This is a genomic window from Psychromonas aquatilis (genome assembly GCF_038155185.1).
In the GTDB taxonomy this organism is placed as follows: domain Bacteria; phylum Pseudomonadota; class Gammaproteobacteria; order Enterobacterales; family Psychromonadaceae; genus Psychromonas; species Psychromonas aquatilis.
In genome coordinates, this window is record NZ_JBAKAZ010000002.1 from 1 (window position 1) to 57,671 (window position 57,671).

Here is a 57,671-nt window from a genome sequence, read left to right on the forward strand (position 1 = left end):
ACCCGCGACCCCCGGCGTGACAGGCCGGTATTCTAACCAACTGAACTACCACTCCAGCAAAATCAACCTTGCATCATATGCAAGCTCGTTGAGGCGCAGATAATACGGAGTTGCAGGTACTGAGTCAATAAAGAAAAACAAAAAAATCGCAATATTTACACTCTAATTAGCTCGATTGCCTGTTTTATGTTCATAGTGGCTATTTTTTGTCATTATTTTAAACGTTAAAAATTGATTTTTTTATTATCGCCATAAACAATTCCCTGATTTTGCCACTAAATCTAAACGAGATTGATGAGCTTCTAACTCTTCCTGGTTTGCATTAATCACTTTTAAAGGGGTGGCATTTTGCCTAATTCGACGGCCGGTGTCATTTTTTCCTGATTCATTATTGGCTAAATTTAAATCTTTTTGGCCACCTGACATCAACAGATAGACATCGGCTAAAATTTCAGCATCTAATAATGCCCCATGTAATACACGGTGTTTATTATCAATTCCATAACGGTCACATAAGACGTCCAGGTTATTTCTTTTTCCTGGAAACATTTTTTTAGCCATCTCTAATGTGTCAGTGACGGTTGATATTTCTTCAGTTGGTTGTGTTTTTTTATTTAAGAATCGAAATTCTTGATCCATAAAGCCAACATCAAAGGGTGCGTTATGAATAACTAAATCTGCACCCTTAATAAAATCAATAAACTCATCTGCAATATCGGCAAAGCGAGGCTTGTCATATAAAAACTCATCAGTAATACCGTGAACAGCCATTGCTTCTGGGTCTATTGGCATGTCTGGTTGAATATAAACATGGAAGTGACGCCCTGTTAATCGACGATCTATAACTTCAACACAACCTATTTCAATAATACGATGGCCAACATAAATAAGCCCATCTTTATTCATACCTGTGGTTTCTGTATCTAATACGACTTGGCGAATGTGTTTACTTGTGTTCATTAGCATCTCTATTTATAGTGGCAGCATGTTAAAATTACTTGGCAATCCTTTATTAGTTTAACAAATTAAAGCGATAGAAATAATGAAAAAAATACAACTTTATACTGATGGATCGTGTTTAGGGAATCCTGGACCTGGTGGTTATGGGGCGATTCTAGTGTTCAACGAACATAGACGTGAACTGTCAGAAGGATATGCAAGAACAACAAATAACCGCATGGAAATGCTTGCGTGTGTCAAGGGTTTAGAAAGCTTAACGGAAGTTTGTGAGGTTGATGTTACAACAGATAGCCAATATGTACGTCAGGGTATTACGCAATGGATACATAATTGGAAAAAAAGAGGTTGGAAAACCGCCGCTAAAGCACCTGTAAAAAACGTCGATTTGTGGAAAGCACTTGATGCTGCACAAGAAAAGCATACAGTGCATTGGCATTGGGTAAAAGGCCATTCAGGGCATCCAGAAAATGAACGTTGTGATGATTTAGCAAGACAAGCTGCTGAAGCAAACCCAACTCAAATAGATAGCGGATTTGAAAGTTAATTCATTAACTATTTTTAATCTTAGAGTGTGATTGTTTAGTAGCGACAGGTTGGCCACTAATCACTTTTCTTTTTAACTTATTATTTGATGTGACGCGAGTGAGTGGTATTGATTGTTTCTTTGCCACGATAAAATAAACGCTGCATAAAAAAGGAAAATAGCGCTGCCCTAGATCTGCGATAAATGAGGAAATAGGCCCCTTACGCTGAGAGTACATACAACTAAAGAATTGCTTTTGTTTTATTTCAAAACCCAATAAATGCAACCAGTCAATCACTCGATTAGGTGCAAATAGTCGTTCAGTTTGTTTTTCAGTTTTTTTTAATAATGATTTGCAGCCAAATACGCTATAGGGATTAAATCCACTTACGATAAGTGTGCCGTCTAAGGTTAATACACGGTCAATTTCCCTTAGGAGTTGATGAGGGTCACTGGAGAAGTCTAGTTCATGGAGCAATATACAGAGGTCAATAGTTGATGCTTGAAAAGGTAAATCATGTAGGTTGCTTCTTAGTCCAATATCATCGCCTTTCTCTGCACAATTAATTTGATGCAAGATAGGACTTTTATCTGTTTTTAACTGGCTACTTAAACAACCTAGTTTTAATAAATGATAGCCAAAACAACGAGGTATCGTATCATCTATTAATTGTTGTGTTTGTTTCTGTAGTTGTTCTCCATTACTGAGCTGTAACCAGTTGGTGATTGGAGGTAAGATACGTGATGTTTTTGCTATTCTCATATACGTGCCCCCTAATTATTTTTAAGTTGAGATAAATTATGTTTAATGTACTAACTATTCCAGCCTTTGATGATAACTATATTTGGCTTATTAAAGATAGTCAAAGCTCACGTTGTATTGTTGTTGATCCAGGTGATGCCACGCCGGTATTAGAGGTTATTGCATCACAAAATCTAACTATTGAAGCAATTATTATTACTCATCATCACAATGATCATATCGGCGGTGTTGAAAAGTTGATGATGGATAACCCTGAGACTAAGATTTTTAGTAAAGAGCCACTTTTTGATAATGCAAATTTAGTTGATGAAGGCGATACTATTGCGTTTTTCGATGGTCGCTTATCGTTTAAAGTTTGGCAGGTGGCAGGGCATACCTTGGATCATGTCGCTTACTTTAACGAGCAAATGTTATTTTGTGGTGATACTTTATTTTCTGCTGGGTGTGGTAGGGTTTTTGAGGGCACTCATCAGCAGATGTTTGATGCCTTATCTCGTTTAGCATTATTAAATGAAGAGACTAAAGTCTATTGTGCTCATGAATACACTCAAAATAACCTTATTTTTGCATTGCACGTTGATCCGCATAATATGGAATTAATCAATTATATCAAACGTGTTAGTAAAGCGCGCCAACAAGGCTTGGCGACTATTCCTACTACTATTAAATGTGAAAAACTGATTAACCCTTTCTTAAGATGTGATCAACCGAGTTTATTAAATAGCGTACAAAATATTCTAGCTAAACCACTTACTTCTGGTGAGTCTTTGTTTAAAGCACTACGCCTTTATAAAGATCAGTTTTGATTCAAACTTAAAAAGAACATAGAATACGCGGCTTACTTTATGCGAGCGGCGAACCTATGAAACTGATTTTTACCTTATTTTTTATTTTTATGTTGAGTGCATGTCAGATGCTCTCAACAACTGAGCCTGTAAGTTCTGAAGCTTCAATAACCGGTTCGTCTAATAACCAGCCCAACTCCACCAACTTAAATAAATCAATAAACACACCGAGTAATCATCAAAAAAATTATGAAAATGTCTGGTTAAAGTTAGCGGAAAACTTCGATTTTGAAGTACCTGAAAATGAACGCATAAAAAAACAGAGGGATTATTTTTTAAGTCACCCCAATTATTTAAAGAGAGTTTCAAAAAGAGCGGAACCCTTCTTATGGTTAATCGTCGACCGCATAGAAAAGAATGATTTACCACTTGAATTAGCATTATTACCTGTCATAGAAAGTACATTTGACCCTTTTGCTCGCTCTCATGCTGGTGCTGTCGGTTTATGGCAATTTATGCCGACCTCCGGTGCACGCTTTGGATTACAACAAAATGAATGGTACGACGGTCGCCGTGATGTTGTTGCATCGACTGAAGGCGCACTTAAATATATGCAATTTTTGCATCGCTTCTTAGGTGAAGATTGGTTATACGCAGTCGCAGCCTATAACTCTGGTGAAGGCACAGTACAGAATGCAGTGCGTAAAAATAAAAGGCAAAATAAGCCAGCTGACTATTGGAATTTAAACTTACCAAGGGAGACGGAGCTTTACGTTCCAAAGTTGTTGGCACTTATTGATATACTACGTAATCATGAACAATATAATATTGAGCTACCTTATATTCCCAATCAGAAAGTCTTAAGCTATGTTGATACAGGTTCTCAAATTGACCTTGATTTTGCAGCTGAATTAGCTGGTTTAAGCTTTTCAGAAATTGAATTGTTAAACCCCGCTTTTAAGCTGAGAGCAACCTCTCCTAATGGTCCGCATAAATTATTATTACCTAACGATTCCGTTGCACAATTTCAAACCAAGTTGGCAAAAGTTAATAAAAATGGACGTGTACATTGGAATAAATATTTAGTGAAGTCGGGAGATAGCTTAAGCGTTATTGCTCAAAAAAAGAATACGACAGTGCATATGTTAAAAGAAGTGAACCATTTAAATAGTGAATTGTTAAAAATTGGGCAACCATTGCTTATTCCTCAAATGAGTTTATCTCAACAGCAATTACTTGCAAATCAGAAGCATGCGAGGGGCAAAAAATTTGATACAAGCAATAAACAAAAAATTGTCCATAGAGTAACAAAAGGAGATACGCTCTGGGAACTTAGCAAGTTCTATAAAGTGTCCTCTATTGATATTGCGAAATGGAATAACTTTCCAGTTAGTCAGAATTTAAGCCTAGGTCAAAAATTAACCATTTGGAAAGGTTTTGTCGCAAAGAAATCCCAAAAGCGTGTCACTTATCATGTTCTTTCTGGCGATTCTTTAGGGGTGATTGCCCAAAAATTTCAGGTTAAAACAGCAGATTTAATGCGTTGGAACAACCTTAACGAGAAACAATATATTCAGCCAGGTCAAAAATTGAATATTTACGTGACTAAGACAAGTTCCTAATAAACGTCAGTTAACAGATAATTTCAATAGGTAAAGGTTAGTGTGTTAAACTTTACCTATTTTTTCCTGTCTTGATAACCTTTTTTAATTAAGAAACCGGCTTTTCTTCTTATATAAAAGCGATTCTCTTGAGAAAGCTTGCATTTCTCTTCACTGCACTGTTTAAACGCATGATCTATTATTTTGCTATGTTATTATGTTTCCACGATTAATTGTCAACGAGAATAAAATGACTACGCAACAAAATGAAAATATCCACATCCAATCAGAAACTGTACTTATCACACCAGCAGAACTGAAAGCCGCGTTACCGGCTTCTGATAGTGTGTATCAATTCATTCATGAGTCTCGTCAAACTATTTCTAATATTGTACATAAAAAAGATCCTCGATTTTTAATCATCTGTGGACCTTGTTCTATTCATGATATCGAAGCAGCAAAAGATTATGCAACACGTTTAAAAGAGTTACATGAACAATATAAAGACACGCTATATATTGTCATGCGTGTTTATTTTGAGAAGCCGCGTACAACCGTTGGTTGGAAAGGGTTAATTAATGACCCTCATATGGACGATTCATTTGATATTGAAACGGGCTTAAAGAAAGCACGTGAATTATTATTGTGGATTTCAGAGTTAGGCCTACCTATTGCGACTGAAGCATTAGATCCGATTAGCCCTCAATATATCGGTGATCTATTCAGTTGGTCTGCAATTGGCGCACGTACAACAGAATCTCAAACTCACCGTGAAATGGCGAGTGGTTTATCTATGCCAGTTGGTTTTAAAAATGGTACTGATGGTAGTCTGTCTACAGCGGTTAATGCGATGCAATCAGCTTCTGCACCGCATCGTTTTATGGGCATTAATCAATTAGGTCAAAGTGCATTATTACAAACGGCAGGTAATGCTGATGGCCATGTGATTTTACGTGGCGGTGGCGGTAAACCAAATTACGATTCAATCAATGTTGCACTAGCAGAGCAAGCGCTAGAAAAAGCAAACATGGAAAATATTCTTATTGTTGATTGTAGTCATGAGAATTCAAATAAAAACCATGAGTTACAGCCATTAGTTGCTAAAAACGTATTCGGCCAAGTAGTTGATGGTAATAAATCAATTATTGGTATTATGCTAGAAAGTCATATTAATGCAGGTAACCAACCAACTGCATTACCTGTTGAAAGTCTACAATACGGTGTTTCAGTGACTGATGCATGTATCGATTGGCAAACAACTTGTGACTTATTAGCGCAAGCTGAAACGTTATTAAAAGACACAATTAAAAAGAAATAAGAAGCAAATTATGCCTTTAAGTAAATTAAGAGATGAAATTGATGCTGTAGATCAGCAAATAATTGATCTATTAGCTGAACGTTTACGTTTAGTAGGTGAAGTTGGTGAAGTAAAAACCAAACATGGTTTGCCAATATATGTGCCTGAACGTGAAGCAGCAATGCTAGCTAAACGACGTGAAGAAGCTGAGAAAAAAGGAGTACCAGCAAGTCTAATTGAAGATATTTTACGTCGTACTATGCGAGAGTCTTACGCAAGTGAAAATGAAACTGGCTTCAAAACCGTTAACCCTGATATGAAACGTATCGTGATTATTGGTGGTAATGGTTTATTAGGCCAACGCTTTGTTGAGATGTTTAAATTATCTGGTTATGACGTAGATGTACTAGGGCGCTCAAATTGGGATCAAGCTGAAGCAATTTGTAGTAAAGCAGGACTAGTAATTGTTGGGTCGCCAATCGATGTAACCACTGATGTTATTAAGCAACTTAGCTTTTTGCCTAAGGATTGTATTTTAACAGATATCACCAGTGTTAAAGACGAGCCATTAACAGAAATGTTAGCGGTTCATGACGGTCCTGTTGTAGGCTTACATCCAATGTTTGGCCCAGATATTTCAAGTTTTGCTAAACAAGTGATTGTTTATTGTGATGGACGTGAACCAGAGAAATATCAATGGTTGATTGATCAAATGAAAATTTGGGGGGCTCATTTATACAATGTTGCAGCTCCAACACATGATAAGTCAATGACCTTGATTCAAGCATTGCGTCACTTTACTAGCTTTGTTTATGGTGTTCACCTACAAGAAGTTGATGCTGACTTAGAGCAGTTACTTGATTTAAGCTCTCCTATATATCGTTTGGAACTTGCGATGGTAGGGCGTTTATTTGCTCAAGAGCCAGCGCTATATGCTGATATCATCATGTCACAAAAAAATAATCTAGCGATGATTAAACGTTACCATCAACATTTTTCTGATGCCATTGAGTTATTGGAAAATAACGATCGTGAAGCCTTTATTGACCGTTTCAAATCAGTAACAAACTGGATGGGTGATTACTCGGAATTATTCTTAAATGAGAGTAGAACCATGTTACAGCAAGTGCATGATAATCGTCATTACGAAGAAAAGTGATTTAACTTTATTTTATTAAGGCAGGATCATAAAAGGAGGTTTTCACCTCCTTTTTTAGTCGCGTTATAAAAGTATCAAACTATATAACGTTATATTGTGCAATAAACTATAGCAGTTTATGCAACGAATTCTTTATTCATTTTAAATTCAGCATCTGATTCAATTTCAACTTCTGGCTCTGTAGGAGCTTCACCTGAAATTTCTCCGTTACGGCATAATTCTTTACCGTTATTTTTAGCGCGGTTTGCTTCATCTTTATGAATATGTTTATTCAGTTGGCGTTCAAGTTTTTGGAATAATTGCGTAATAGCTGCATAAAGATCATCATGCTCAGCACTGGCAAATACCTTACCTTGAGGAACACCTATTGTACCTTCTATTTTTACACCTTTAGGCTCTTTGGTAATGATGAAGTGTGGTTTAATGAGAGAAACTTGAAGTTTTTGTAACTTTTCGAAACGTTCCTCTACTTTTGTACGCATTGTGTCTGTGATACTCATTTGCTTACTAGTAATTTCAATTCTCATATAGGACACCTTTTAGTTGTACACTTTATCGTGTTCATTAATAGACTAGACTTTTAAAATATAATTAAAAGAGATCTAGATCACATTATTCATGCCTTTCAAATAATCCGATTTATTCTTTGAACTCACCTGATTTTTTGAAAAAAATATTGAAAAGCATATAGGTTAGTCTGCGAATATATTAAGAAGTTTCATTTATTTTATTTGTGTCATTAAATTTTTAGTTTCTCAATTAAAAACCTTTTATTCGTTTAAGTATTTGTTATCTTTATGACTCTTCCCCTTTTAATGATGCTTTGAGTCAATTTAAATGATTATTAATAATAAACTTGTTTCTGTTTTTATATCTATTGCCTTGGTATTTACTGCGGAGCGTACTATTGCTTCATCATGGCAAACTTCTCTAAGTATGTACGGCGATATTAAATATCAGGAAGGCTTTAAGCATTTTGATTATGTGGATCCAAATGCAACTAAAGGTGGAACATTTAAGCAAGCAAGTATTGGTAGTTTTGACTCTTTAAACCCTTACATTGTTAAAGGTAACGCAGCTGCTGGTATTACCCATATTTACGATACCTTATTACAGCAATCAGCCGATGAGCCTTTTAGTTTATACCCTTTAATTGCTGAAAAAGTCAAAGTAGCAGATGATTTTAGTTGGGTTAGTTTTTTAATTAATAGTGAGGCTAAGTTTGAAGATGGCAAACCGATTACCGCTGAAGATGTAAAGTTTAGTTTTGATTTGCTTATTAAGGAGGGCTCGCCACTTTATGCATCATATTATGCTGGAGTGGAATCTGTAGAGGTTGATTCAACACAACAAGTTACTTTTCACTTTGCACAGTCTGGTAATAGAGAGCTACCGCTTATTATTGGCCAGATTCCTGTTTTCCCTAAACACTTTTGGAAAGATAAAGACTTTACTAAAAGTGGCTTATTAATACCGATCGGTTCAGGCCCTTATAAAATAAAATCTTTTGATGCTGGTAAGCAGATTACGTTCCAAAGAAATTCAGCTTATTGGGCAAAAGATCTTCCGGTTAATAAAGGGCGATTTAACTTCGATCAGTTGATCTTTGATTATTACAGGGACGATAGTGTTGCATTCGAAGCTTTTAAGTCCGGTGCTTTTGATTACCGCCTAGAAACGTCTTCGAAACGCTGGGCAACTGGTTATGTTGGCGAGCAGTTTAATTCCGACAAAATTATTTTAGAAACGATAGAGGATAAGAGTCCACAGGGGATGCAAGGTTTTTGGTTTAATTTACGCCGAGATAAATTTAAAGATCCTAATGTCCGGGAAGCGATCTCGCTTTTATTTGATTTTGAATGGGCAAATAAAACATTATTTTATGGCGCTTATACGCGTATCAATAGCTTTTATTCCGGCTCTGAATTATCAACCGGTATTAATATCAGCGATGCCGAACGCGAGATTTTATCCCCTTACGCAGCACAATTAAATAAATCTGTTTTTGAGCCGATACAAACTAATATTACATTAGGTAATGGTAATGTCAGAAAGCAGATGCGACAAGCGGTTGCCCTATTATCAAAGGCAGGTTATGAATTAAAAGATAGCAAGATGCAGAATGCAGCGGGCGAACAGCTTAGTTTTGAGTTTCTACTTTATAGTAAAGATTTTGAACGAGTTATTCACCCATTTCGCCGCAACTTGCAACGTATTGGTATTAAAACATCTATTCGTCTAGTCGATGTTTCTCAGTTTATTAATCGTTTAAATAATTTTGAATTTGATATGTTATCTCTACGTAAGGGGCAGTCTATTTCTCCAGGTAATGAGCAAGCCTCTTATTGGGGGTGTGAGACGGCGGATCAAGTAGGGACGTCAAATTGGGCTGGGCTTTGTTCTCCAGTTGTTGATCAATTAACTAAACAGTTAACGCTAGCGACAACCCGAAAACAACTTGTTGATATAACTCGATCACTGGATCGGGTCTTGTTATCGCAGCATATGGTTATTCCTCAATGGTATTTACCAGCTTATCGCATTGCTTATTGGAATAAGTTTAATCACCCTAAAAATGCACCTTATTATGACTTAGGGATAGAGACATGGTGGGCAAAACCCAGTGAGCCAATTAGCAAGGAAGAGGGGCAGTAATGCAGCAATATATAATAAAAAGGTTATTACTGATTATTCCAACCTTGTTAGGCATCATGACATTGAACTTTTTCATTGTTCAAGTTGCACCAGGTGGCCCTGTTGAACAGGCAATCGCAAAATACCAGGGGATTAATTCAGATGCAGCTTCTCGAGTCACCACAAGTGCACACAGTGAAATTAAACAGACAAATAGTCACTACCGAGGTGCACAGGGCGTCGATCCTGAATATATTCTGCGTTTAGAAAAGTTGTATGGTTTTGATAAACCAATTCTTGAGCGTTACTTCTCGATGTTATGGCGGTATATGCAGTTTGATTTTGGTGAAAGCTTTTATCGCGATAAAAGTGTCATTGATTTGATTTATGAAAAAATGCCCGTTTCTATATCACTAGGTATTTGGACAACCTTATTTGCTTACATTATCTCTATTCCGCTGGGCATAAAAAAAGCCACATCCCATGGTAGTCGTTTTGATGTGTGGAGTAGTACTGTGGTGACCATCGGTTATGCTATCCCTGCCTTTATTTTTGCTATTATATTAATTGTTTTATTTGCTGGAGGATCTTATTACAGCTGGTTTCCTCTTAGAGGTTTAACATCTGATAATTTTGAATCGCTGACTTTTTTTGAGCAAATAAAAGACTATTTATGGCATTTAGCGTTACCAATAACGGCTAGTATCTTGGCTAGTTTCGCAACTTTAACCATGTTAACCAAAAATTCATTTTTAGATGAAATTAACAAACAATATGTGATCACTGCTCGCGCGAAAGGTTGTTCAAAGAATAGGGTGTTATATGGACATATATTTCGTAATGCCATGTTATTGATTTTAGCTGGTTTACCCGCTGCACTGATCGGCATCTTTTTTACTGGCTCGATGTTAATTGAAGTGATTTTTTCGTTGGATGGCCTTGGTTTATTAAGTTTTGAATCCGTCATTAATCGAGATTATCCGGTTATTTTTGGGTCTTTATATATTTTTACGTTGGTCGGCCTACTACTTAAGTTAATCAGTGATGTGACTTATACCGTTATTGATCCACGTATTAACTTTGAGGGGCAATAATGTCGTTATTACTCACTTGGAAGCGTATCAAAAAGAATCCTAGTAATAAGCAACGTTGGGGGCAGTTTAAAGCGAATAAGCGAGGTTACTATTCATTATGGATATTTAGTTTTTTATTTTTATTAAGTTTAGTCGCTGAAGTGTGGGTTAATGATAAACCAATCATGGTCTCATATAATTCGCATTGGTATTTTCCTATCGTGCAAGATATTCCTGAACAACAGTTAGGTGGTGATTTTGATATTAGCACTGATTATCGCGACCCTTATATGGTTGAACAAATTAATAAAAAAGGCTGGATGATATGGCCTATTGTGCCTTTCTATTATGACTCTATCAATTACGAGTTAACAACAGCAGCGCCTTCTGCTCCCGATGCGATAAACTGGTTAGGCACAGATGATCAAGGCCGTGATGTTGTTGCTCGTTTGGTTTATGGCTTTCGGATTTCAGTTATTTTTGCCCTCTCATTGACGCTTATCAGCTCCGTTATCGGTATTTTTATCGGTGCAATCCAAGGATATTATGGCGGTAAAATTGACCTGATAGGGCAACGTTTATTAGAGATCTGGGAAGGTTTACCGATGCTCTTTATGTTAATTATTCTGGCCAGCTTTGTAGAACCAACATTTACTTGGTTATTAGGTTTAATGGTTTTATTTAGTTGGCCAAGCCTGGTGAGTGTTGTGCGAGCCGAGTTTTTACGAGGTCGGCATCTTGATTATGTCAAAGCATCCAAGGCTTTAGGAGTGACAGACAGTAAAATAATGTTTAAACATATTTTACCGAACGCCATGATTGCGACATTAACTTTTATGCCATATTTATTTACAGGCGCATTAACTACATTAACCTCTTTGGATTTTTTAGGTTTTGGGCTACCACTGGGCTCCGCTTCTTTAGGGGAGATGATTTCTCAGGGCAAAGATAATTTGCAAGCACCTTGGTTGGCGATCACCGCATTTATCTCTTTATCGAGTATTTTAGTTCTATTAGTGTTTATCGGTGAAGCTGCTCGTGATGCTTTTGACCCAAGGAAAGTATTATGAATAAAGAGAGTTGTTTACTCAGAGTTAAAAATTTAGCTGTTAGCTTTGCTGAAACAGATATTTTATCTGGAGTTAGTTTTACCTTAGAGAAAGGCAAAACATTAGCTATTGTAGGTGAAAGTGGATCGGGGAAATCACTGACTGCATTATCTATTTTACAGTTGTTACCTTACCCACATGCACATCACCCTGAAGGAGATATTATTTTTCAGGGGCAGTCTTTAATGGGCCAATCAGAGGCTGTATTAGAAGCTGTTCGTGGTAATAAAATAAGTATGATATTTCAAGAGCCAATGACCTCATTAAATCCATTACACAGTATTGAAAAGCAGATTGCTGAGACATTATTGCTGCATAAAGGATTAACAGGAAGAAAGGCACGAGAACGAACACTGGAGTTATTAGTACTGGTTGGCATTGATGATCCCGCTTCTAGATTAACTGCTTACCCACATCAGTTATCGGGAGGGCAACGACAACGAATTATGATTGCAATGGCGCTGGCTAATGAGCCAGATCTATTAATTGCTGACGAGCCTACTACAGCTCTTGATGCAACGACTCAAAAACAAATTTTATTATTATTAAAATCATTACAAAAACGCCTGAATATGGGGATCTTGATGATCACGCACGACCTTAATATTGTGCAGCAGTTTGCTGATGATGTTTTAGTCATGTGTAAAGGTCAACAGATTGAGTATGCCGCTACTCCACAGGTTTTTGCCAACCCTGCTGAGGAATATACGAAAAAGCTGTTAGATGCGACACCGAAAGGCGAAATGGAGCCTCTTGATGAGCATAAAGTGATTTTGGAAGCCGATAACATTAGTGTTAGTTTTCCTTTGAAAAAAAGCTTCTGGGGGAAAACAACACAAGCATTGGATGCTGTTAAAAATGTTTCTTTAAAAGTCCATGCTGGTGAGACTCTGGCTATCGTGGGTGAAAGCGGCTCGGGGAAAAGCACGTTAGCTCAAGCGTTATTGCAATTAACTAAGCACAGCGGAAAGGTGGTTTATCTCGGTAAAGAAATAAATAATCAGCATAAAGCTGATTTACAGTTGATGCGTCAAAATTTACAGATTGTATTTCAAGATCCTTATGCAAGCTTAAGCCCTAGAATGTCTGTCTACGATATTGTTGCTGAAGGTATTCATGTTTTTAATCAACAATTAAAGTTGAATGAACAACAGATTGAGCAAGAGGTAAAGCGTGTATTAATGACGGTAGGTTTAGATGAAAGTGTCTGTAATCGATACCCTCATCAATTTTCTGGTGGGCAAAGGCAACGTATTGCTATTGCAAGAGCATTAATACTTAAGCCTAAACTAATAGTGTTAGATGAGCCGACCTCTGCTTTAGACAGAAGTATCCAAAAGCAAATTATTGAGCTATTAAAATCATTACAGAAAGCGTTTGGATTAAGTTACCTATTTATTAGCCATGACCTTTCTGTGGTTAAATCAATTAGCCATCGTGTTCTTGTATTAAAATCAGGTGAGATCATTGAACAAGGCACAACATCTGATATATTTACAAAAGCGAATAATTCTTATACACAACAGTTGCTATTGTCATCTATTTTATGAAATGATGATGTTACTTTTTACTTACGTTGAGGCTCCATGAAAAAAATAATTTTAAGCTGTTTTTTCTTATCCATTGCAAATATCGCGAATGCATTAACTTTAGATGCACAGCGGACTATTTTTAGCGATACCATTGCATTGCAAGAACAAAAACAGTGGCAGAAAGCCAACGTAAATATTGAACAAATTAAAGATTACCCACTTACTTACCTTGCAGAATATAACTATTTAAAAGCAAATTTAAGCAGTGTTGGCGACCAGAAAGTTTTAGACTTTATTGATACGCACAAAACTAAAGTTGTTAGTGATAATTTACAGCGTTCTTATCTATTTTATTTAGCGAGCCAAAAAAATTGGACACAATTTTTAACTGCTTACCCAACTATGCCAAATAATTCAGTTTTGAAATGTCATTACTTACAAGCATCGATTGCGACAGGTAAAAGTGATAAAGCATGGCCTGACGCTCAAAAATATTGGTTATCAAGCACATCACTACCGAATGCTTGTGATGATGTTTATGTCTTTTATCAAAAGGATAAAAAATTAACTCAAGATGATATTTGGCAACGCTTCCAGTTAGCTTATGAAAAGAATAAGCAAGGTTTAATGCGCTTTTTAATTGCTAGAATGGATAAAGCAAATTCATCAACGGCGAGCTTATTATACGAATTACAAAAAGACCCGAAACAAATCACTGATACAGTATTATTCTCTTCGCGTAATGTGAAAAGCTTTAGCTTTTTAGTACCAACATTACAACGTCTATCAAAAATAGATTTTGATTTAGCAATGAAAATGTACGCTGAGTTTGATAAGAAAACGCCATTTAATGCTGATGAAAATAAACGCCTTAAAACACAGTTTGCAACACTTATTGTGCAGCGTAACAAACGTCAATACTTTACCTGGTTAGATAAAGAGTTAGGTCCTCTGGGTAATGTTTCTTTAATTGAGCAGCGTATTCGTTATGCGATAAAAAGAAATGATTGGAAAAACATTGATTTTTGGTTAACCCAGCTACCTACTGAAGCGCAAAATTCATCTGAATGGAAATATTGGCAAGCCAAAGTCCTAGAAAATGCTGGCAAAAATGATGCAGCTAAAAAGCTATACCAAGAAGTAGCAAAGAATCGTAACTTCCATGGTTTTATTGCTTCTCAAAAATTAGGTATTGAAGTGTCATTAAACGAAGAAATCATTAAAGATGAGCAATCTACAATTAGCGGATTAGATGATGAGCTAGCGGTGATTAGAGAGCTGTTATTCCATGAATCTTATAAGGATGCTAAATACCAATGGTATCGTTTGTTAAATAGCCAATCTGTCGAGAAACAATTACAACTCGGGTTGTATGCTTACAACCATGATTGGCCTTATCTAGCGGTATTAGCTTCTATTAGTTCTAAAAGCTGGAATGCACTCGCGATTCGCTTCCCTAATGCCAAAAAAGAATTATTTGTAGGGGCGGCAGAAAAATATGATTTAGAAGAAACTTATGTTTATGCGATTACACGTCGTGAAAGTAGTTTTGATGAGCATGCTAAATCACCTGTAGGTGCAAGTGGTTATATGCAACTTATGCCTAAGACCGCTGCAGCAACAGCGAAGAAAATTGGGTTGACGGAATATAATAATGTAGAGCAACTGGATCAAGGTGAAATTAATGTTCAGCTTGGAACTGGCTACTTTAATGAGCTGTTAACACGTTACGATGGTAACCGTGTTCTTGCGACTGCGGCTTATAATGCCGGCCCTCATCGTGTTGATAGATGGAGCAAGAAAAGTGGTCAAAAAGGCATTCCAGTAGATAGTTGGATAGATACGATTCCTTTTTATGAGACGCGTGCTTATGTACAAAATGTCTTAGCATATAATGTTATTTATCAACATGTATTAGGCAAGCCTATGGTGTTTTTAAAAGATAAAGAGCTTACTGCAAGCTACTAAAAAACAGTTTTTCCTCGTATAATTTAATCACCGATATTGAATTGATATCGGTGATTAATCTCACCAGCAGATAGTATTATCTGTAATACCATCACTTGTTTTATTACTATTTTGATCAACAAAAAGAACACGGCAAATACTTTTATCCTTGTATTGAAGGCTTTCGGCTTTTGCTGTTGCTTTTATTAAATAGTTGTTAGCCGAAGCTGAAACAAGATTGAAAATATAATATGGGTCATTGCTAGGTAGCCCAATTATATTTGCATCATCTGTATAACTTGAGTGCAGTATTCGGTAATTACTTTGTGCTATTTGTGCTTTGATTAATTCACTTTGAGCATCACTTCTTCTCGATTTAATGATGACATCTTGAAATGAGGGATAAGCAACACTAGCAAGCAGAGTGACAATCACCAAACTGATCAATAATTCAATCAAAGAAAATGCATGTGCTTTAAGCATAATAACCTGCCACTTTACAAAGTAATCTGCTTATAACTGTAGAAGTATTTTGTGATTATAGCGAATGTTTAATCAGCTACCTGTAGAGGGAAATACCATTGATTAATTTCATTGATTATTTGAAAGGTCAGCATTTCATTGTTTATCGCACCTGAACTGTGTCCCAGTGATCAGGCGGTAATCTAATAGGCGAGGTAAATATAGCGCTAACTATTTAAATACATTTCTTTGTATCAACGCATTAAAAATGAAATGATTAATCAAACAGTTTGTGTACTACTGCTAATGTTTGTTCAATTTTTTGGGTATTAGTTGGTGCGATGTAAATGGTATCATCTCCAGCAATGGTGCCTAATATGCCTTCCGCTTTACCCATTGAATCTAATAATCGAGCAATCAGTTGGGCTGCACCGGGGCTGGTATGAATAACGATTAGGCTATCATTTCTATCAATATCGACGACTAAGTTTTTGAGTGGGCTAGTTGTTGTTGGAATGCCTAGCTCAACTGGTAGACAATAAACCATATCACCCGTTGCATTACGAGTTCTAACCGCGCCTGTTTTACTTAGCATGCGTGATACTTTTGATTGGTTAATCTGCTTAAAACCAGCTTCACTTAATGCATCTACAATTTCACTTTGAGAGCTTAAATGCTCCTCTTTAAGAAGCTCTTTGAAGAAATCCATTAATTCAGATGGTTGACGCATTTTTTATTCCTATTGATACCTTATAATTAGGCTCCTATCTTAATCTAAATTAGATACTAGTTAACAGCATAAATGTTACTTTTTTTTGCATATTTATTCATTTTTTTGAAAAACAAAACATTGTTGATTGAAAAGTGTACAGATATTCCGTAAACAACTATTTGCTTAATAGGCTGTTTTGCTTATGACTATTTTATTAATACTACTTCTGTTAAGGTTTGCTCTAAAAAACGTCGAGACTAAAGGTATTTGATAATGCATTTATTTATTAGGCAACTTATAGTAATTTGTTTGTTATGCATTAGTTCATTCAATGTACTGGCCTTACAGGAAATGAAGGTTAAGTTTGCCACTGATATTAATTACTACCCATTCGAGTATATTACTGAAGATAATAAACTACAGGGGTTTGATATTGATATTGCCAAGGCTATTTGTGAACAGGTTAATTTACAATGTACATTTGAACATCGTCGTTTCGACGACTTATTAATTATGTTACCTTTTAAAAGATATGATGCTGTTATTGCTGCGTTAGACATAACCGATCAACGTTCCAAAGTAGTTGATTTCAGTGATAGTTATTACAAGATTGCGCCTGCGTTTATCAGCAGAGAAAAGTTTGATGGCCAACTTTCCTTAAAAGGCAAGTTTATTGGTGTTCAAGCCAATACATCACATCAAAACTACCTGGTCAAAGCGCAACAAAGTCAAGACAGCTATATCGTTCCTTATTTCTCTTCTAAAGCGGCTTTAGAGGATTTACAACGTCAAAAAATCGACGCTGTATTTGCTGACTTCGCAGTTATTAAGACGTTTTTAGATAAACAAAAAGAACCTTCTCAATTAGTTATCTCTCGTCGAGAAGATGTTTTTATGGGGCAGTTTTCAGCTGGTTATGGCATTGCTGTAGACAAAGGCAATGACATTTTAAGAGAGCGTTTAAATCAAGGTTTAAAGCTCATTACCGAAAATGGTACCTATGAAGAAGTTTTTAAGAAGTATTTTCATTAAATTATATTTATATAATATAAAAAAGAATAAGATTTATGCACAAATATAGCTTATTCTTTACATCTGTCACAATTATTTAACATGTTTTACCTATGCGTATTTATTCACTTTAGAATAGATATGTTCATTATATATACTTAAGATTTATTTCATTGGAGAAAAATATGAAAGTTGCTGTTCTTGGTGCTGCAGGCGGTATTGGTCAAGCGTTATCATTATTATTAAAAACTCAACTACCGGCTGGTTCTGAATTAGCATTGTATGACGTTGCTCCAGTTGTTCCTGGTGTAGCAGTTGATTTATCACACATCCCAACGGCTGTTAAAGTTGCAGGTTTTGGTGCTGATGCATTAGATGCTGCATTAACAGGCGCTGATATCGTAATTATTCCTGCGGGCATGCCACGTAAACCAGGTATGGACCGTGCTGATTTATTCGCAGTAAATGCTGGTATCATCAAAACGTTAGCAGAAGGTATTGTTGCTAACTGTCCTAAAGCATTAGTTGGTGTAATCACTAACCCTGTAAATGGTACTGTGCCGATTGTTGCTGAAGTATTCAAAAAAGCAGGAACTTACGACAAAAACCGTGTATTTGGTGTAACGACTCTTGATGTTATCCGTAGTGAAGCATTTGTTGCTGAGCTTAAAGGCTTAAACGTAAGCGACGTTAAAGTGCCAGTAATCGGTGGCCACTCAGGTACAACTATTTTACCTCTTCTTTCTCAAGTTGAAGGTGCTACTTTCACTGAAGAAGAAGTTGCAGCACTAACTCCACGTATCCAAAATGCGGGTACTGAAGTTGTAAATGCTAAAGCGGGTGGCGGTTCTGCTACATTATCAATGGGTGCTGCTGCTGCTCGTTTTTGTTTATCTCTAGTTAAAGGTTTACAAGGCGAAGACGTTGTAGATTACGCATACGTAGACGTTGCTGATGGCGATGCTGCATACTTTGCACACCCTGTACGTTTAGGTGTTAACGGTGTTTCTGAAATCCTACCATACGGTGAGTTATCTGCTTTTGAAGAAAAAGCGAAAAACGACATGTTAGAAACATTAAACAAAGATATTCAAGAAGGTGTTGATTTTATCAATAGCTAGTCTTAACGATAAATATATCTGATGTTAAAGGCCAGTTTACTGGCCTTTTTTGTGTCTGTAATACATGGAATAAAATAACTAAGTATTATATAAACATTCAACTTTAGCGTATTTAGTTTAACTTATACCAATCACACTAATTAACTGATCTATTTTACTTGCTAAAATAACTTATTTCTTCGTTGTAATTTTCGCAAATAGAACAACTATTTAACTCAAATTACGCCTTAAACTAAGTCATTTTTTCTGCGCAAAATTTAGATCACTTATTTAATATAATTGGTATTACTAGGTAAATTTATCTGATGATATACTGATTATTCATTGAAATTAATAGTGTTAAGCTTATCTTCAGATCGTTTTTATAGACTTTAACGTCATAAATAATAAACTTAAAATTATTTATAGTAAGTCAAATATTCTTTATAGTGTCCTAATGGACCCCTTACACGAGATATATATGGATTATCTTCCTATTTTTACTAAATTAGAAAACCGTCACTGCCTAGTTGTTGGTGGTGGGGATATTGCCGCAAGAAAAGTTAAATTATTATTAAAAGCAAATGCAACTATTACGGTTTGTGCACCTGATATTTGTGATTGGTTATTAGAAAAAGCTCAGCATAATCAAATATCTATTATTAATGAATTGTTCACTGATCAGCTTATTGACGGTAAGTGGTTGGTGATTGCAGCTACTAATCAAGATCATATTAATGAGCATGTTGCTAAATTAGCAGAGAAAAAACAGATTTTAGTGAATGTAGTCGATGAACCTAAATTATGTAGCTTCATTATGCCTTCCATTGTCGACCGTTCACCTATCGTTGTTGCTATTTCTAGTGGCGGTAGTGCACCTGTACTAGCACGCCTTATTCGCGAACGCTTAGAAGCATTATTACCGATGCATATCGGTCGCCTAGCAAAGATCTCGGGTGAATTTAGACACCGTGTAAAACAAGTGATTTCCAAAGAGTCTTTACGTCGTCGATATTGGGAGAAATTATTTGGTAATGGTGATTTAGCCGGCTTATTGCAAAAAGGACAAACTGAAAAAGCGCAACAATTAATGGAAGAAAACCTAACAGAAGAAGTAGCTAAAGGCGATGTTGCATTAGTTGGTGCTGGGCCTGGTGATCCCTCTCTATTGACACTAAAAGCATTACAATTAATGCAACAAGCTGATGTCGTACTTTATGATAGGCTAGTATCAAAAGAAATTTTAGAGTTGGTGCGCCGAGATGCAGACCTTATTTCTGTAGGGAAGGCTGCAGGAAAGCATGAAGTTCAACAATCTAGAACTAATGAAATGTTAGTTGAGTTGGCTAAACAGGGCAAAAAAGTGGTTCGTCTTAAGGGTGGAGACTCCTTTATATTTGGTCGCGGTGGAGAGGAATTAGAAGAGTTAGTAGAAGCAGGTGTTGCTTTCCAAGTTGTCCCTGGGATTACTTCTGCATCAGGTTGCAGTACCTATGCTGGTATTCCCTTAACACATCGTGATTATGCTCAATCAGTAACCTTTGTGACAGGTCATAGAAAAGCAGATGGTAAAGATCTTGATTGGAAAGCTTTATCGACGGCACATCAAACCTTGGTTGTTTACATGGGGTTATTACGAGCTGAAGAGATTGAAAGTAACCTATTAACCAATGGACGTGATGCTAACACCCCGGTTGCTCTGATTAACAAAGGTACCACGAGTCAACAACAAGTGATTACCGGTACGTTATCTGAACTTTCTAAGTTAGGAGGTGGTTTGGAAGGGCCGACATTAATGATCATTGGAGAGGTTGTTAGCTTGTCCTCAAAAATTGGTTGGTTTACACCAGATAATCAGCAAAAGTTATCTCGAGACCCATTTTTAGTAAACTTAGCTTAGTAAACTTAGCTTAGTAAACTTAGGTAAGTGGACAGGTCATTAATTAGTAATTAAGTTAGCTAATCAGGTTCAATGATAAAAGCCATTCAATTGTTAGAGAATTAACGATTGAATGGCTTTTTATTTAGTGAAGATAGCGAATGTTAAAGACTAACCTCTGCCTAATGCTCGTAAGTATAATCGTTGGTAGTGTTTAGCTGAATCTGACCAATGGAAGTGAGAACGCATCGCTTGTTGTTTTAAACGTAACATCTCTTCAGGGTGCTCAATGTACAGCAATAAAGCACGACGTAAGATGTTAAGGAATTGATTTGGATTTGGATCATAAAACATAAAGCCATTTGCATTGTCAGGGTCTTGATCGTAATCGATTACAGTATCTTTTAGTCCACCAACAGCACGTACAATAGGCAATGTACCGTACGCAAGGCTATATAATTGATTTAAACCACACGGTTCAAATATTGATGGCATTAAGAAGAAATCTGAGCCAGCCTCTACGAGATGCGATAATCGGTTACTATAGGTATTAATAAATTTGAACCTATCCTTGTAATGCTCTGAAAGGGCGTTTAATTGCCCTGTGATAGAAGGATCACCAGATCCTATCAGCACAAATTGCACATTATGTTTTAAAAATCGTTCTAATACAGGCAGAATTAAGCCGAATCCCTTTTGGTCAGTTAAACGACATACCATACCAAACATAGGCACATCACTTACTTCAAATTCCGCTTCTTTTTGTAATGCAACTTTACACTTTTCTTTACCGCTGAGGTCATGACTATCAAAGTTAAAGGGAATTAATTTATCATTTTCCGGACTCCAATCATTATAATCACAACCATTTAGGATGCCTTCAAAGTCATGGATTCTTTCAATAAAGTGATCAGACATACCATGAGAACCTAATGGTGTTAACAACTCACTTGCATAGTTAGGACTCACAGTATTTACTTTGCTGGCATAAATAACACCAACCTTTAAGAAGTTAATATAACTGTAATTTTCCAGCACGCGCTGATCCATACACCCACTAATTTCTGGTATTAAGTTTAGCTGTGATTTATCAAAAATACCTTGGTAAGCAGAGTTATGGCTTGTTAAAACCGTTTTGGAATGAGCAAAATGAGGTGTTTCATAAAAGCGGGTTTTTAATAAATAAGGGACTAAGCCAGTATGCCAATCATTACAGTGAATAATATCAGGAGCAAAGTCTTCTGCTAATGAAGTTAATAATGCCGCTAAACTGAAAAAAGCGAAACGCTCACCATTATCAGGATAAGCATTATTCTCTTCGCCATATAAACCAGCACGGTCAAAATAATGCGCATTATCAATTGCTAGTACTTTTATACCATCTAGTGATAATTGCTGTACTGCAAAATGAATATCAGGTCGTGAGTTATCTGTATGTAGCGTAAGCTCATGAACTTGTTTAGCATCTTCTTGATGCGCTATGGTACGGTAAAATGGAGTGATGATAATAACTTCATGGCCTAGATTTCTGAGTTCTAAAGGCAGAGCTTTAGCAACATCTGCAAGCCCGCCTGTTTTTGAGAAACCTTCTACTTCTGAAGAAATGAATAGAACTTTTAATTTTTGAGAATCCACTTGGAACTCCTTTATTTAGGCCGTGTGTAATGATTTAAAAACCGTACTATTGCGATTTTTAAATCATAGTATCAATTAGAAACCGATTCTAGCACCTTTTGGAATCACAACAATTCCTTCATCAGAAACGGTAAAGCGTTTTTTATCTTCGCTTAAGTTAATGCCAATTTCGACACCATCGGCGATTTCAACATCTTTATCAATAATGGTTTTAGATATCTCACAATTTTTACCTATCTTAGTGTCTCCTAATAAAACCGATTGGTAAATATGAGTGCCTTGCTTAATAAAGCAGTTTGAGCCGATCACTGACTTTCTGATACTTGCACCGATTACTAACGTACCATCCGATATCAATGAGCGTCTAATAGAACAAGTTGTATCGCCATTGTTTTGAAAGTTGGCCGCTGGTAATGCAGGGTAATGAGTATGCATTGGCCAAGCTGTATTATAAAAAGAGATAGGAGGATTTGATTTTACTAAATCCATATTAGCTTCCCAATATGACTCAATAGTACCTACATCGCGCCAATAGGCTTCACCATTTTCATTTGCTATCTTGTTAGTCGTGAAATCATAAACAAAGACCTTACCCGTTGGCATTAAATGGGGAATAATATCCTTACCAAAGTCATGGCTAGAGCTTTCATCTGCTGCATCTCGAATCAATTCTTCTTGGAGCTCTTTAGACTTAAAAACATAATTTCCCATTGATGCCAGTACATGATCTGGATCGCCCGGGATGGTTTTAGCATCTTCAACGTCAGGTTTTTCAACAAAACCAATCATTCTCCCTTCTTCATCTACTTCAATAACACCAAAGTGATAGGCTTGCTCTTTAGGTAAACGAATTGCAGATACAGTAAGAATGGCATCTTTTGCTTGATGGAATTGTATTTTCTGTCGAATATCCATTTTATAAATATGATCGCTACCAAAAATACAGACTATCTCAGCATGGTCGGATTCGATAAATTGTAAGTTTTGATAGATTGCATCAGCGGTACCACTATACCAATTTTTACCGGTACGCATTTGCGCTGGAATGGCATCGATAAAGGTATCAGTAAAGCTATTGATCTCCCATGCTTTTTGCAAGTGAGTATTGAGTGATTGAGATTTAAATTGTGTTAAAACATATATTCTTAATAAATCTGAATTGACGAAATTATTAAGCACACAATCAACTAAACGATAACTTCCACCAAACGGCACCGAAGGTTTGGTGCGAGACTGAGTTAAGGGGTAAAGACGAGAGCCTTCACCACCTGCTAGAATCATTGATAAAACTTTTGCCATGAGAAAACCTCTGCTAATAATATAATAAATCGTTACTAGTCATGTTTATTTACTGGTTATGACTAAAATCCAACGCGGCTGCCTTTTGAAATAACGACAATGCCATTATCAGAGACGGTAAATTTTTTACGATCTTGCTCTAGATCTTCACCAATAACAGTACCTGGAGCGACTTCTACATTTTTATCTAATATCACATTAGTTAAACGTGCACCTTTTCCTATCTTAGCGTTGCCTAGGAAGATACAGCCATTAACCATTACATCGGTACATATGTGGCTTCTAAAACCTAAGATTGAATTCTTAATATTAGCACCATTTATATATGATCCCGCTCCAATATGAGATTTATAAACATAGCTTTCAGAGCTACCTTGGTCCCTAAATGTTGCTGGTGGAAAAGGGGGATGATAGGTATGCAGTGGCCAATGTTTATTATATAGCGAAATAGGTTGATCATCATTTAACAGATCCATATGCGCCGCCCAGTAGGAGTCGATAGTACCTACATCTCGCCAATATGCGTGCTCTGGCTCACCTGGTATTTTATTATCGCTAAAGTTATAAACAAACACTTTGCCTTGTTTATACAGTTTAGGAATAATGTCCTTACCAAAATCGTGACTCGAATCTTCTGCAAAAGCATCTTCACGTAGTTCTTCTAATAATGTGTCCGTTTTAAACACATAGTTTCCCATAGAGGCAAGTACATGATCTGGGTCACCGGGGATTGTTTTTGCTTCTTCGACCGATGGTTTTTCAGAAAAGCCAATCATATGGCCTTCTTCATCAATCTCAATAATGCCGAAATGAATCGCTTGCTGTTTTTGTACTCGAATGGCTGCTACGGTTAACTCTCCACCTTTATCTTTGTGGTAGTCAATCATTTGCTGGACATCCATTTTATAAATATGGTCGCTACCAAAAATACAAATATGATCTGCTTCACTTTTCTCAATAAAGCTTGAGTTTTGGTAAATAGCGTCAGCTGTGCCAGAGTACCAGTTTTTATTTACCCGTTGTTGTGCAGGGATAGCTTCAATAAATCTCCCTGAAATGCCAGCAAGTCGCCATGCCCGGCGTAAATGAAGGTTGAGTGATTGTGACTTAAATTGAGTGAGTACGTAAATATTCATTAAATCTGCATTTACGAAGTTATTCAATGCAAAGTCTACTAATCGATAATTGCCGCCAAAAGGCACGGCAGGCTTGCTTCGGTTCTGAGTTAATGGAAATAATCTAGAACCTTCTCCCCCAGCAAGAATCATAGCTAAAATGCCAGCCATAAAGCCTCCACATAGATGTTTAAATAAGAAGTACTAAGTCTATAGTATTACATATTTATAAATATATTAAATATTAACTATTCAATAAGTGTTAAATTTCAATATCATAACATTACCAAAAAATGGAGGCTTTAATACGTTTTATTTTAGATTATTTGAGGCAGCTCAATACTTTAAACTTATTGTTTTGTGTATCTTCAGAGAATTTTTGGTATGTAGCTGTTAAAAGAGGCTCATATCTCAGAAACTTATTCGCTACAATTGTCATTTTTCCTTTTTTCTTTAAAAAGTTAATTGATTGATTTATGAATGTTTCCGCTGCATCATAATTTGTTTTTTGACCTGAATGAAAAGGTGGATTTGAAAGTAGTAAATCATATTCTTTATTTACATGTGAAAAGACATCTGATGCAAATACATTTGCGCTCAATGTATTTTTCTCTAAAGTAAGTTTAGCGCTTTCTATTGCATAAATATTGACATCAATTAAATCCATTTTTAACTGCTTATGCTTTTTCAAAAGGTAGCTAGACAGTACGCCTGCCCCACAACCAAAATCTAGTCCTTCACCTTCTAGTGTATTAGGTAAGTTTTTAAGTAACAGTTCGCTACCTTTATCCAATTCACCAAAACTAAATACGCCAGGCAGTGAGCAAACAGTTAATGAGATATCATCGATATTGAGTTGATACTCTTTTATCCAGTCGGCTTGTACAAAAGGTTTAACCGTTTTGTTTAACTGAGCGTAAATAACACTACAATGGCGTGCAGAATCAATTGTATTACTGTTATCTGAATAAGGTTTTAACAATCCAGACACACTTTTAATGCCGCACTTTTTTTCACCTACTAAAACAATGTCTGCATCTTCTGTTAAGTGAGGGGTGAGATTCGCTAATAAGTATTCAATTTCAGCCTTAGCTTTAGGAATATAAATTAATAATAAATCAAACTTATTTTGTTTTTCTTTTGGTTGATAATTTGCGGTAAACTGTACTTCTGATGGCTGTAATTTATCTTTTAATTTTTCATAGTAGCGAAAATCATTAAAACAAAAGCAACTTGATGATGCTATTGTCTGCAATTCAATAGGATAATGATCATCGATATTACCTGCGACTAAAATGGATTTCCCTGAAAATAAGGATTCATTACGTTGTAAAACCTGGCTTGGATTGGATAGAGTAGCGTTAAGTGCCATTATTATTTCCTATTGCAGCTTTTTTAAAAGCTGAAAGTGGTGAAAAACATAAAAGCAAATATTATAACAATTTCGTCACTATGTGAGTGAAAATTTTAGATGAAGTACTGGCTTTCCCTACCTAAAAATAATTTATGACAAGGATGTTATGAAGTTTACAAATAAGTTTACATTTATTACCAGTACGATTGTGCTTACTTGCATTGCTCTGCTGCTTATTGGTGGTTTTATAAGTCTACGGGCTTTATCGTTAAAGTATCACCAACAACGCATTGATAGTGTTATTCAAGTCATTGAAAAGCAGATAGATAAACAAACAACGCCTACAGAGTTTGCTCAATGGTTACCTGATGTTTTAGATGCAGCTGGTGTGGTCCGTTTAGAAGTAAAGCGAGATGATGTTACTGTTTATCAAAATTATTATCAGAGTCGTCATTATTACCCAATGAATCTTTTATTGGATTATTCATACCAACTTGAAAAGTATCCTCAAGTTAAATTAATTTTGCATACCCGACAGCCATTTTCAGATCTTAAGTTTACATTTTGGCCTCTTGCGGGGATCGGTACAGCCATTTTATTATGTTTAAGTTTATTATACTTCGCTTTACGATGGATAAAACGCTCTTTTCATGGTGCTGAATTATTAGAAAAACGCGCTCATTATCTTTTGCAGAACAACCCGACAGCGCGCATTGCACAGAAGGGCGAGTGGCCTAAAACGGCTAGTAAAGCGTTAGATGTATTATCTGAACGCCTTGAAAATAGCCGTAAAGAACGGAGCGTTTTTGATATACATATACGCAGTAAAGCTTTTTTAGATGAAGATACTGGGCTAGCTAATAACTTGGCATTTGAGAATAGATTAGATGCACTGACAATGGATGAAAGTTATACATCTAATACATTGATGCTGATTAGTTTGCATGAATTAAGCGCTATTAAATATCAGTTTGGAATAAAAGAATCTGAAAAAGTAATTCAACAAGTCGTTGATCTATTGAGTCACTTTTGTCGACGTTATGATGATAGTTTTCATGGGCGTATCAAAAAGTCTGAATTTGTTGTCTTGTTACCACAAATGGCTTACCAAGAAACGAAAACAGTCGCTAAACAGTTAACAAGTTTACTCTCTAAACTACAATTGCCTGATCCTTCATTGATAGAGGGATTTTTCTATATGGGGGTTGTTAATTTCCCTTGTGGGGCATTAGCCGAAGATATTGTGGATGATGTTCAACGTGCTTTATTTGTTGCAGAACAACAAACCAATAGCGGCTGGCACTTATCTGAAGAAAGTTTAACAGAGGTAGTGATCAGTAAAGGGACCGTTCGCTGGAGAACACTATTAACTAATGTGTTAGAGAAAAAGTCCATGATGTTATATCGACAGAATGTGATGAAGAGAAATCAAAGCGATATTCTATATGCAGAATTATGGCCACGTATTATTGGTTATGACAAAGAAGTTATTTCAGCTGGTACGTTTATGCCGATGGCTGCTAAATGTGGTTTGAATGAACAGTTTGATAAACAAATGTTAGATGAAGTTTTATCGTTATTGGTATTACGAGGGGAGCATTGTAAGCCTATTTCCATCAATATCGGCGCTAGTTTATTGATGAATAAAGAAAATAATAAATGGCTAATTTTTGAATTAATGCAAAAAACTAAAAAGTTACGTAATAATTTAGTCATAGAAATCTCAGAGCATATTATTGAAAAAGATTATTCCTCTCTGCGTTCTGTATTAATTACATTACAGAAGATAGGTTGTAAGATTGCCGTTGATAATGTCGGTAAAACAGTAGTGAATACACAGTATATATTAGACTTTAATATTGACTACCTGAAGCTTCACGCAAGCTTAGTACGCGATATTCATATTCGTAAAACTAATCAAATTGCAGTGCAGAGTTTAATGGCGAGTTGTCTTAACAGTGATGCTAAAGTGATTGCTGTTGGTGTTGATAATAAGCAGGAATGGCGATGTTTGTTACAACTAGGTGTATATGCAGGGCAAGGCACCTATTTTTCAGCGCCTAAGCCAATGGAAAGTTACGAAAACTGTAAAGGTTGAAGAAGAGTAGGGACTTAATTAATGAATTCATTTCGCTCATTGAGTCCTGCTAATCCTTGTAAGCCACCAGTGTGTAACAGAACAATATGCGAGCCAGCAGGAAAAAAACCTTTTTGAATTAACTGCCAAACAGCATAAAACATTTTTCCTGTATAAATAGGTTCGATTGGGATGTTGGTTTGTTCGCTAAATTGATGACAAAAACGATCTAGTTCAGGGGAAACTTTGGCGTAACCACCTTCATGAAATGTCTCATGTAGCTGCCAATTAGCCGTTTCTGCTTGAGGAACCAGGTCGTTAACTACTTGTTTAAGGTAATGCGCATTTTTAAGTACAGCAATGCCATGGATTTGCATTACCGCACCATACTTTATAGCACCACTAATTAAACCGGCTAAAGTACCTGCACTACCGGTAGCCGTAAATAAGTAATCAATAGGTTGAGATTGTGTTATTAACTCTTCCACTACCTCTTCTACACCTGGAATAGCGAGCTGATTAGTACCGCCTTCAGGAATAATATAAGTATTAGGAAATTTTACCTTCAAGGTTTGTAAATAGTCAGTTTGCTCTTTTAAACGATAAGTTTTTCTATCTACAAACTGTAATTTCATTCCCCATTGCTGTACTTTTGATAGTGTTGGATTTTTAATATAATGAGCCTCACCTCGAATAATACCAGTGGCATCAAAATTAAAACGGTGGCTAGCTGCTGCCAAGGCATGAATATGATTTGAAAATGCACCACCAAAACTGAGCAATTTATGGATGTTATTTTTTTGTGCATATAACAAGTTATATTTCAATTTTCGCCATTTATTACCTGATATATCAGGATCTAATAAATCATCTCGTTTTACTGCCAAGGTAATTTTATGTTTAGCTAGAAGCGGGTGAGTAATCATTTGTAACGGGCTAGGATTAAGCTGTTTTAATAAGTTTTTGTTAAGATCTTTCATGGATCACTCTATTTGCTACTAATCAAATTGGTATGTTAACTCAAAAGACTGTTATTAACTTTTATTTTAAAAAGCGTTAATAATAAAGATACTCAGAGTCTCATTATAAGTTATTTTGATTTAGCTTCATTAGTATACTAAAAACAGATTCATAACTTTACAGTTTAGGCTTTATTAGTGAGGCCTTAGTTAAGTCGTTGTCTTATCTGCCTCTGATTTTATTTTTTACGTTTATTTGTTCTGTCAAAAATGTTTATTTTAAAAATGCCATTGCTGGATATATTAAAATGAGCGATATTTATATACAAATTCCAATCTCCTTTTAATAGATCTATTGAGATCTATTATCTTGTTAGTCATTAATTATACAAGGAACATAATGTTAGAAATTGCTGTTATTTATCTTGCTGCAGCTATTGCAGCTGTACCGATAGCCAAGCGCTTAGGTTTAGGATCTGTGCTCGGGTATTTATTAGCAGGTATATTGATTGGACCCTTTTTATTAGGCTTCGTTGGCGATCAGTCTGAAGTACTACATTTTGCAGAGTTTGGCGTGGTTATGATGTTGTTCCTGATTGGATTAGAGCTACAGCCAAGCCGTTTATGGAAGTTACGTCATTCAATTGTTTTGCAGGGTAGTCTACAGCTTGGTCTTAGTACCATGCTGATCTGGGTTATTTGTTATTATGTGTTTGCAATGGCTTGGCAAACTTCTTTAGCATTAGGGTTGATGCTTGCTCTCTCATCTACTGCGATCGTTTTGCAAACCTTAACTGAAAAAGGCTGGATAAAACAACCTGCAGGGCAAAATACATTTTCAATTTTGTTATTTCAAGATATTGCAGTGATCCCGATCTTGGCATTATTACCATTACTTACATTTAACGTTGAGCCAAGTGTTACGAGTACGGTGCACCAGAGTTTAATTGACGGTCTCCCTGCTTGGGGACAGGTGGCAATTTCATTATCGGTTATCAGTAGTATCTACTTCTTGGGTAAATATATTTCTACTCCTTTATTCCGTTATATTGCTGAAACTCGCATTAGAGAAATATTTACTGCTTTTGCATTATTGTTAGTTATTTCTATTGCTTTGATTATGCAAAAGATAGGGCTTTCTCCTGCATTGGGAACTTTTTTAGCTGGGGTTGTTTTAGCTGAAAGTGAATTTAGACATGAGTTAGAAGCAGATATAGAGCCATTTAAAGGGTTGTTATTAGGATTATTTTTCATTGCTGTCGGTGCTTCAATTGATTTTTCTCTTCTTTTTGATCAGTTCTCATTAATCCTGGGGATTGTCTTTGCTTTGATTGCAGGGAAAGCGTTTGTACTGTATTTAATTGCTTCTATATTTAAATTAAAGTCGAAGCAAAAAGTCCTGTTTACACTGGCTCTCGCACAAGGTGGAGAGTTTGCTTTTGTTTTAATCTCATTTACAGGTAGTTTAAATATCTTAACGCCGGAGCAGGGTAAAATAACGACATTGGTAGTGGCTATTTCAATGTTATTAGCACCGATTTTATTAATGATTTATGACCATTTATTAGTGCGCAGAGCAGAAAAAGCTGATTACGATGATCCTTCACAAATTGAGTCTACTGACCATGTCATTATTGTCGGTTATGGACGTTTTGGACAGGTTGTTGGTCGTTTGCTAACTGCGCAGGGCTACCACCTTTCAATTTTAGACCATAGCCCTGCACAAATTGATTTAGTGCGCCGATTTGGTACTAAGGTATTTTATGGTGATGCTGCACGAGGTGACTTATTAAAAGCCGCAGGGGCAGCGCAGGCTAAGTTGTTAGTGATTGCTGTTGATGAATCTGAAAAAGCATTAGAGATTATCGATATTGCTCAGAAATACTTTCCAAACTTAAAGATTGCAGTGCGTGCTATCGATAGAACACATGCTTATCGCATTATACAAAAGGGCGTACATACTTTTAGACGTGAAAGCTTTGACTCAGCAGTAAACTTAGGAATTGATGCGTTAACGTTATTAGGAGAGTCTCCAAAAGCAGCTAAAAAAGCAGGTGGGTTATTTAAAAAATATGATGAAAATGCACTGGACGATTTAGCAAGAATTTGGGGAGATGATCAGCATTATGGGGCAGCAGTACGTCAACATTTAGCTGATTTAAAACAAGTATTAGAAAATGATAAATTGAAAAATGAAAACTTTGTTGAAGAAAGTGAGGCGACTGAAAAATAATATCTGTACTCAGAGAGTATTTGATATCGAGGGTAAACTGAAGTTAATAATATAGTATTTGGAAGTGTTATTTAGCTCATTTCAGTTATTATGAAATGAGCTATTAGTTGTTTATTTTACTTCTTTACCTGATGCTTGTAAGTCTGCATGGTATGAAGAGCGAACAAGGGGGCCACAAGCCGCATGTTCAAAGCCGATTGATTTTGCCATTTCACCTAGTGCATCAAACTCTTCAGGTGGAACATAACGCTCAACAGCAAGATGTTGTAAACTTGGTTGCAAGTATTGTCCTAGGGTTAGCATTGTTACGCCATGTGCAGCTAGATCTTTAACCACTGTTTGAATCTGTTCATTTGTTTCACCTAAACCCATCATAACACCAGATTTAGTTGGAACAGTTGGATGCTGCTCTTTGAATTTTTGTAATAATTTTAATGACCATTTATAGTCAGCACCTGGACGAACCTGTTTATATAGGTGTGGCGCTGTCTCTAGATTATGGTTAAATACATCTGGTACGTCTTTCTCAAAACAAGCTAATGCTTTATCCATACGTCCTTTAAAGTCAGGTACTAATATTTCAATTTTAATACTTGGATTTAATAGTCGGATTTCACGAATACAATCAGCAAAATGTTGCGCACCACCATCACGTAAATCATCACGATCCACCGATGTGATTACAACGTATTTTAGTTTCATATCTTTAATCGTTTCAGCTAATTTCTTTGGCTCATCTTTATCAACGGCAAGTGGTTTACCATGGCCAACATCACAGAATGGGCAGCGACGAGTACAAATATCACCTAAGATCATGAAGGTTGCTGTACCGTGATTGAAACACTCATTTAAATTAGGGCAAGAGGCTTCTTCACAGACCGAGTGCAATTTATTTTTACGTAAAGCAGCTTTGATCTCAGTTACTCGAGTATTATCTGCAGCAAGTTTAATCTTCATCCAAGAAGGTTTCTTTAAAATAGTACTTTTATCAGAAGGCACTACTTTAATTGGAATATGAGACATCTTATCTGCATCACGCAGTTTATTACCGGCAGTTAATTGGCTTGGCTTAGTATTCATTTTTAAAGCTCTCTATCTGTGTGTATTTTAAACTTTCGTTTAACTTTTCAATTAATAGGGGTGACAAGTCTGCAACCGAAGAATTGATTCCAAGATCGCTACATTGTGTCATTTCTAATCCTGCATAACCACATGGGTTTATCTGTAAAAATGGAGAAAGGTCCATATCTACATTCAGTGCTAATCCATGAAATGAACAACCTTTTCGGATTTTTAGACCCAGTGAAGCTATTTTTTTACCATCTACATAAACACCTGGTGCATCAGGTTTTGCAATCGCAGTGACATTAAAGTCTGCTAATAAATCGATAATAGCCTGTTCAATAATGCTCACTAAACGACGAACGTTAAATGATTTACGACGAATGTTAATCAATAAGTAAGCAATTAATTGTCCTGGCGCGTGATGTGTTATTTGCCCACCACGGTCACTTTTCACAATTGGAATATCGGTATTGGTAAGCAGGTGTTCAGCTTTCCCGGCCAACCCTTGCGTGAACACTGGGTGGTGTTCTACTAACCAAATCTCATCGCTAGTGGATTCATCTCGTTGCTCTGTAAAATCACTCATTGCTTGCCATGTATCTAAATAGGGTTGAACACCTAAATAGCGAATAATGAGTTTTTCTTGGATTGCTGTCATGGTATGTGCTTATAAAATGTAACGAACAAGTTCTAATTTATTTAACTCAGTGTAGATCTCTTCAACCTGCTCTTTGCTGTTGACTATCACTGGAATTGATAATGAGTGATAAGTGCCTTTAGAGCTCGGTGTTACCTTTGGAGAGTAATCATCAGGCGATATTGCTTGAATTACTGATAATACATCTGGAATAAGTTGTGGGTCAGCAACACCCATTACTTTAAATGCTAAGCTACATGGAAAGTCTAATAACTCATCAAATTTAGTATTTAAGGCCATTTTGGCTCCTCAAAAAATACAGATTATAACTACAAAAGTGAGGACGAGCCTCACTTAATATCATAATAGGTTAATATTAGAATTAACCTTAAAAAATAGAACTATCAGTTTTATCCGAACCAACTAATAAATAATAGTTTGATGTAATCAATCATTCGGCTAAAGAAACCGCCTTCTTCAACAGTTTCTAATGCGATTAAATCGTAGCTGGCAACAGTCGTATCTTCTAATTTATAGTTTACTTGACCTACAGTATCACCCTGTTGGATAGGAGCACGTAGTTCACTATTAATTATAAAGTCAGCTTTAAGGTTTTGTGTTTGATTACGTGGTAGCGTGACAGGTGTATCAGCAGGAACACCTAACTTAATTGTTGCTTGAGAGCCCATCCAAATACGCTCTTCTGTTAGTTGGTCATTAGCTTTATATGGTGTGATTGTTTCAAAGAAGCGGAATCCCCAGTTAAGTAACTTTTTACTTTCTACTTTACGAGCTTCTTCTGAACGTGTGCCCATTACAACACTGATTAAGCGCATGCCATCTTTTGTTGCCGATGAAACTAAACTATAGCCTGCTGCACTTGTGTGGCCTGTTTTCATTCCATCTACATTTAAGCTTTTATCCCACAATAGAGCATTGCGGTTATATTGAACTATACCGTTGTATTTGAATGATTTTTGGCTATACAGTTTATATTCATTTGGCACGTCTGTAATAATTGCTTTCGCTAAAATTGCCATATCTTTAGCTGTTGTATGGTGTCCTTCTGCATGTAAACCGTGGCTATTAACAAAATGTGTATTTGTCATACCAAGTTGTAGTGCCCAAGAATTCATTAAATCAGCGAATGCAGATTCACTTCCTGCGATATGTTCAGCCATTGCTACACAAGCATCATTGCCAGATTGGATAATAATGCCGCGATTTAAATCATCAACAGTGACCTCTTTTCCAACTTCGATAAACATTTTTGATGAATCAGGAAAGTTTTTTGACCAAGCATTTTCAGAGATGGTTACTTTATCAGTTAATTTTAGATTACCTGATTTTAACTCTTGTCCGATGATATAACTGGTCATCATCTTAGTAAGAGAAGCTGGTTCTAATGTCTCTTCACTATTATTTTCAGAAAGCACTTTTCCTGAATCAAAATCTATTAGTAAATGGCCGCGAGCAGCAATTGATGGTGCTTGTGGGATAACCATGGGAGCGGCTAATGCATTAATGCTGAGTAAAAAAGTGATAAGCAATAGGCTTATTTTTTTCATGTTACATACCTTTAGGGTTGTTAAGTCGAAAAATTGTTACGCACTATAGCAGATCAAGCTTTATTTGCTAAGTACTAAGCGGATTAGTTGTATATTTTTTTGTATTTAAGGAGCAAATTACTACTTATAAAATAAGTAGTAATTTGCTAAGTCAGTTGAAATTTAATTAAGTTCTCGTACTGACATTTATTTCATTTTTATCTTGTATCATCACAGTGCATCGCTATTGTTTTTTTTGCACTGTATTGGTGCATTGTGATTTGTTTACTTTACTGTTTGAATTTTAAGTTATTGTTTTTTATTGATTATTTTTTTTGGCACGTTAGTTGTTATAGAAGGATTAGTCTTATTAAAAATAAAACATTAATTACACATTAAAGGAATATATGATGAAAATGTTAACCGCAATAATTAAACCATTTAAATTAGATGAAGTGCGTGAAGCAGTGATGGGCATCGGCATCGCGGGTGTAACTGTTTCTGAAGTAAAAGGCTTCGGTCGTCAAAAAGGCCATACCGAGCTATATCGTGGTGCTGAGTATCAAGTTGACTTTTTACCTAAAGTTAAATTAGAAATTGCGGTAACAGATGATGATGTTGATCGTTTAGTTGAAGCTATTGTTGGTGCAGCTAATACAGGGAAAGTAGGTGATGGGAAAATCTTTATTCAACCACTAGATCATGTGGTTCGTATTCGTACTGGCGAAAATGATGAAGAAGCGCTTTAAACCAAATTTATAAGTAAAGGAATAATTATTATGGAAACAACAGTTACAGAGTTACGATTTGCGTTGGATACCTTTTATTTTTTAATATCAGGTGTTCTTGTTATGTGGATGGCAGCCGGTTTTGCGATGCTAGAAGCAGGTCTTGTTCGCTCTAAAAATACCACTGAAATTTTAACTAAAAATATCGTTTTATATGCAATTGCATGTACGATGTTTTTATTAGTTGGTTATAACATCATGTATGTTGATAACAGTGCTGGTGGTTGGTTACCTAGCTTTGGTTCTTTAATTGGTACTGCATCTGAAGGTGCTGACCATTCTCTAGAATCTGACTTCTTCTTCCAAGTAGTATTCGTTGCAACAGCAATGTCTATTGTCTCTGGTGCAGTTGCTGAGCGTATGAAGTTATGGTCATTCTTAGTATTTGCTGTATTTTTAACTGGTTTTATTTACCCAATTGAAGGTTACTGGTCTTGGGGCGGTGGTTTCTTAAGCGAAGCTGGTTTTAGTGATTTTGCTGGTTCAGGTATTGTACACATGGCAGGTGCTGCTGCAGCATTAGCCGCTGTTATCTTACTTGGTGCTCGTCGTGGTAAATACGGTAAAGATGGTAGTGTTCACCCAATTCCTGGTTCAAACATGCCACTAGCTACATTAGGTACGTTTATTCTTTGGATGGGATGGTTTGGTTTTAACGGTGGTTCTCAACTATTAGTTTCAGATGTTGAAAACGCCACTGCTGTTGGTCAAATTTTCTTAAACACTAACGCCGCTGCTGCAACGGGGGCAATTGCTGCTATGTTGGTAAGTAAATTTAAATGGGGCAAAGCAGATTTAACAATGATTCTAAACGGTGCATTAGCGGGTTTAGTTGCTATTACTGCGGATCCTTTATCTCCATCACCACTATTTGCTGCATTCATTGGTTTAATTGCTGGCGCAATCGTAATTTACAGCATCATCACATTAGATAAATTAAAAATTGATGATCCAGTAGGTGCTATCTCTGTACATGGTGTGTGTGGTCTATTTGGTCTATTAGTTGTGCCACTTTCAAATGACGGTGCTTCATTCGGTGCTCAATTATACGGTGCAGCTGTTATATTTGGATTTGTATTTGTAGCTTCATTCATTGTTTGGACTGTGATTAAATCTGTAATGGGTATTCGTGTAACAGCTGAAGAAGAAGATGCTGGTATGGATATGCATGACTGTGGTGTAGAAGCTTACCCAGAATTTAAAAACTAATTTCAAATAATATTAATGTAGTTTATTAATAAAAATATTGTTGATATTGATAATCCCCATCTTAGTTCTTAAGGTGGGGATTTTTTATATGTATATTTAAAGCGTTAGCATCAAGCTAGTTGATTTCTGGTAAACTAAAAGCACTTAGTTAATTAGTGCGGCTAGTATAATTCATGCTATGTTTAATTATCTTAAATGCTAACCAAGGAATGATGATGCGTAAAAAAACTCACTTGTTAAGCTTGCCTGCTATCGCTTTATTAGCAGCATGCTCAAGCTCTGATCCCACACAAGAAACTTCTGTCGGTGAAATCCCTAGTTGGGTGCTTAGTCCTCAGGTTGAAGATGGTATTGCGGTTACTGAGTGTGTTACTTGGTCAGGGAGTATGTCTATCGATAAACAACAAGCGATTGCCCATGCTCGTTCCTCTTTAGCTCAACGTATTGAAACCAAAGTCAGTACCATGGATAAAACCTATCGAGAAAAAATCGAAGTTGCTTCAGCCTTAGATTCAGGATCTACTTTTTCTAGCGTTTCAAAGCAAATTACTGAGCAAACGTTAATAGGAACAAGCCCACTTAAAGTAGATATTGTTGATATCGCTGGTAAAGATAACTTATGTGCCTTGGTTGCTATCGGGCAGAGTGAAACAAAAGATATTTTTGATAGTTTAATTGACGCGGCAGATCGCCCAATTAATAACGCACAAAAAGATATTTTATACCAAGAGTTTAAGGCGCAAATGGCACAAGATGAATTAAGTGCTGAAGTAGAAACGTTTAATTTAGCACCTGTAAATTTAGAGTCTTATAATCAAGAGCTGGATAAGTTGACTAGTAGTGATGAGTAAATCGACTGTTTACTGTCTTCTCATGACTTTATAAAGTCGACACAGCTCTTTTAGAATAACGTTATAAAAATTTTTAATGAATAATGAGCGACTCTTAGTTTTACGTTAATGGCTAGGTTATCTTCTCATTATTCATAAGCTTTTTTCTGTGGTAGTATCAAACCTTAAATTCTTGACATTAAATGGCGTATTATTCGTTTTTTCTTGGTGAAAGGTAGTCTTCATGCTTGAATGCAAAAACTTAACTTGTGTTCGTGAACAACGTGTCTTATTTGATAATCTAAGCTTTACTCTCTCCCCTGGTGAAATACTTCATGTAGAAGGGCCTAATGGGGTCGGCAAAACGAGTTTATTTCGTTTGCTAGTAGGTTTATCCTCACCTTATGCTGGCGATATCTACTGGCTGCAAAATAATATTTCCACCGTTCGTGAATCTTATTATCAACACTTACTCTATTTAGGTCATAAGTCAGGGCTTAAACCAGAATTAACTGCCATTGAAAACCTACAATACTTTCAAAGTTTGCATAACCCGAATGTTGAGTTAGATGTATGGGAAACCTTAACGTTAGTTGGATTAGCTGGCTATGAAACGATTCCCGTAGCACAACTCTCCGCAGGCCAACAACGGCGTGTTGCATTAGCAAGAATGTGGTTTAGTGATTGTCCATTATGGATTTTAGATGAACCCTTTACTGCGATTGATAAAAGTGGCGTTAAAGTGATTGAAAACCTGCTAGTTAAACATGCTGAAAATAATGGTATGGTGATTATCAGTACCCACCAAGATTTAAATGTTCCAGATACACTTTATAAAAGGTTAATGCTTGAAAAGCCAATTGCAGAGGCTTTCTATGTTTAATGCTTTCTGGCATATTCTACGCAAAGATTTATTGGGCGCTTTTCGTCAAAAAAGTGATATTTTAAATCCAATCTGTTTTTTTATTATTGTGGTAACCTTATTCCCTTTGGGCATTGGTAACGATCCTGTATTACTTGCTCGGATTGCTCCCGGCGTGATCTGGGTGGCTGCTTTATTAGCAAGTTTATTATCTTTTGAGCGCTTGTTTAAAGATGATTTTATTGATGGTTCATTAGAGCAGATGATGATCGCACCACATCCATTATCTTGGTTAGTTTGCGCTAAAATCTCTGCTCATTGGCTATTAACCGGTTTACCCATTTTGTGCGTTTCACCTTTATTAGCGGTTTTCTTATCGCTAGAGGTAAAGGTTTTTTATGTCCTATTTCTGACCTTGTTAATCGGTACGCCGATATTGAGTCTGATAGGTGGGATAGGAGTCGCATTAACCGTTGGTTTACGTAAAAGTAGTGTTTTATTAAGTTTGGTTATGTTGCCTTTTAGTATTCCTGTTTTGATTTTTTCAACAATGGCTATAGATGCTGCTAGTTTTGGTCAGTCATACATTGGTTTATTGGCATTATTAGGGGCAATGCTAGTCGCTGCAATTACCTTAGCGCCTTTTGCTATTGCTGCTTCATTACGTGTTAGTGTGAGCTAGTTGATCACCTATAATTATAAGTTAGAGATTCGATTATGTGGAAGTGGTTACATCGTTATGCAAAAGCTGAAAAAAGCTATGAATTAGCTGGAAAGTTGATGCCGTGGTTTTTGGTCCTTGCGCTTATAACTTTTGTTGTTGGTGTTATTTGGGGGCTAGCATTTGCTCCTGCTGATTATCAACAGGGTGACAGCTTTCGCATTATATATATTCATGTCCCAGCTGCGATGATGGCGATGGCAGCTTACTCCACCATGGCCATTGCCGCCTTTATTGGTTTAGTTTGGCAAATTCGCTTAGCAGATATGACCGTAGCAGCGACAGCCCCTGTTGGTGCCGTTTATACTTTTATCGCCCTCTTTACTGGTGCTGCGTGGGGGAAACCGATGTGGGGGACGTGGTGGGTGTGGGATGCTCGGTTAACCTCTGAGTTAATTTTGTTATTCGTGTATCTTGGCATTATTGCTTTATATAATGCATTTTCAGATAAAGTATTAGCAGGTAGAGCGGCTTCTATTTTGACTTTAGTGGGCGTCATTAACTTGCCTATTATTCACTTTTCAGTGGTGTGGTGGAATACCTTGCACCAAGGCGCAACAATCACTAAATTTGATAAACCTTCAATGGCGACAGAAATGCTGATCCCTTTACTCATTATGATTGTCAGCTTTTTGGCATTTTTAGTACTGATGATTTTATATCGCTTCCGTAATGAAATTTTGCAGAGGGAAAGTCATCGACCTTGGGTAAAAGAATTAGTTAAAAACTCCATTATGCTTAAATTAAGAGGTTAACGTGGCATTTACTTCATTCTCAGATTTTATCTTAATGGGCGGTTATAGTTTTTATGTTTGGTTAGCGTATGCGGTCTCATTATTAAGTATTATAGTGTTGATTGTTAATAGTGTGCTCAAACGTAAGAAAATATTCAGACAAGTGATACAGCGCATAGAGCGAGAAGAGCGCATTAAAGCTGCCGAAAATAGAGAAGATATTTTATGAACCCAAGACGTCAGAAACGTTTATTCGTTATTTCTTCGTTAATTGTTGGATTATCAGTCGCGATTGGTTTAACACTGTTTGCCTTACAGCAAAATATTGATTTGTTTTATACGCCTAATGAAATAATTAACGGCAAAAATGAAACTGGCATTACACCTGAAATTGGACAAAGACTTCGAGTAGGTGGGATGGTGTTAAATGGCTCAGTTCAGCGTGATCCCGATAGCCTTAAAGTAAGCTTTGATTTGATTGACAATAAAGCGGGGCAAATTACTGTTTACTTTGATGGCATTTTACCTGACCTATTTAGAGAAGGTCAGGGAATTGTTGCACAAGGGTATTTAAAGTCAGCTAATAGTGTCGATGCTTTTGAAGTATTAGCAAAGCATGATGAAGAATATATGCCGCCAGAAGTGGCTAATGCATTAACAGGAATGGAACATTTAAAGACTCAATCAGAGTCTGCTAAATAGCACTTTCATAACGAATAGATAGATAACAAAGAGGGTTTGATTAATGCTTCCAGAAATTGGCCAATTCACTTTGATTTTGGCATGTGTATTATCATTTTTACAGATTGTTTACCCATTATATGGGGTATATTCTGGTCATCAAGGTGCAATTAAAAGCGCTAAGATATTAACAACTTTACAGTTTTTAGCTGTTGCTTGTTCTTTTCTTATTCTTGCTTACTCTTTTTTAATCAATGACTTTACTGTCACTTATATTGCTATTAACTCCAACTCAGCACTACCTTGGTATTACCGCCTATCGGCAGTGTGGGGGGCGCATGAAGGCTCATTATTATTATGGGTGTTTTTGTTAGCGTTATGGAGCATAGCTGTTGCTTTATTGAGTAAACGCTTGCCTGCTGAATCTGTGGCGCGAGTGTTAGCTGTGCTTGGTGTTTTAGCGTTTGGCTTCTATCTTTTTGTTATTTTAACCTCAAACCCCTTTGAGCGTACATTACCTACCTTTCCTATTGATGGGAGAGACTTAAATCCATTATTGCAAGATTTTGGCTTAGTGATTCACCCTCCAATGTTATATATGGGCTATGTTGGATTCTCTGTGGCTTTTGCCTTTGCTATTGCTGCTTTACTAGAAGGGCGTTTGGATAGTGCATGGGCAAAATGGTCTCGTCCTTGGACGATGGCTGCTTGGGTGTTCTTAACTATCGGGATCGCTTTAGGTAGCTGGTGGGCATATTACGAGCTTGGCTGGGGTGGATGGTGGTTTTGGGATCCAGTAGAAAATGCCTCTTTTATGCCTTGGTTGGCCGGGACGGCTTTAATTCACTCTTTAGCTGTAAGTGAGAAGCGTGGTGTCTTTAAATCTTGGACTGTTTTATTAGCCTTAAGTGCATTTTCGCTGAGTCTGTTAGGGACTTTTTTGGTGCGATCTGGTGTATTAGTTTCAGTTCACGCTTTTGCCAGCGATCCAACGAGAGGCCTATTTATTTTAGGCTTTTTAGTATTGGTTATTGGTGGTTCATTACTTCTTTATGCCGTTCAAGCTTCAAAGGTAAAGAGCCGTGGGCGTTATCAGTTAGCCTCGCGTGAAAGCTTATTATTATTAAATAATATTTTACTGATTGCGGCATTAATTGTGGTGTTATTAGGGACATTGTTACCGCTTGTACATAAAGAAATTGGCCTAGGAAGCATTTCTATTGGTGAGCCATTCTTCAATCGTATGTTTACCATTTTAGTTGTTCCTTTTGCGCTATTTTTGGGTGTTGGTTCATTATTCCGTTGGAAGCGCCAGTCTTTAGAAGAGTTGAGAAAGCCGCTTGCTTTGATTCTTATGGTTAGCGTGTTATCAACAATAGTCTTTTTGTTTGTTTTTGCTCCGTCATTAACTTGGTTAGCTATCTTAGGTACTTTTCTAGGTTTTTGGGTAATTGTTGCTGTTGCTTATGAAATCTACTTGCGCGCAACCCACCGTCATAGCTTTAAAGTCGGGTTGATGAAGTTAGGTAATAGCCACTGGGCAATGAGTTTAGGACATTTAGGCTTCGCAATTATGATTATTGGTATCACCATGACCCAAAACTATTCTATTGAGAAGGATGTAAAACTTGCAGTAGGAGAAGATATAACCTTTGAGCAGTATAATTTCCACTTTGATCATGTGACATCACTGCAGGGGCAAAATTATACTGCCACAGTAGGGACTTTTAGTGTAAAGCAAGGCCAACAACATATTGTGGTTATGAAAGCGGAAAAACGGATCTATACAGTACAGCGTATGGCAATGACAGAAGCTGCAATTGATGCTGGTTTTACACGTGATTTATATATTGCCATGGGAGAACAGTTACCTGATGGGGCTTGGGCTGTGCGCATTTATTATAAACCTTTTATTCGTTGGATTTGGCTAGGTCCTTTAATTATGGCCTTAGGTGGTTTACTGATGATTGGTGATAGACGTTACCGTAGTAAAAAAGAAACAATGAAAAAAGTAGGAGCCCAGCATGTTTAATAAGAAGCTACTTATCCCTTTTGTGATTTTTATTATTGGTGCTGCATTTTTAGCGACACCTTTATTGAAAGGAAGTGACCCTAGTAAATTAGAATCTGCATTAGTTGGAAAAGCAGTACCAGACTTTACCTTGCAAGATATCTATGATGAAAATAAGCAATATGACGCGAGTATTTTTAAAGGGCAAAAAATGCTATTAAATGTTTGGGCGACTTGGTGTCCAACTTGTTATGCAGAGCATAAATATTTAAATGAATTAGCCAATCAAGGTTTATATATTGTCGGCATGAACTATAAAGATGATCGCAAAAAAGCAATTCGTTGGTTAAATGATTTACATGACCCTTATAAAATTAGCTTATACGATGATAGTGGTATGTTAGGAATGGATTTAGGCGTTTATGGTGCACCTGAAACGTTTTTAATTGATAGTAACGGGATCATTCGTTATCGCCATGTCGGAGACTTAAATCAGCAGGTTTGGGACGATAAGATAAAAGCAATATATGAGGAAATGGAATAGTGTTGTTATTTAAAGTCAATCACTTAATGGCCTTTTTGTTGATAACCGCTACATTATTCTTTAGCCAATCTAGCCAAGCTGCAATAGAGGCTTTTGAGTTTGATAATGCACAACAAGAACAGACTTTTCATGAGTTGACTAAGCTTTTACGCTGCCCTAAATGTCAAAATAACAATATTGCTGATTCGAATGCTGAGTTGGCAAAGGATTTACGTAATAAAACTTATGAATTAGTGAAAAGTGGGCAATCTAAACAACAGGTTATTGATTATATGGTGGCTCGTTTTGGTAATTTTGTTCGTTATGATCCACCAATCACTCCAGCGACTATCTTTTTATGGTTAGGCCCATTGTTGTTTATTATTTTAGGAGTCGTAGTACTGATTAAACAAGTGAACGCTAAATCAAAAAAAATAAATAACTTGGATGTAAAGGAACAAGATAAATTACAGCAATTATTAAAGCAGCATACTAAGGACCAAAAGTCATGATTGTACCGTTTATGATTGCTATCGCGTCATTATTAATACTATTTTGTAGTGTTATTATCATCCATTTTATACGTAATAGAAATACTGAGTCTATTAACCTAGAACGTCGTAATCAATTGAATCATGAACTTTACGATATTCGCCTTAAAGAGGTTGAAGAAGATATACAACAGGGTATTGTAGTTGATAAAGAGGGGCTGGTTGCTGAGCTTCAATATAATTTATTGGATGATATTGAAGAGAAAAAAGGTATTAAAAACAATAGCACTAAAGGGATTTGGATCCCTGGCATTGTTTTTTTAGTGATAAGCAGTGTTGCCTTATATAGTTTGATTGGTAGTTTTGATAAAGTGAAAGATTGGGATGCCTCTTTGCAACGTTATCCTGCAACCTATAACAAATTATTCGAACAAACTAATAGCCAACCTAATGAGCAAGAGTTAGAAGATCTATTGATTGGCTTAAGAACACATTTAGCTGAACAACCAGATGATAGTCAAGGTTGGGTTTTATATAGTCGTTTAGGGCGTATCTTTCAAGATACAGAGTTAGCGATAGGGGGGATCGAAAAAGCCTTAAAAGCATCTCCTGATAATACTCAAATTAAGCTTGAATATATCGAATTAAAAATGAAAATTGGCGACCAATTCGAACAAGCCACTGCTGAAGCAGCGTTAATAGACTTGCTAACAACAGAACCAGATAATTATGATGCTTGGTCCATGTATGCCTTTTTAGCGATACAAAACAAAGATTTCTCTGCTGCTATTCAGCGCTGGAAAAAAATGTTGCCGTTAGTTGAATCAGGTAGTGAAAAGTTTAATATGTTAAAAGGCAGTATTGCCTATGCACAAAAACAATTAACCTTAGCAGAAGCCGCTGCTGAAAAGGCAGTAGACTCACAAAATAAGGCGGTCGATAACATCAGTTACCGGGTTAATGTCACGGTATCAGGTGATGTTATTTATACTAAAGGTAATACGTTATTTATCTATGCACAATCGATTAATGGCCCTGCTATCCCGATTGCAGCGATTAAAATGCCTATTTTAGATTTTCCTGTGAGTGTTGATCTATCGGATTTAAATGCCATGATGCAAAATGTGAAGTTGAGCGACTATCCTGAATTTAAAGTTAAAGCGCGTATTTCTAGTGATGGCACTGTTAATCAAAGTGATGGCCAATGGTTTGGCGAAAGTGACGTTATTAAAGCAGGACAGACAACCCCTATTAGTATTAGAATCAATCAACAACTCTAGCTAAGCTTTTTGTTATTTGAATCTATCATTATTTATTTGGATCTTTTATATGCTACATCGAACGCTCTTATCATTATGCTTAATACTCATTAGCCATAATACCTATTCTCAATCCGTTCAAGGGGATAGAGAGACTTACATGAGTGATCCTATCGAGCCAGTCAATCGCTTAGTGTGGGATTTTAACTACTATGTTTTAGATGGTTATATTTATAAACCAGTGACTGAAACCTATGTTGACTGGGTACCTAAAGGCGGCCGTGTTGCAATAAATAATATGGTTTTAAACTTAGATGAACCCTCAACTATGGTAAATAACTTATTACAGTTAGAGTTTGGTCGCGCGACTAACTCTTTGTTTAGGTTTGCTTTTAATTCAACATTTGGCCTTTTAGGGTTATTTGATGTTGCTAAATATGGCGGTATCGAACGTAAAAGAGAGACCTTTGGTAATGTATTAGGGCGCTGGTCTGTACCACACGGACCTTATTTAATGTTGCCATTTATAGGGCCTCGTAGTACAAGGATTTTAGTGGGTAATGTCGTTGATGGGCTGTATTTCCCTGGCTCTTATTTTAACTGGTGGCAGTCAGGCGTGGTATGGGGATTAAATGGACTTGATGTTCGTGAAGGATTATTAGGCCAAGAGATTTTAATAGAGCAATCTCTGGATTCATATATCTTTGTAAAAGAAGCTTATATTCAATACGAATACAATAAGTTTAATTCTAATGTTGAAAGCACGGATGAGTTTATTCGCTTGAAGCAACAGGGAGCACAACAACAACTAGAAGATGAATTAGACAGTTTTCTAGATGAAATAGAATAAACGTTAAAAAAATTAAAGCAGAAAAAGTTTAATCACAACCTTGAGGTGACAATGTCAATTTCAAAATTAATTACTATCGATGGGCCAAGCGGGTCAGGCAAAGGTACGGTATGTCATGTTCTTGCCAAGAAACTAAATTGGCATTTATTAGATAGTGGGGCATTATATCGAATCCTTGCTTATGCTGCTTTACAACAAAAAGTGAACTTAGATGATAAATCAGGATTAGCGGATTTAGCGCTTGCTTTAGAAGTTTCCTTTGTTTCAAATGGTGAGGGTGTTGATACTTTATTAAGCGGCGAAAATGTTGGCGATAAGTTGCGTACAGAAGAAGTTGGAAAAGCGGCATCTGAAGTTGCTTCTATTCAAGAGGTACGATCTGCATTGTTAGCTCGTCAAAAAGCTTTTCTGCAAAAACCCGGCTTAATTGCTGATGGTCGTGATATGGGAACCGTTGTATTTCCTGACGCAAAGCTTAAGATTTTTCTAGATGCTAGTGCCGAAGAGCGAGCACAGCGTAGGTTTAATCAGTTGCAAGGCAAAGGCTTTAATGTTAGCATCGCGCAAATTTTGAGCGAGATTAAAGAACGTGATCACCGAGATCGTAACCGAGCTGTTGCTCCACTTCGGCCCGCTGATGATGCATTTGTTATTGACTCAACAACCTTAACGGTTGATGAAGTAGTTGAGCAAATTTTAAACTTAGTGGCGCTTAAACTAAAAATTTCAACTGAATAATCAGTTGTTTATAAAAGCTACTTCAAGGATGGAGTGGTAATCTTTCTTGCCTCCCATACTAATGGATTGTATGTGGTTGTATAAAATAAGTGTGAATAAATAGATGATGGAATCTTTTGCTGAACTATTTGAAGAATCTCTTCAACAAGTAGAAACTCGCCCAGGTACAATTGTTAAAGGTACAATCGTACGTATTAGCAACAACTTAGTATTCGTTGATGCAGGCCTTAAATCTGAAGCTGCTATCCCAGTTGAAGAATTCAAGAACGCTGCAGGCGAAGTTGAAGTTGAAGTTGGCGATGTTTGTGATGTAGCGCTAGACGCTGTAGAAGACGGTTTCGGTGAAACTAAACTTTCTCGCGAAAAAGCTAAACGTCATGAAGCTTGGATCCAATTAGAGAAAGCGTACGAAGACCAAGAAACAGTTATCGGTGTAATTAACGGTAAAGTTAAAGGTGGTTTCACTGTTGAATTAAACGGTATCCGTGCTTTCCTACCTGGCTCATTAGTTGACGTACGTCCGGTACGTGACACTGCTCACCTTGAAAACAAAGATATTGAATTCAAAGTGATCAAGCTAGACCAAAAACGCAACAACGTTGTTGTATCTCGTCGTGCTGTTATCGAAACTGAAAACAGTGTTGAACGTGATGAACTTCTTGAAAACCTACAAGAAGGCCAAGAAGTTAAAGGTATCGTTAAGAACCTAACTGACTACGGTGCTTTCGTAGACTTAGGTGGTGTAGACGGCCTATTACATATCACAGATATGGCTTGGAAACGTGTTAAACACCCAAGTGAAATTGTAACTGTTGGTGAAGAAATCAACGTTAAAGTACTTAAGTTTGACCGTGAGCGTACTCGTGTATCTCTAGGTCTTAAGCAATTAGGTGAAGATCCATGGGTTGCAATCGCTAAGCGTTACCCAGAATCAACTCGTTTAACTGGTAAAGTAACAAACTTAACTGATTACGGTTGTTTCGTAGAAATTGAAGAAGGCGTAGAAGGTCTTGTTCACGTTTCTGAAATGGATTGGACTAACAAAAACATCCACCCATCTAAAGTTGTTAACTTAGGTGACATGGCTGAAGTTATGGTTCTAGATATCGACGAAGAACGTCGTCGTATTTCTCTAGGTCTTAAACAGTGTAAAGCTAACCCGTGGGAAGAGTTCTCTTCAACACACGATAAAGGACAAAAAGTTTCTGGTAAGATTAAATCTATCACTGACTTCGGTATCTTCATCGGTCTTGACGGAAACATCGACGGTCTAGTTCACCTTTCTGACATCAGTTGGGAAGTTGAAGGCGAAAAAGCTGTACTTGATTACAAAAAAGGCGACGAAATCGAAGCTGTTGTATTACAAGTTGACCCAGAGCGTGAACGTATCTCTCTAGGTATCAAGCAAATCGCTGCTGACCCATTCAATAACTACTTAGCTGAATTCAAGAAAGGTGCTATTGTTACAGGTACTATTTCTGAAGTTGATGCTAAAGGTGCTACTGTTGCTCTTGTTGAAGGTGTTGAAGGTTACATTCGTGTTGCTGATATCTCACGTGACCGTATCGAAGATGCATCTACAGTATTAAAAGCTGGTGAATCTGTTGAAGCTAAATACGTTGGTGTTGATCGTAAAAACCGCGTAATCAGCTTATCAATCAAAGCAAAAGACGAAGCAGAAGAAAAAGATGCTATCGATAGCTTGAAACAGCAAGATGAAGCTAGCATGGGTAATGCAATGCTTGACGCGTTTAACGCTGCTAAAGGCAAATAATTAGAGGTGGTTATTGCAACCACCTTTTAATGCATTAACTTAACGTTTGTTTAAATTTGTATTCAAATAATACGAGGTAAGTTATGACTAAATCTGATTTGATCGAAAGACTAACCAGCAAACACTTTCAATTGTCGGTTAAAGAAGTTGAAGATTGTGTAAAGGAAACATTAATGCTGATGACTGATTCACTTGCCTCTGGCGAGCGAATTGAGGTTAGAGGCTTTGGTAGTTTCTCTCTACATTACCGTGCTCCACGAGTCGGCCGTAATCCTAAAACGGGAGATAAGGTTGAATTGGGAAGTAAGTATGTCCCTCACTTCAAACCGGGTAAAGCATTGAGAGAACGAGTTAATGCGATTAATGCTTAACAGTAATCGTTATAAATAAAAATAGTGCTGAAAGGCACTATTTTTTTATCTATCTGTTTTTGCATATTCACTCCTCTTTACCTCACTTAATTAAGATTTATGTGGGTAATGTTAAACGATTCATATCAATGATTTATTCCCTGGTTGATTTATAATACACTAATCATTCTTTATTCTTGTGCGGGTAGGACCTATGAAACGATTTCTAACTATATTAATCACTATTGTATTCCTGATCATTGTGATCGTGTTGGGTTTAAAAAACCAACAGCTTGTTACAGTCAATTATATTATTGCGCAGAATGAGTTACGTTTATCTACATTATTAGCCATCATCTTTACTTTAGGGTTTGCTGGTGCACTTAGTTTGGCAAGCTATTTCTTCCTAAAGCTAAAAATGAAGAATCGTAAACTACATAAATTAAACGCTAAGCAGCGTAAAGAGCTCAATAATGTACGTGACCGCATTTCACAAGAATAACACTTAGTGCAAGAAATATTCTTCCTCCTGCTCCCCGTTGCGGCCTTTTATGGCTGGTATATGGGTGTGCGCAGCGTTTATCAAAAAAAGCAAAAAAAGGGTAATCAGCTTAGTAGAGATTATGTCCAAGGCTTAAACTTTCTACTCAATGAACAACCTGATAAAGCTGTCGATCATTTCATCGCATTATTAGATGTCGATGATGAAACAATTGAAACTCATCTTGCGCTTGGTAACTTGTTCCGTCAAAACGGTGAAGTAGAGCGCGCTATCCGTATTCATCAAAACCTTATCGCCCGACCTTCTCTTACTCTTGAGCAGCGTGATTTAGCGATGTTGCAGCTAGGAAAAGACTTTTATCAATCGGGCTTATTTGACCGCAGTGAAGAAGTATTTATCAAATTAAAAGAGTCTGCAGAATATAGATGTGTTGCATTAGAAAATTTATTACTGATTTATCAACAGTTAAAGGACTGGCAAGAAGCGATAAATTGTACTGAACAATTAAATAAAATGGGGAAAAACCAAGCTAAGCCAAGGACCCTTGCTTATTTATATTGCAGTCTCGCTGATGAAATGACTGAGCCTGATCAGCAAAAACAAGCAGTAAAGTTATATCAAAAGGCCTTAGTTATCTTCCCTGGTTGTATCCAAGCTTGCCTTGCAATGGCTGATTATTATGCCCAAAATGCGCAGTTAGAGAAAGCGGTCGAAATGTTAGAAAAAGTACCTGAGCTGGATGTTGATTTCACTGAGGTTATTTTAGAAAGATTATATGGATTACATCAACAGCTACATACCGAGCAATCATTAATTGTTTATTTACAACGTATTGTTGGATTAGGGGGCGGGGCAAGTGCTGTTATCTTGTTAGCGAACCTGATTGCCGAATTTAAAAGTGTTAAGCAAGCGCAATCATTTATGTTGCAGGAGTTACGCCGTCATCCAACGATGAAGGGCTTTAACCATTTGATGACCTATCATTTACGCTTAGCGCAATCAGATAGTGAACGAGAAAGCATCGATTTTTTGCATAAATTGGTGACAGAACAAATTACTTTTAGACCACAGTATCGTTGTCAAAAGTGTGGTTATTCAACTAAGAAGCTGTTTTGGCAGTGTCCTTCTTGTAAAGATTGGGGACGTATTAAACCTATTAGAGGGTTAGATGGGGAGTAACCATGAGGTGATACCTCGATTGTCGTCAAAAACCATTAATTAACAAACTAGTGTTACTTATTACAAATAGTGAAATAGGAAAGAAAATGACTCAATTAATCGACCCTAAGGTTGTGATCGCGCTTGATTATGACGATAAACAACAAGCATTAACCTTTATTGAACAGCTCGATCCGGGCACTTGTCGCTTAAAAATAGGTAAAGAAATGTTTACGCATTTTGGGCCTGACTTTGTAAAACTTATTGTTGATAAGGGCTTTGATGTCTTTTTGGATCTGAAGTTTCATGATATTCCTAATACGGTTGCTAAAGCGGTGAAAGCGGCTGCAGACTTAGGCGTATGGATGGTGAATGTGCATGCAGGTGGCGGCCGTCGAATGATGGAAGCAGCAAAGGAGATTTTAAAGCCTTATGGAGATAAGGCGCCGTTATTAATTGCTGTAACAGTGTTAACCAGTATGGATCAAAGTGATCTTAATGAATTAGGTATTACATTAACACCCGCAGAGCAGGTTAAGCGCTTGGCTACATTAACTAAAGTATCAGGCTTAGATGGTGTTGTTTGTTCATCACATGAAGCCGAAGAATTGAAAGGACTATTAGGCAGCTCATTTAAGCTTATTACCCCTGGAATTAGACCTGCAGGCTCGGATGCTGGTGACCAACGTAGAATTAAAACGCCTAAACAAGCGATTGATAGTGGTTCGGATTATTTAGTGATAGGCCGTCCGATAACGCAAGCTAATGATCCTGTCGCAGTATTAAATGAGATAAATGCCTCATTAAATACTTAATAAATGATAGTCGAGAGGAAGCCATTTCATGAAAAAGATTAATATTAATAAATATAAAGAAGATGTAATGCAAAAATTTGCTTTCGATTTCAAGCAATGGATGTCTCCGGCTGTCCGAGATTATTACTCGTTATTTTTAAAAAAAACCAACTATAAACGTGAGAATATCTTATCTTGGATTAGAGAATATTCTATTTTAGAAAATGGTGAGTCAATTAAAGTGGCTCAAGCTCCTGTACAAGTTTCTTCTGAGGCTCGTGAGCTTTTCTTGTGCTTGCAGACTCAAATAGGCAAAGAGATTCATGTTGGAGAATGGTTTACCGTAACTCAAGATTGTGTGGATCAATTTTCCCATGTTACTGGTGATCATCAGTGGCTACATAATGATGTAAAAAGAGCGAAAGTTGAATCACCTTTTAAAACCACTATTGCTCATGGCTTTTTAACACTTTCTTTATTGCCTTACTTAACGGGAAGTGTGGATGCTAGTAAACCTGCTTACCCTAATGTCAAAATGACGGTCAATTATGGGTTAAACCAAGTACGCTTTCCTTATCCTGTAAAAACAGGCTCGACCATAAGAGCACATAGTCGATTAATCAAAGTATCGCCGATTAAAAGAGGATTGGAGATAGAAAAAGAGATATCTATTGAAATTCAAGGCACTCGCCGCCCTGGTTGTGTTGCAGTATCAGTGGTTCGTGTATATTTTTAAAAACTTAGGTTAGTAGGTATTATAATATAATGATGGTTAGCAAGTTATTGATTATATTATAGACAATTGAATATGTTCAGCTGTTGATTAATTAATTATTAATAACTTGGGGTCACAATTTTAAAAATAGAGAGGAATTAAGCTTGTAAATAGTAATTATTCTCAATAGTATGGCGTTGTTAATTATACTCATTTACAGGAAGAAAAATGTCTATTAAAAAAATATCTACTAGTTTATTAGTTGGTGCATCAGTATTAGCAAGTTCAATGTCTTTTGCTGCGGAAGAGGTAAACGTTTATTCATATCGTCAACCTTTCCTAGTTGAACCTATGATGGAAGAGTTCACTGCGGAAACTGGCATTAAAGTAAACGTATTATTCGCTAAGAAAGGCCTGATTGAACGTATTAAGCGTGAAGGAAAGCTATCAACAGCAGATATTATGTTAACTTCTGACTTTAGCCGTTTAGCATTATTCACTGAAGATGGTTTAGCTCAATCTGTTAATAGTGATGTTTTAAATAAAAATATTCCAAGTAAATTCCACGGCGAAGATGAGCAATGGTTTGCATTAACTAGCCGTGCTCGTAGTATTTATTCTTCAGTTGATCGCGTTGGTCCTGTTCCTGATATTACTTACCAAGACTTAGCAACACCTGCCTTCAAAGGTAAAGTGTGTATGCGTTCAGGCAAACATCCTTACAATGTATCATTATTAGCATCGATTATTGCTCATGAAGGTGAAGCAAAAGCTAAAGAATGGTTAGAAGGCCTAAAAGCAAACTTAGCTCGTAAACCACAAGGTAACGACCGTGCGCAAGTAAAAGCTGTTAAAGAAGGCTTATGTGACTATGCATTAACTAATAGCTACTACCTAGGTAAAATGTTAAATGACCCTAAACAAGTTTCTTGGGCTGAAGCGGTACATATCAACTTCCCAAATCAAAAAACTACAGGTACTCATGTTAATATAAGTGGTGTTGCGGTTACTAAATATGCACCAAATAAAGAAAATGCGATTAAATTAATTGAGTTCTTATCTGGTGATGTTGCGCAAGGTATGTATGCTGAAATCAACTTTGAATACCCAGTAAAAGTTGACGTGAAACCTTCTGAGTTAGTTTCATCTTGGGGTGAATTCAAGCAAGATGATCTTAAATTAGCGGATATTGCGGCACAACATGAAGCGGCAATTAAGATGATGGATGAAGTGAAATTTGATCTCTAAGTCAACCCTCTACAAGTTATTACCATGGGTAGTAACTTGTAGTTTGTTATCCCCAATTATTGCCATTTTTATTAGCGCATTTAATATCGATGAAAATGGCAGTTTTACACATCTTTTAGATACCGTTTTATTCACTTATATTAGCAACTCCGTTCTGGTCATTATTACTGTCGTTGCAATTAGTATTCTATTTGCATTACCTTCCGCTTGGCTTGTGGCCTGTTGTGAATTCCCCGGACGTAAAAAATTACAATGGGTGTTAATGCTGCCATTAGCAATGCCTCCCTATATTGTGGCTATTGTCTATACTGATTTATTAGACTTTGCTGGGCCAGTTCAGCTATTTTTACGGTCGTTTTTTGGCTGGCAATCCGTTAATGATTATTACTTTCCTGATATTCGCACCTTGTTTGGTGCTTCTGTTATTTTAGCATTATCACTTTTTCCTTATTTATACTTATTATTAAGAAGTGCTTTTTTAACCCAGTCAGCAGGACTATTTCAAGCAGCTAGAACACTTGGCCTACCACCAACTAAAGCATTTTTCCGTGTCAGTCTCCCTTTGTCCCGTTCTGCTATGGCCGTTGGTATTTCATTAATTGCAATGGAGACATTAGGGGACTTTGCTACGGTAAACTATTTCGCTGTCCATACACTGACTACTGCTATTTATGATACTTGGTTGGAATTAGGTAGCTTAACTACTGCCGCGAAAATATCTTCAGTGATGTTACTTGTGTTAGTCGGACTGATCTCGTTAGAGAATTATAGCCGCCGTAAACAAAGAGTTTATCAGCGCAATAACAGCGGACAGGTTGATTTGCGTTTTGTATTAGCTGGCTGGAGAAAGTGGGGCACATTAATATTTATTTGGACATTATTAAGCCTGTCACTATTTATTCCAATTAGTACGTTAGTTTATTATGCCGTTTATTATTTCAAAGCTTCGTTAAATGAAGAGCTATTTGATTACACTCTTAATAGTTTATGGTTAGCATTTTTAGTGGCTTTTTTAGCGCTGTTTGTTGCTTTAATTGTCAATTTTTATCAACGTTTAACGCCTGGGTTAGCCGCTAAGTCGAGTATTCGTTTATCCTCTTTAGGTTACGCAGTGCCGGGTACGGTAGTCGCTATTGGCGTGTTAATTCCATTAACTAACCTTGACCATTTATTAAATGATTTATTATTAAGCTTGGATTTATCACCAGTAGGGCTGGTTTTTTCAGGCTCTTTAATTATTCTCGTTTTAGGTTATCTTGTTCGCTTTACTGCGATTGCTGTAGGGAGTGTTGATAGTAGTTTAGTACAAGTTGCCCCTTCTTTAGATTTAGCCTCAAGAACCTTAGGTAATGGTGCTGTTAAAACACTATGGCGAGTTAATATGCCATTAATTCGTAAAGGGATGCTAACTGCTTTTATTTTAGTGTTTATTGAAGCCATGAAAGAATTACCAGCGGCATTGTTATTAAGGCCGTTTAACTTTGAAACATTAGCAACTTATGTATATCAATTTGTATCTGATGAAATGATTGAGTATGCAGCTTTACCTGCATTATTGATTATTGTGCTAGGGTTGATCCCATTTATTATTGTTAATAACTTATTAGAGAAGAAAGTTTAATGAGCGCCTTAGATATTCAAGAGTTAAGTTGTTCTTATCAAAAAACATTAGTGTTAGATGGATTAAATTTAACCTTAAACGACAATGAAATTGTTTGTTTATTAGGTGAAAGTGGCTGTGGAAAAACAACTTTGTTACGCGCGGTTGCAGGGCTGCAAAGTGAGTTAACCGGTAAAATTAGCATTCGCCAAAAAGTGATGAATGATATTGATATCAATGTTGCTCCTGAGAAACGTAAAATTGGTTTGATCTTTCAAGATTATGCATTATTTCCCCACCTTAATGTTTTCGATAATGTGGCTTTCTCACTGACCAGTAAGCTTTCTCAACAACAAAAGCAGCAACGTGTTGAAGAGATGTTAGCATTAGTGCAATTAAATGAAATGAGCGAGCGTTATCCTCACCAACTTTCTGGCGGACAGCAGCAACGTATTGCGATTGCACGTGCGTTAGCTTATCAACCTGAATTAATGCTGTTAGATGAGCCGTTTTCAAATTTGGATCAACATGTGCGTTTTCAGCTGATTCATGAAATCCGCTTATTACTAAAGCAAAAAAAAATGAGCGCTTTATTTGTTACGCACTCAAAAGAAGAAGGTTTTGCATTTGCAGATCGTATTGCCTTGATGCAAGCCGGAAAAATTGTCCAAATTGATGATGCTCAAACCTTATACCGTAAGCCAAATTCAATGTATGTTGCTAACTTTATGGGACAAGCAAACTATATCGATGTCACTGTGCTTGATGAGTCGACCTATCAGAGCTGTTTTGGTGTGTTAACAAGTAAGCATCAAAGTAACCATAAAAAAGGGCAGAAACAGCGTTTATTGCTTCGACCAGAGCACATCGACATAAAGCATGACCAAAGAGGCGATGCAGTGGTTGAGCAGGTGGATTTCCAAGGGGCTTCTCAGCAAATTAAGGTGCGTTTTGCTGCTCAAGAGTTTGTCATAAAATATAGTAATCATTGTTATGATAGTGTTTTATTTAAGATCGGTGATAAAGTCACACTGACTCTGCTTGAACATGGGTTTGTTATGTTTGACTGATACTATCGAATAGTAAGGCTGAGTGAGATTGACGAGATTACTTTACGCTGTGATCAACTAAAAAAACCAGTTACCCTCGGGCAACTGGTTTTTTCTTTTAAGCTGTATAGTTTAACTTTTAAGTACTTGGACTTAATTCATACATCAAGCTAGCCTTTAACTTCTCTTCTTGCTCTTCAGTAAGTGAGTCGCCATCAGCAGTTGATACAATAAATAAATCTTCAGCTCTTTCACCAATAGTGGTGATTTTCGCGGTATCTAGCATTAAACCGTGGTCAACGAACACCGTACCAATATTAGCTAATATCCCAGGTGCATCAAATGCCACTATTTCAATTTGTGTGCGTTTTCTTCGCGTCGGTAAAAAGGTTATTCTAGGCTCGAACTTAAACGGGCGCTTAACACGTTCCAAACGAATTATATTTGAATTTACAATATGTGGTTTAGAGAGCGTATCAACAATAGCTTCACGTAAGCGATTGATTTTATCGCTGTCTATGTGCTCACCATCCTCTTCCAATACAGTAAATGTACTCAGTGAGTAGTTGTCGCGACTAGATAAAATTTTTGCATCATGTACCCCTAATTTTTTATTATCTATTTCCGTGACCACAGAAGAAAATAAAACCGGCATATCCTTATGATAAACAAAAATTTCACTGCCACCACGGGCATTTTTAGTACTAATTAAAACTAAGGGTTTACTTTGATCCTTATGTTTTAAAAGGTGCTGCGTATGCCAACAAATCTGTGCAGTGGTATAACGAAAAAAATAGTTTAATTTAAAACGTTTCCATAAAGGTTTAACTTGCTCTTTGGTTATTCCGTATTTTGTTTCTAAGATGCTCAGACTTTTTTGTTGTCGATCGCGGATACGATCGCGAATATCAGGCGGATTCTCTAAGCCACGTCTTAACATGTTGACGGTCTTATTATAAAGATCACGCAATAAACTCGCTTTCCAGCTATTCCAAGTTTCTTCATTAGTTGCACATATATCAGCGACGGTTAAACAGTATAATAAGTTAAGGTGTTTTTCATCACGCACTTCTTTAGCAAAGGTGATAATTACATTTGGATCGCTGATATCACGTCGTTGTGCTGTTACTGACATGGTTAGGTGGTGCTCTACTAACCAAGCAACCACTCGACTTTCGTGTCGGGATAAACCATGTAATTCACAAAAAGCCAAGGCATCGACAGCTCCTAGTGTAGAGTGATCTCCTTGCTGGCCTTTTGCAATATCATGAAATATAGTGGCTAAAAACAGCAATTCAGGCTTTTCGATGATCCCGAAAATTTGATGTGCTAACGGGAAATCTTCTTTGTTAGTTGGATAGTTATAGATGAACTTAGCTAGCTTATGAGTGTGTGCATCAACCGTATAAGCATGGAAAAGGTCAAACTGCATTTGTCCAACAATGCGACTCCATTGAGGAATATAAGCGGCTAACACCCCGTGCTCATGCATTAAAGTAAAGGGGAGCCCCATTCCACGAGGGTGTTTGATTATCTCCATGAATACGTGACGGCATTCCGGGATGTTTTGCAACCAATGGGTTAGGCAACGCCTTGCTTCTCTTAATTCACGTAGTGTGGTTGAATAAATACCTTTTATACGGTCATCTTCTGCAATGTGTACAAATAATTGTAACATCGCTTCTGGGTTTTCTTGAAAGTAACCTGATGTGGTTAATTCAATCTTATCTCCACGTATCCGAAAGTGATCATCTATATCATGAAATTTGGTGGTGATATTACCTAAAATCGCTTCATCGAAATATTGTAATAACATTCCATTCAACTCTTTTACACGACGTATTGTCTGGTAGAACGTTTTCATCATTTGTTCTACTGCTTCATTACGTTGCCCTGTATAACCTAATAATTTAGCCACATCACTTTGAAAGTCGAACAACAGTCGGTTATCGGGGCGACTGGTTACCGTGTGTAATGCAAAGCGGATGCGCCATAACTGAGCCTGGCAGTCATTAATTTCATGATATTCGCCTTGAGTGATGTACCCATAGGAAGTCAGCTCTAATAAACTGTGTGCATCAAAATGACGTTTTGCAATCCATGCAATGGTTTGTATATCGCGTAAGCCACCACTACCATTTTTGATATCAGGCTCTAGACTATAACCATCACCTCGACAGTTTTTATGGCGGGATATTTGTTCTTCTTTTTTGGCAATAAAAAACTTATCAGAAGGCCAGAATTTTGCGTGGTTGATGGCGACTTGTAACTTATCAAATGTATCTTCATTACCTGCCAGTAAACGTGACTCAATCA

Annotated in this window: 53 protein-coding genes (1 of these 53 running past the window's edge); 38 read left to right on the forward strand and 15 right to left on the reverse strand. The window is 36.7% G+C overall.

Features of this window, described 5'->3' with window-relative positions; all coding sequences use genetic code 11:
* Window positions 1-243: 243 nt before the first annotated feature.
* Window positions 244-960, reverse strand: coding sequence for a DNA polymerase III subunit epsilon (gene dnaQ, locus V6256_RS00515; protein WP_341596013.1), 717 nt, complete (start codon window positions 958-960; stop codon window positions 244-246).
* 82 nt (window positions 961-1,042) lie between these two features.
* Here dnaQ and rnhA point away from each other — a divergent pair, with 82 nt between their 5' ends.
* Window positions 1,043-1,504, forward strand: a complete 462-nt coding sequence (rnhA, locus tag V6256_RS00520) for a ribonuclease HI (RefSeq protein WP_341596014.1) — start codon at window positions 1,043-1,045, stop codon at window positions 1,502-1,504.
* A 4-nt stretch (window positions 1,505-1,508) separates the two neighbouring features.
* On the opposite strand, the gene V6256_RS00525 is transcribed toward rnhA, so the two are convergent.
* The gene (locus tag V6256_RS00525; protein ID WP_341596015.1) at window positions 1,509-2,246 is read right to left on the reverse strand and encodes a class I SAM-dependent methyltransferase; all 738 of its coding nucleotides are present in this window, start codon (window positions 2,244-2,246) and stop codon (window positions 1,509-1,511) included.
* A gap of 38 nt (window positions 2,247-2,284) precedes the next feature.
* Between V6256_RS00525 and gloB the strand changes: the two genes are divergently transcribed.
* From gloB to tyrA, 4 genes are all read left to right on the forward strand, one after another.
* Window positions 2,285-3,052, forward strand: coding sequence for a hydroxyacylglutathione hydrolase (gene gloB / locus V6256_RS00530; protein ID WP_341596016.1), 768 nt, complete (start codon window positions 2,285-2,287; stop codon window positions 3,050-3,052).
* 56 nt (window positions 3,053-3,108) lie between these two features.
* The gene (locus V6256_RS00535; protein ID WP_341596017.1) at window positions 3,109-4,653 is read left to right on the forward strand and encodes a lytic transglycosylase; all 1,545 of its coding nucleotides are present in this window, start codon (window positions 3,109-3,111) and stop codon (window positions 4,651-4,653) included.
* A gap of 229 nt (window positions 4,654-4,882) precedes the next feature.
* The gene (locus V6256_RS00540; protein ID WP_341596018.1) at window positions 4,883-5,950 is read left to right on the forward strand and encodes a 3-deoxy-7-phosphoheptulonate synthase; all 1,068 of its coding nucleotides are present in this window, start codon (window positions 4,883-4,885) and stop codon (window positions 5,948-5,950) included.
* 10 nt (window positions 5,951-5,960) lie between these two features.
* On the forward strand, window positions 5,961-7,088 hold the full coding sequence (gene tyrA / locus V6256_RS00545) for a bifunctional chorismate mutase/prephenate dehydrogenase (RefSeq protein ID WP_341596019.1): 1,128 nt from the start codon (window positions 5,961-5,963) through the stop codon (window positions 7,086-7,088).
* A gap of 116 nt (window positions 7,089-7,204) precedes the next feature.
* Here tyrA and hpf read toward each other — a convergent pair whose 3' ends face one another.
* Window positions 7,205-7,615: a ribosome hibernation-promoting factor, HPF/YfiA family gene (hpf, locus tag V6256_RS00550; RefSeq protein ID WP_341596020.1), complete on the reverse strand. Its 411-nt coding sequence runs from the start codon at window positions 7,613-7,615 to the stop codon at window positions 7,205-7,207.
* A gap of 310 nt (window positions 7,616-7,925) precedes the next feature.
* Between hpf and V6256_RS00555 the strand changes: the two genes are divergently transcribed.
* From V6256_RS00555 to V6256_RS00575, 5 genes are read left to right on the forward strand one after another with little or no spacing between them, the layout of a single operon-like run.
* Entirely contained in the window at window positions 7,926-9,743 is a 1,818-nt protein-coding gene (locus V6256_RS00555) for an extracellular solute-binding protein (RefSeq protein WP_341596021.1), read from the forward strand.
* Window positions 9,743-10,816 carry a microcin C ABC transporter permease YejB gene (locus tag V6256_RS00560; protein WP_341596022.1) on the forward strand — a complete coding sequence of 358 codons (1,074 nt, stop codon included), beginning with the start codon at window positions 9,743-9,745 and terminating at the stop codon, window positions 10,814-10,816. Before V6256_RS00555 ends, V6256_RS00560 begins: the two co-directional genes overlap by 1 nt.
* Window positions 10,816-11,865 (forward strand): ABC transporter permease, encoded by a 1,050-nt coding sequence (locus V6256_RS00565; RefSeq protein WP_481133286.1) that lies wholly within the window; start codon window positions 10,816-10,818, stop codon window positions 11,863-11,865. Before V6256_RS00560 ends, V6256_RS00565 begins: the two co-directional genes overlap by 1 nt.
* Window positions 11,862-13,454 carry an ABC transporter ATP-binding protein gene (locus V6256_RS00570; RefSeq protein WP_341596023.1) on the forward strand — a complete coding sequence of 531 codons (1,593 nt, stop codon included), beginning with the start codon at window positions 11,862-11,864 and terminating at the stop codon, window positions 13,452-13,454. The genes V6256_RS00565 and V6256_RS00570 overlap by 4 nt, the downstream gene beginning before the upstream one ends.
* Window positions 13,455-13,490: 36 nt before the next feature.
* Window positions 13,491-15,404 (forward strand): transglycosylase SLT domain-containing protein, encoded by a 1,914-nt coding sequence (locus V6256_RS00575; protein WP_341596024.1) that lies wholly within the window; start codon window positions 13,491-13,493, stop codon window positions 15,402-15,404.
* Between the two features lie 60 nt (window positions 15,405-15,464).
* Here the strand turns inward: V6256_RS00575 and V6256_RS00580 are convergent, their stop codons facing one another.
* Both V6256_RS00580 and argR read right to left on the reverse strand, forming a co-directional pair.
* Window positions 15,465-15,866, reverse strand: coding sequence for a type IV pilin protein (locus V6256_RS00580; RefSeq protein ID WP_341596025.1), 402 nt, complete (start codon window positions 15,864-15,866; stop codon window positions 15,465-15,467).
* Window positions 15,867-16,122: 256 nt separating this feature from the next.
* Window positions 16,123-16,575, reverse strand: coding sequence for a transcriptional regulator ArgR (argR, locus tag V6256_RS00585; protein WP_341596026.1), 453 nt, complete (start codon window positions 16,573-16,575; stop codon window positions 16,123-16,125).
* 255 nt (window positions 16,576-16,830) lie between these two features.
* Between argR and V6256_RS00590 the strand changes: the two genes are divergently transcribed.
* From V6256_RS00590 to cysG, 3 genes are all read left to right on the forward strand, one after another.
* The gene (locus V6256_RS00590; protein ID WP_341596027.1) at window positions 16,831-17,589 is read left to right on the forward strand and encodes a transporter substrate-binding domain-containing protein; all 759 of its coding nucleotides are present in this window, start codon (window positions 16,831-16,833) and stop codon (window positions 17,587-17,589) included.
* Window positions 17,590-17,753: 164 nt separating this feature from the next.
* The gene (gene mdh / locus V6256_RS00595) at window positions 17,754-18,689 is read left to right on the forward strand and encodes a malate dehydrogenase (RefSeq protein WP_341596028.1); all 936 of its coding nucleotides are present in this window, start codon (window positions 17,754-17,756) and stop codon (window positions 18,687-18,689) included.
* A 460-nt stretch (window positions 18,690-19,149) separates the two neighbouring features.
* Entirely contained in the window at window positions 19,150-20,568 is a 1,419-nt protein-coding gene (gene cysG / locus V6256_RS00600) for a siroheme synthase CysG (protein WP_341596029.1), read from the forward strand.
* Window positions 20,569-20,718: 150 nt separating this feature from the next.
* Here the strand turns inward: cysG and glgA are convergent, their stop codons facing one another.
* The 4 genes from glgA to rsmC form a co-directional block, all read right to left on the reverse strand.
* The gene (gene glgA / locus V6256_RS00605) at window positions 20,719-22,182 is read right to left on the reverse strand and encodes a glycogen synthase GlgA (RefSeq protein ID WP_341596030.1); all 1,464 of its coding nucleotides are present in this window, start codon (window positions 22,180-22,182) and stop codon (window positions 20,719-20,721) included.
* 75 nt (window positions 22,183-22,257) lie between these two features.
* Window positions 22,258-23,481 (reverse strand): glucose-1-phosphate adenylyltransferase, encoded by a 1,224-nt coding sequence (gene glgC / locus V6256_RS00610; RefSeq protein WP_341596031.1) that lies wholly within the window; start codon window positions 23,479-23,481, stop codon window positions 22,258-22,260.
* A 62-nt stretch (window positions 23,482-23,543) separates the two neighbouring features.
* Window positions 23,544-24,767 carry a glucose-1-phosphate adenylyltransferase gene (gene glgC / locus V6256_RS00615; protein WP_341596032.1) on the reverse strand — a complete coding sequence of 408 codons (1,224 nt, stop codon included), beginning with the start codon at window positions 24,765-24,767 and terminating at the stop codon, window positions 23,544-23,546.
* A gap of 151 nt (window positions 24,768-24,918) precedes the next feature.
* Complete coding sequence (gene rsmC / locus V6256_RS00620; RefSeq protein WP_341596033.1) at window positions 24,919-25,968, reverse strand: 16S rRNA (guanine(1207)-N(2))-methyltransferase RsmC; 1,050 nt, start codon at window positions 25,966-25,968, stop codon at window positions 24,919-24,921.
* Window positions 25,969-26,116: 148 nt separating this feature from the next.
* Between rsmC and V6256_RS00625 the strand changes: the two genes are divergently transcribed.
* Window positions 26,117-28,048 (forward strand): EAL domain-containing protein, encoded by a 1,932-nt coding sequence (locus V6256_RS00625; protein ID WP_341596034.1) that lies wholly within the window; start codon window positions 26,117-26,119, stop codon window positions 28,046-28,048.
* 14 nt (window positions 28,049-28,062) lie between these two features.
* Here the strand turns inward: V6256_RS00625 and V6256_RS00630 are convergent, their stop codons facing one another.
* Entirely contained in the window at window positions 28,063-29,007 is a 945-nt protein-coding gene (locus tag V6256_RS00630) for a 1-aminocyclopropane-1-carboxylate deaminase/D-cysteine desulfhydrase (protein ID WP_341596035.1), read from the reverse strand.
* 379 nt (window positions 29,008-29,386) lie between these two features.
* Between V6256_RS00630 and V6256_RS00635 the strand changes: the two genes are divergently transcribed.
* A complete protein-coding gene (locus V6256_RS00635; RefSeq protein WP_341596036.1) occupies window positions 29,387-31,219 on the forward strand; it encodes a monovalent cation:proton antiporter-2 (CPA2) family protein in 1,833 nt (610 codons plus the stop codon).
* A gap of 111 nt (window positions 31,220-31,330) precedes the next feature.
* On the opposite strand, the gene lipA is transcribed toward V6256_RS00635, so the two are convergent.
* The 4 genes from lipA to V6256_RS00655 all read right to left on the reverse strand — a co-directional run bounded on the left by lipA (window position 31,331) and on the right by V6256_RS00655 (window position 34,489).
* Complete coding sequence (gene lipA, locus V6256_RS00640) at window positions 31,331-32,299, reverse strand: lipoyl synthase (RefSeq protein WP_341596037.1); 969 nt, start codon at window positions 32,297-32,299, stop codon at window positions 31,331-31,333.
* A complete protein-coding gene (gene lipB / locus V6256_RS00645; RefSeq protein ID WP_341596038.1) occupies window positions 32,289-32,942 on the reverse strand; it encodes a lipoyl(octanoyl) transferase LipB in 654 nt (217 codons plus the stop codon). Before lipB ends, lipA begins: the two co-directional genes overlap by 11 nt.
* Window positions 32,943-32,951: 9 nt before the next feature.
* Window positions 32,952-33,221 carry a DUF493 family protein YbeD gene (gene ybeD, locus V6256_RS00650; RefSeq protein ID WP_341596039.1) on the reverse strand — a complete coding sequence of 90 codons (270 nt, stop codon included), beginning with the start codon at window positions 33,219-33,221 and terminating at the stop codon, window positions 32,952-32,954.
* 110 nt (window positions 33,222-33,331) lie between these two features.
* Window positions 33,332-34,489 (reverse strand): serine hydrolase, encoded by a 1,158-nt coding sequence (locus tag V6256_RS00655; RefSeq protein WP_341596040.1) that lies wholly within the window; start codon window positions 34,487-34,489, stop codon window positions 33,332-33,334.
* A 389-nt stretch (window positions 34,490-34,878) separates the two neighbouring features.
* Here V6256_RS00655 and V6256_RS00660 point away from each other — a divergent pair, with 389 nt between their 5' ends.
* From V6256_RS00660 to V6256_RS00770, 23 genes are all read left to right on the forward strand, one after another.
* Window positions 34,879-35,217, forward strand: a complete 339-nt coding sequence (locus V6256_RS00660; protein ID WP_341596114.1) for a P-II family nitrogen regulator — start codon at window positions 34,879-34,881, stop codon at window positions 35,215-35,217.
* Window positions 35,218-35,247: 30 nt separating this feature from the next.
* Window positions 35,248-36,465, forward strand: a complete 1,218-nt coding sequence (locus V6256_RS00665) for an ammonium transporter (protein ID WP_341596041.1) — start codon at window positions 35,248-35,250, stop codon at window positions 36,463-36,465.
* 215 nt (window positions 36,466-36,680) lie between these two features.
* Window positions 36,681-37,316 carry a hypothetical protein gene (locus V6256_RS00670; RefSeq protein ID WP_341596042.1) on the forward strand — a complete coding sequence of 212 codons (636 nt, stop codon included), beginning with the start codon at window positions 36,681-36,683 and terminating at the stop codon, window positions 37,314-37,316.
* Between the two features lie 223 nt (window positions 37,317-37,539).
* Complete coding sequence (gene ccmA, locus V6256_RS00675; RefSeq protein ID WP_341596043.1) at window positions 37,540-38,178, forward strand: cytochrome c biogenesis heme-transporting ATPase CcmA; 639 nt, start codon at window positions 37,540-37,542, stop codon at window positions 38,176-38,178.
* Window positions 38,171-38,839: a heme exporter protein CcmB gene (gene ccmB / locus V6256_RS00680; protein WP_341596115.1), complete on the forward strand. Its 669-nt coding sequence runs from the start codon at window positions 38,171-38,173 to the stop codon at window positions 38,837-38,839. Before ccmA ends, ccmB begins: the two co-directional genes overlap by 8 nt.
* Before the next feature lie 35 nt (window positions 38,840-38,874).
* Complete coding sequence (locus tag V6256_RS00685) at window positions 38,875-39,633, forward strand: heme ABC transporter permease (protein ID WP_341596044.1); 759 nt, start codon at window positions 38,875-38,877, stop codon at window positions 39,631-39,633.
* Between the two features lies 1 nt (window position 39,634).
* Window positions 39,635-39,841, forward strand: coding sequence for a heme exporter protein CcmD (gene ccmD / locus V6256_RS00690; RefSeq protein ID WP_341596045.1), 207 nt, complete (start codon window positions 39,635-39,637; stop codon window positions 39,839-39,841).
* Window positions 39,838-40,314, forward strand: coding sequence for a cytochrome c maturation protein CcmE (gene ccmE / locus V6256_RS00695; protein ID WP_341596046.1), 477 nt, complete (start codon window positions 39,838-39,840; stop codon window positions 40,312-40,314). The genes ccmD and ccmE overlap by 4 nt, the downstream gene beginning before the upstream one ends.
* A 43-nt stretch (window positions 40,315-40,357) precedes the next feature.
* Window positions 40,358-42,325: a heme lyase CcmF/NrfE family subunit gene (locus V6256_RS00700; RefSeq protein ID WP_341596047.1), complete on the forward strand. Its 1,968-nt coding sequence runs from the start codon at window positions 40,358-40,360 to the stop codon at window positions 42,323-42,325.
* Window positions 42,318-42,848, forward strand: a complete 531-nt coding sequence (locus V6256_RS00705) for a DsbE family thiol:disulfide interchange protein (RefSeq protein WP_341596048.1) — start codon at window positions 42,318-42,320, stop codon at window positions 42,846-42,848. The genes V6256_RS00700 and V6256_RS00705 overlap by 8 nt, the downstream gene beginning before the upstream one ends.
* Window positions 42,848-43,339, forward strand: a complete 492-nt coding sequence (locus V6256_RS00710) for a cytochrome c-type biogenesis protein (protein ID WP_341596050.1) — start codon at window positions 42,848-42,850, stop codon at window positions 43,337-43,339. The genes V6256_RS00705 and V6256_RS00710 overlap by 1 nt, the downstream gene beginning before the upstream one ends.
* Complete coding sequence (ccmI, locus tag V6256_RS00715) at window positions 43,336-44,598, forward strand: c-type cytochrome biogenesis protein CcmI (RefSeq protein ID WP_341596051.1); 1,263 nt, start codon at window positions 43,336-43,338, stop codon at window positions 44,596-44,598. Before V6256_RS00710 ends, ccmI begins: the two co-directional genes overlap by 4 nt.
* Before the next feature lie 139 nt (window positions 44,599-44,737).
* Window positions 44,738-45,427: an MlaA family lipoprotein gene (locus V6256_RS00720; RefSeq protein WP_341596052.1), complete on the forward strand. Its 690-nt coding sequence runs from the start codon at window positions 44,738-44,740 to the stop codon at window positions 45,425-45,427.
* Between the two features lie 51 nt (window positions 45,428-45,478).
* The gene (cmk, locus tag V6256_RS00725; RefSeq protein WP_341596053.1) at window positions 45,479-46,165 is read left to right on the forward strand and encodes a (d)CMP kinase; all 687 of its coding nucleotides are present in this window, start codon (window positions 45,479-45,481) and stop codon (window positions 46,163-46,165) included.
* A gap of 103 nt (window positions 46,166-46,268) precedes the next feature.
* Window positions 46,269-47,939, forward strand: coding sequence for a 30S ribosomal protein S1 (gene rpsA / locus V6256_RS00730; protein WP_341596054.1), 1,671 nt, complete (start codon window positions 46,269-46,271; stop codon window positions 47,937-47,939).
* Window positions 47,940-48,022: 83 nt separating this feature from the next.
* Window positions 48,023-48,310: an integration host factor subunit beta gene (ihfB, locus tag V6256_RS00735; RefSeq protein ID WP_341596055.1), complete on the forward strand. Its 288-nt coding sequence runs from the start codon at window positions 48,023-48,025 to the stop codon at window positions 48,308-48,310.
* A gap of 193 nt (window positions 48,311-48,503) precedes the next feature.
* Complete coding sequence (locus V6256_RS00740) at window positions 48,504-48,791, forward strand: LapA family protein (protein ID WP_341596056.1); 288 nt, start codon at window positions 48,504-48,506, stop codon at window positions 48,789-48,791.
* A gap of 6 nt (window positions 48,792-48,797) precedes the next feature.
* Window positions 48,798-49,970 carry a lipopolysaccharide assembly protein LapB gene (gene lapB / locus V6256_RS00745; protein WP_341596057.1) on the forward strand — a complete coding sequence of 391 codons (1,173 nt, stop codon included), beginning with the start codon at window positions 48,798-48,800 and terminating at the stop codon, window positions 49,968-49,970.
* Between the two features lie 86 nt (window positions 49,971-50,056).
* Window positions 50,057-50,764 carry an orotidine-5'-phosphate decarboxylase gene (gene pyrF / locus V6256_RS00750; RefSeq protein WP_341596058.1) on the forward strand — a complete coding sequence of 236 codons (708 nt, stop codon included), beginning with the start codon at window positions 50,057-50,059 and terminating at the stop codon, window positions 50,762-50,764.
* A gap of 28 nt (window positions 50,765-50,792) precedes the next feature.
* The gene (locus tag V6256_RS00755; protein ID WP_341596059.1) at window positions 50,793-51,479 is read left to right on the forward strand and encodes a MaoC family dehydratase; all 687 of its coding nucleotides are present in this window, start codon (window positions 50,793-50,795) and stop codon (window positions 51,477-51,479) included.
* 213 nt (window positions 51,480-51,692) lie between these two features.
* On the forward strand, window positions 51,693-52,706 hold the full coding sequence (locus tag V6256_RS00760; RefSeq protein WP_424141038.1) for a Fe(3+) ABC transporter substrate-binding protein: 1,014 nt from the start codon (window positions 51,693-51,695) through the stop codon (window positions 52,704-52,706).
* Window positions 52,696-54,327, forward strand: coding sequence for an ABC transporter permease (locus V6256_RS00765; RefSeq protein ID WP_341596061.1), 1,632 nt, complete (start codon window positions 52,696-52,698; stop codon window positions 54,325-54,327). The genes V6256_RS00760 and V6256_RS00765 overlap by 11 nt, the downstream gene beginning before the upstream one ends.
* The gene (locus tag V6256_RS00770; protein ID WP_341596062.1) at window positions 54,327-55,376 is read left to right on the forward strand and encodes an ABC transporter ATP-binding protein; all 1,050 of its coding nucleotides are present in this window, start codon (window positions 54,327-54,329) and stop codon (window positions 55,374-55,376) included. The genes V6256_RS00765 and V6256_RS00770 overlap by 1 nt, the downstream gene beginning before the upstream one ends.
* A gap of 118 nt (window positions 55,377-55,494) precedes the next feature.
* On the opposite strand, the gene glnD is transcribed toward V6256_RS00770, so the two are convergent.
* On the reverse strand, window positions 55,495-57,671 hold the 3' portion of the coding sequence (glnD, locus tag V6256_RS00775; RefSeq protein ID WP_341596063.1) for a [protein-PII] uridylyltransferase. 439 nt of this gene lie beyond the right edge of the window; the window shows 2,177 of its 2,616 coding nt (coding positions 440-2,616); the start codon falls outside the window, past its right edge; it ends in the stop codon at window positions 55,495-55,497.

What these genes read in the sequence shown, in the direction of transcription:
- dnaQ (WP_341596013.1), bottom strand. Translation starts at nt 960, where the DNA reads ATGAACACAAGTAAACACATTCGCCAAGTCGTATTAGATACAGAAACC.
- rnhA (WP_341596014.1), top strand. Translation starts at nt 1,043, where the DNA reads ATGAAAAAAATACAACTTTATACTGATGGATCGTGTTTAGGGAATCCT.
- V6256_RS00525 (WP_341596015.1), bottom strand. Translation starts at nt 2,246, where the DNA reads ATGAGAATAGCAAAAACATCACGTATCTTACCTCCAATCACCAACTGG.
- gloB (WP_341596016.1), top strand. Translation starts at nt 2,285, where the DNA reads ATGTTTAATGTACTAACTATTCCAGCCTTTGATGATAACTATATTTGG.
- V6256_RS00535 (WP_341596017.1), top strand. Translation starts at nt 3,109, where the DNA reads ATGAAACTGATTTTTACCTTATTTTTTATTTTTATGTTGAGTGCATGT.
- V6256_RS00540 (WP_341596018.1), top strand. Translation starts at nt 4,883, where the DNA reads ATGACTACGCAACAAAATGAAAATATCCACATCCAATCAGAAACTGTA.
- tyrA (WP_341596019.1), top strand. Translation starts at nt 5,961, where the DNA reads ATGCCTTTAAGTAAATTAAGAGATGAAATTGATGCTGTAGATCAGCAA.
- hpf (WP_341596020.1), bottom strand. Translation starts at nt 7,615, where the DNA reads ATGAGAATTGAAATTACTAGTAAGCAAATGAGTATCACAGACACAATG.
- V6256_RS00555 (WP_341596021.1), top strand. Translation starts at nt 7,926, where the DNA reads ATGATTATTAATAATAAACTTGTTTCTGTTTTTATATCTATTGCCTTG.
- V6256_RS00560 (WP_341596022.1), top strand. Translation starts at nt 9,743, where the DNA reads ATGCAGCAATATATAATAAAAAGGTTATTACTGATTATTCCAACCTTG.
- V6256_RS00565 (WP_481133286.1), top strand. Translation starts at nt 10,816, where the DNA reads ATGTCGTTATTACTCACTTGGAAGCGTATCAAAAAGAATCCTAGTAAT.
- V6256_RS00570 (WP_341596023.1), top strand. Translation starts at nt 11,862, where the DNA reads ATGAATAAAGAGAGTTGTTTACTCAGAGTTAAAAATTTAGCTGTTAGC.
- V6256_RS00575 (WP_341596024.1), top strand. Translation starts at nt 13,491, where the DNA reads ATGAAAAAAATAATTTTAAGCTGTTTTTTCTTATCCATTGCAAATATC.
- V6256_RS00580 (WP_341596025.1), bottom strand. Translation starts at nt 15,866, where the DNA reads ATGCTTAAAGCACATGCATTTTCTTTGATTGAATTATTGATCAGTTTG.
- argR (WP_341596026.1), bottom strand. Translation starts at nt 16,575, where the DNA reads ATGCGTCAACCATCTGAATTAATGGATTTCTTCAAAGAGCTTCTTAAA.
- V6256_RS00590 (WP_341596027.1), top strand. Translation starts at nt 16,831, where the DNA reads ATGCATTTATTTATTAGGCAACTTATAGTAATTTGTTTGTTATGCATT.
- mdh (WP_341596028.1), top strand. Translation starts at nt 17,754, where the DNA reads ATGAAAGTTGCTGTTCTTGGTGCTGCAGGCGGTATTGGTCAAGCGTTA.
- cysG (WP_341596029.1), top strand. Translation starts at nt 19,150, where the DNA reads ATGGATTATCTTCCTATTTTTACTAAATTAGAAAACCGTCACTGCCTA.
- glgC (WP_341596031.1), bottom strand. Translation starts at nt 23,481, where the DNA reads ATGGCAAAAGTTTTATCAATGATTCTAGCAGGTGGTGAAGGCTCTCGT.
- glgC (WP_341596032.1), bottom strand. Translation starts at nt 24,767, where the DNA reads ATGGCTGGCATTTTAGCTATGATTCTTGCTGGGGGAGAAGGTTCTAGA.
- rsmC (WP_341596033.1), bottom strand. Translation starts at nt 25,968, where the DNA reads ATGGCACTTAACGCTACTCTATCCAATCCAAGCCAGGTTTTACAACGT.
- V6256_RS00625 (WP_341596034.1), top strand. Translation starts at nt 26,117, where the DNA reads ATGAAGTTTACAAATAAGTTTACATTTATTACCAGTACGATTGTGCTT.
- V6256_RS00630 (WP_341596035.1), bottom strand. Translation starts at nt 29,007, where the DNA reads ATGAAAGATCTTAACAAAAACTTATTAAAACAGCTTAATCCTAGCCCG.
- V6256_RS00635 (WP_341596036.1), top strand. Translation starts at nt 29,387, where the DNA reads ATGTTAGAAATTGCTGTTATTTATCTTGCTGCAGCTATTGCAGCTGTA.
- lipA (WP_341596037.1), bottom strand. Translation starts at nt 32,299, where the DNA reads ATGAATACTAAGCCAAGCCAATTAACTGCCGGTAATAAACTGCGTGAT.
- lipB (WP_341596038.1), bottom strand. Translation starts at nt 32,942, where the DNA reads ATGACAGCAATCCAAGAAAAACTCATTATTCGCTATTTAGGTGTTCAA.
- ybeD (WP_341596039.1), bottom strand. Translation starts at nt 33,221, where the DNA reads ATGGCCTTAAATACTAAATTTGATGAGTTATTAGACTTTCCATGTAGC.
- V6256_RS00655 (WP_341596040.1), bottom strand. Translation starts at nt 34,489, where the DNA reads ATGAAAAAAATAAGCCTATTGCTTATCACTTTTTTACTCAGCATTAAT.
- V6256_RS00660 (WP_341596114.1), top strand. Translation starts at nt 34,879, where the DNA reads ATGAAAATGTTAACCGCAATAATTAAACCATTTAAATTAGATGAAGTG.
- V6256_RS00665 (WP_341596041.1), top strand. Translation starts at nt 35,248, where the DNA reads ATGGAAACAACAGTTACAGAGTTACGATTTGCGTTGGATACCTTTTAT.
- V6256_RS00670 (WP_341596042.1), top strand. Translation starts at nt 36,681, where the DNA reads ATGCGTAAAAAAACTCACTTGTTAAGCTTGCCTGCTATCGCTTTATTA.
- ccmA (WP_341596043.1), top strand. Translation starts at nt 37,540, where the DNA reads ATGCTTGAATGCAAAAACTTAACTTGTGTTCGTGAACAACGTGTCTTA.
- ccmB (WP_341596115.1), top strand. Translation starts at nt 38,171, where the DNA reads ATGTTTAATGCTTTCTGGCATATTCTACGCAAAGATTTATTGGGCGCT.
- V6256_RS00685 (WP_341596044.1), top strand. Translation starts at nt 38,875, where the DNA reads ATGTGGAAGTGGTTACATCGTTATGCAAAAGCTGAAAAAAGCTATGAA.
- ccmE (WP_341596046.1), top strand. Translation starts at nt 39,838, where the DNA reads ATGAACCCAAGACGTCAGAAACGTTTATTCGTTATTTCTTCGTTAATT.
- V6256_RS00700 (WP_341596047.1), top strand. Translation starts at nt 40,358, where the DNA reads ATGCTTCCAGAAATTGGCCAATTCACTTTGATTTTGGCATGTGTATTA.
- V6256_RS00705 (WP_341596048.1), top strand. Translation starts at nt 42,318, where the DNA reads ATGTTTAATAAGAAGCTACTTATCCCTTTTGTGATTTTTATTATTGGT.
- ccmI (WP_341596051.1), top strand. Translation starts at nt 43,336, where the DNA reads ATGATTGTACCGTTTATGATTGCTATCGCGTCATTATTAATACTATTT.
- V6256_RS00720 (WP_341596052.1), top strand. Translation starts at nt 44,738, where the DNA reads ATGAGTGATCCTATCGAGCCAGTCAATCGCTTAGTGTGGGATTTTAAC.
- cmk (WP_341596053.1), top strand. Translation starts at nt 45,479, where the DNA reads ATGTCAATTTCAAAATTAATTACTATCGATGGGCCAAGCGGGTCAGGC.
- rpsA (WP_341596054.1), top strand. Translation starts at nt 46,269, where the DNA reads ATGATGGAATCTTTTGCTGAACTATTTGAAGAATCTCTTCAACAAGTA.
- ihfB (WP_341596055.1), top strand. Translation starts at nt 48,023, where the DNA reads ATGACTAAATCTGATTTGATCGAAAGACTAACCAGCAAACACTTTCAA.
- V6256_RS00740 (WP_341596056.1), top strand. Translation starts at nt 48,504, where the DNA reads ATGAAACGATTTCTAACTATATTAATCACTATTGTATTCCTGATCATT.
- pyrF (WP_341596058.1), top strand. Translation starts at nt 50,057, where the DNA reads ATGACTCAATTAATCGACCCTAAGGTTGTGATCGCGCTTGATTATGAC.
- V6256_RS00755 (WP_341596059.1), top strand. Translation starts at nt 50,793, where the DNA reads ATGAAAAAGATTAATATTAATAAATATAAAGAAGATGTAATGCAAAAA.
- V6256_RS00770 (WP_341596062.1), top strand. Translation starts at nt 54,327, where the DNA reads ATGAGCGCCTTAGATATTCAAGAGTTAAGTTGTTCTTATCAAAAAACA.